Annotated in this window: 44 protein-coding genes (1 of these 44 running past the window's edge); 23 read left to right on the top strand and 21 right to left on the bottom strand. The window is 65.5% G+C overall.

What is annotated here, in order from left to right; translation table 11 throughout:
* Positions 1–2,202, top strand: the final stretch of a protein-coding gene (locus AQUI_RS0102585; RefSeq protein WP_027256116.1) for an Ig-like domain-containing protein. 2,571 nt of this gene lie to the left of the window's left edge; only the last 2,202 of its 4,773 coding nucleotides appear in the window; the start codon falls outside the window, past its left edge; the stop codon is at positions 2,200–2,202.
* Positions 2,203–2,380: 178 nt separating this feature from the next.
* On the opposite strand, the gene AQUI_RS0102580 is transcribed toward AQUI_RS0102585, so the two are convergent.
* The 6 genes from AQUI_RS0102580 to AQUI_RS0102545 form a co-directional block, all read right to left on the bottom strand.
* Positions 2,381–2,605 carry a hypothetical protein gene (locus tag AQUI_RS0102580; RefSeq protein WP_027256115.1) on the bottom strand — a complete coding sequence of 75 codons (225 nt, stop codon included), beginning with the start codon at positions 2,603–2,605 and terminating at the stop codon, positions 2,381–2,383.
* A 174-nt stretch (positions 2,606–2,779) separates the two neighbouring features.
* Positions 2,780–3,460, bottom strand: coding sequence for a YjbF family lipoprotein (locus tag AQUI_RS0102570; protein ID WP_035919669.1), 681 nt, complete (start codon positions 3,458–3,460; stop codon positions 2,780–2,782).
* A gap of 2 nt (positions 3,461–3,462) precedes the next feature.
* Positions 3,463–5,679: a YjbH domain-containing protein gene (locus AQUI_RS0102565; protein WP_027256113.1), complete on the bottom strand. Its 2,217-nt coding sequence runs from the start codon at positions 5,677–5,679 to the stop codon at positions 3,463–3,465.
* Positions 5,680–5,898: 219 nt separating this feature from the next.
* On the bottom strand, positions 5,899–7,779 hold the full coding sequence (locus AQUI_RS0102560; RefSeq protein ID WP_027256112.1) for a polysaccharide biosynthesis protein: 1,881 nt from the start codon (positions 7,777–7,779) through the stop codon (positions 5,899–5,901).
* Between the two features lie 360 nt (positions 7,780–8,139).
* A complete protein-coding gene (locus tag AQUI_RS0102550; RefSeq protein ID WP_027256110.1) occupies positions 8,140–8,751 on the bottom strand; it encodes a sugar transferase in 612 nt (203 codons plus the stop codon).
* 35 nt (positions 8,752–8,786) lie between these two features.
* Positions 8,787–9,653 (bottom strand): NAD-dependent epimerase/dehydratase family protein, encoded by an 867-nt coding sequence (locus tag AQUI_RS0102545; protein WP_027256109.1) that lies wholly within the window; start codon positions 9,651–9,653, stop codon positions 8,787–8,789.
* A 127-nt stretch (positions 9,654–9,780) separates the two neighbouring features.
* On the opposite strand from AQUI_RS0102545, the gene AQUI_RS0102540 reads away from it, so the two are divergent.
* Genes AQUI_RS0102540 through AQUI_RS0102530 form a run of 3 tightly spaced genes read left to right on the top strand, consistent with a single transcriptional unit; the run spans position 9,781 to position 12,683 of the window.
* Positions 9,781–10,896, top strand: coding sequence for a polysaccharide biosynthesis/export family protein (locus AQUI_RS0102540; RefSeq protein WP_027256108.1), 1,116 nt, complete (start codon positions 9,781–9,783; stop codon positions 10,894–10,896).
* Positions 10,897–10,908: 12 nt separating this feature from the next.
* Positions 10,909–11,703 carry a sulfotransferase family protein gene (locus AQUI_RS29105; RefSeq protein WP_051371782.1) on the top strand — a complete coding sequence of 265 codons (795 nt, stop codon included), beginning with the start codon at positions 10,909–10,911 and terminating at the stop codon, positions 11,701–11,703.
* Positions 11,700–12,683: a hypothetical protein gene (locus AQUI_RS0102530; protein WP_027256107.1), complete on the top strand. Its 984-nt coding sequence runs from the start codon at positions 11,700–11,702 to the stop codon at positions 12,681–12,683. The genes AQUI_RS29105 and AQUI_RS0102530 overlap by 4 nt, the downstream gene beginning before the upstream one ends.
* Positions 12,684–12,779: 96 nt before the next feature.
* Here the strand turns inward: AQUI_RS0102530 and AQUI_RS0102525 are convergent, their stop codons facing one another.
* Positions 12,780–14,600, bottom strand: a complete 1,821-nt coding sequence (locus AQUI_RS0102525; protein ID WP_027256106.1) for a beta strand repeat-containing protein — start codon at positions 14,598–14,600, stop codon at positions 12,780–12,782.
* 606 nt (positions 14,601–15,206) lie between these two features.
* On the opposite strand from AQUI_RS0102525, the gene AQUI_RS26985 reads away from it, so the two are divergent.
* On the top strand, positions 15,207–15,923 hold the full coding sequence (locus AQUI_RS26985; RefSeq protein ID WP_051371781.1) for a sulfotransferase: 717 nt from the start codon (positions 15,207–15,209) through the stop codon (positions 15,921–15,923).
* Between the two features lie 11 nt (positions 15,924–15,934).
* On the opposite strand, the gene AQUI_RS0102515 is transcribed toward AQUI_RS26985, so the two are convergent.
* Entirely contained in the window at positions 15,935–17,965 is a 2,031-nt protein-coding gene (locus tag AQUI_RS0102515; RefSeq protein WP_211235990.1) for a glycosyltransferase family 2 protein, read from the bottom strand.
* Between the two features lie 230 nt (positions 17,966–18,195).
* Here AQUI_RS0102515 and AQUI_RS0102510 point away from each other — a divergent pair, with 230 nt between their 5' ends.
* From AQUI_RS0102510 to AQUI_RS0102500, 3 genes are all read left to right on the top strand, one after another.
* Positions 18,196–19,929: a type I secretion system permease/ATPase gene (locus tag AQUI_RS0102510; protein ID WP_027256104.1), complete on the top strand. Its 1,734-nt coding sequence runs from the start codon at positions 18,196–18,198 to the stop codon at positions 19,927–19,929.
* Positions 19,926–21,230 (top strand): HlyD family type I secretion periplasmic adaptor subunit, encoded by a 1,305-nt coding sequence (locus AQUI_RS0102505; protein WP_027256103.1) that lies wholly within the window; start codon positions 19,926–19,928, stop codon positions 21,228–21,230. The genes AQUI_RS0102510 and AQUI_RS0102505 overlap by 4 nt, the downstream gene beginning before the upstream one ends.
* Positions 21,231–21,389: 159 nt before the next feature.
* Positions 21,390–22,631: a glycosyltransferase family 4 protein gene (locus AQUI_RS0102500; RefSeq protein ID WP_027256102.1), complete on the top strand. Its 1,242-nt coding sequence runs from the start codon at positions 21,390–21,392 to the stop codon at positions 22,629–22,631.
* Between the two features lie 204 nt (positions 22,632–22,835).
* On the opposite strand, the gene AQUI_RS26980 is transcribed toward AQUI_RS0102500, so the two are convergent.
* A complete protein-coding gene (locus tag AQUI_RS26980) occupies positions 22,836–23,510 on the bottom strand; it encodes a helix-turn-helix transcriptional regulator (protein ID WP_051371780.1) in 675 nt (224 codons plus the stop codon).
* A gap of 690 nt (positions 23,511–24,200) precedes the next feature.
* On the opposite strand from AQUI_RS26980, the gene AQUI_RS0102490 reads away from it, so the two are divergent.
* The 6 genes from AQUI_RS0102490 to AQUI_RS0102465 all read left to right on the top strand — a co-directional run bounded on the left by AQUI_RS0102490 (position 24,201) and on the right by AQUI_RS0102465 (position 32,507).
* Entirely contained in the window at positions 24,201–25,277 is a 1,077-nt protein-coding gene (locus AQUI_RS0102490) for a helix-turn-helix transcriptional regulator (protein ID WP_027256101.1), read from the top strand.
* Positions 25,274–25,978: a hypothetical protein gene (locus AQUI_RS26975; RefSeq protein ID WP_027256100.1), complete on the top strand. Its 705-nt coding sequence runs from the start codon at positions 25,274–25,276 to the stop codon at positions 25,976–25,978. Before AQUI_RS0102490 ends, AQUI_RS26975 begins: the two co-directional genes overlap by 4 nt.
* A gap of 187 nt (positions 25,979–26,165) precedes the next feature.
* Positions 26,166–28,598, top strand: a complete 2,433-nt coding sequence (locus tag AQUI_RS0102480; RefSeq protein WP_027256099.1) for a calcium-binding protein — start codon at positions 26,166–26,168, stop codon at positions 28,596–28,598.
* A gap of 154 nt (positions 28,599–28,752) precedes the next feature.
* A complete protein-coding gene (locus tag AQUI_RS26970) occupies positions 28,753–30,546 on the top strand; it encodes a type I secretion system permease/ATPase (protein ID WP_245596850.1) in 1,794 nt (597 codons plus the stop codon).
* Positions 30,543–31,961 (top strand): HlyD family type I secretion periplasmic adaptor subunit, encoded by a 1,419-nt coding sequence (locus tag AQUI_RS0102470; protein WP_035919664.1) that lies wholly within the window; start codon positions 30,543–30,545, stop codon positions 31,959–31,961. The genes AQUI_RS26970 and AQUI_RS0102470 overlap by 4 nt, the downstream gene beginning before the upstream one ends.
* Before the next feature lie 327 nt (positions 31,962–32,288).
* The gene (locus AQUI_RS0102465; protein ID WP_027256097.1) at positions 32,289–32,507 is read left to right on the top strand and encodes a hypothetical protein; all 219 of its coding nucleotides are present in this window, start codon (positions 32,289–32,291) and stop codon (positions 32,505–32,507) included.
* A gap of 385 nt (positions 32,508–32,892) precedes the next feature.
* Here the strand turns inward: AQUI_RS0102465 and AQUI_RS0102455 are convergent, their stop codons facing one another.
* Entirely contained in the window at positions 32,893–33,912 is a 1,020-nt protein-coding gene (locus AQUI_RS0102455) for a replication initiator protein A (RefSeq protein WP_027256096.1), read from the bottom strand.
* 482 nt (positions 33,913–34,394) lie between these two features.
* Here AQUI_RS0102455 and AQUI_RS0102450 point away from each other — a divergent pair, with 482 nt between their 5' ends.
* Both AQUI_RS0102450 and AQUI_RS0102445 read left to right on the top strand, forming a co-directional pair.
* Positions 34,395–35,819 carry an AAA family ATPase gene (locus AQUI_RS0102450; RefSeq protein ID WP_027256095.1) on the top strand — a complete coding sequence of 475 codons (1,425 nt, stop codon included), beginning with the start codon at positions 34,395–34,397 and terminating at the stop codon, positions 35,817–35,819.
* Positions 35,820–35,884: 65 nt separating this feature from the next.
* Complete coding sequence (locus AQUI_RS0102445; RefSeq protein ID WP_027256094.1) at positions 35,885–37,057, top strand: ParB/RepB/Spo0J family partition protein; 1,173 nt, start codon at positions 35,885–35,887, stop codon at positions 37,055–37,057.
* Positions 37,058–37,229: 172 nt separating this feature from the next.
* On the opposite strand, the gene AQUI_RS0102440 is transcribed toward AQUI_RS0102445, so the two are convergent.
* Complete coding sequence (locus tag AQUI_RS0102440; protein WP_027256093.1) at positions 37,230–38,558, bottom strand: UDP-glucose dehydrogenase family protein; 1,329 nt, start codon at positions 38,556–38,558, stop codon at positions 37,230–37,232.
* A 335-nt stretch (positions 38,559–38,893) separates the two neighbouring features.
* Positions 38,894–39,895, bottom strand: coding sequence for an NAD-dependent epimerase/dehydratase family protein (locus tag AQUI_RS0102435; protein WP_027256092.1), 1,002 nt, complete (start codon positions 39,893–39,895; stop codon positions 38,894–38,896).
* 151 nt (positions 39,896–40,046) lie between these two features.
* Here AQUI_RS0102435 and AQUI_RS0102430 point away from each other — a divergent pair, with 151 nt between their 5' ends.
* Positions 40,047–41,087 carry a glycosyltransferase gene (locus tag AQUI_RS0102430; protein WP_027256091.1) on the top strand — a complete coding sequence of 347 codons (1,041 nt, stop codon included), beginning with the start codon at positions 40,047–40,049 and terminating at the stop codon, positions 41,085–41,087.
* A 42-nt stretch (positions 41,088–41,129) separates the two neighbouring features.
* Here the strand turns inward: AQUI_RS0102430 and AQUI_RS0102425 are convergent, their stop codons facing one another.
* On the bottom strand, positions 41,130–41,987 hold the full coding sequence (locus AQUI_RS0102425; protein WP_027256090.1) for an ABC transporter permease: 858 nt from the start codon (positions 41,985–41,987) through the stop codon (positions 41,130–41,132).
* Between the two features lie 91 nt (positions 41,988–42,078).
* Here AQUI_RS0102425 and AQUI_RS0102420 point away from each other — a divergent pair, with 91 nt between their 5' ends.
* On the top strand, positions 42,079–43,503 hold the full coding sequence (locus AQUI_RS0102420) for a hypothetical protein (protein ID WP_027256089.1): 1,425 nt from the start codon (positions 42,079–42,081) through the stop codon (positions 43,501–43,503).
* A 10-nt stretch (positions 43,504–43,513) separates the two neighbouring features.
* Positions 43,514–44,167 carry an ABC transporter ATP-binding protein gene (locus AQUI_RS0102415; RefSeq protein ID WP_027256088.1) on the top strand — a complete coding sequence of 218 codons (654 nt, stop codon included), beginning with the start codon at positions 43,514–43,516 and terminating at the stop codon, positions 44,165–44,167.
* Positions 44,168–44,186: 19 nt separating this feature from the next.
* On the opposite strand, the gene AQUI_RS26965 is transcribed toward AQUI_RS0102415, so the two are convergent.
* The 3 genes from AQUI_RS26965 to AQUI_RS26960 are packed head-to-tail and all read right to left on the bottom strand — an operon-like array spanning position 44,187 to position 48,303.
* Positions 44,187–45,986 carry a glycosyltransferase family protein gene (locus tag AQUI_RS26965; protein ID WP_051371779.1) on the bottom strand — a complete coding sequence of 600 codons (1,800 nt, stop codon included), beginning with the start codon at positions 45,984–45,986 and terminating at the stop codon, positions 44,187–44,189.
* Positions 45,987–46,035: 49 nt separating this feature from the next.
* Positions 46,036–47,139, bottom strand: a complete 1,104-nt coding sequence (locus AQUI_RS0102405) for a hypothetical protein (RefSeq protein ID WP_027256087.1) — start codon at positions 47,137–47,139, stop codon at positions 46,036–46,038.
* A gap of 33 nt (positions 47,140–47,172) precedes the next feature.
* Positions 47,173–48,303, bottom strand: coding sequence for a hypothetical protein (locus AQUI_RS26960; RefSeq protein ID WP_051371778.1), 1,131 nt, complete (start codon positions 48,301–48,303; stop codon positions 47,173–47,175).
* Positions 48,304–48,543: 240 nt separating this feature from the next.
* Here AQUI_RS26960 and AQUI_RS0102395 point away from each other — a divergent pair, with 240 nt between their 5' ends.
* From AQUI_RS0102395 to glf, 3 genes are all read left to right on the top strand, one after another.
* Positions 48,544–49,038: a hypothetical protein gene (locus AQUI_RS0102395; RefSeq protein WP_156916752.1), complete on the top strand. Its 495-nt coding sequence runs from the start codon at positions 48,544–48,546 to the stop codon at positions 49,036–49,038.
* A 194-nt stretch (positions 49,039–49,232) separates the two neighbouring features.
* Positions 49,233–49,535: a hypothetical protein gene (locus tag AQUI_RS0102390; RefSeq protein WP_156916751.1), complete on the top strand. Its 303-nt coding sequence runs from the start codon at positions 49,233–49,235 to the stop codon at positions 49,533–49,535.
* 48 nt (positions 49,536–49,583) lie between these two features.
* A complete protein-coding gene (gene glf / locus AQUI_RS0102385) occupies positions 49,584–50,756 on the top strand; it encodes a UDP-galactopyranose mutase (RefSeq protein WP_035919661.1) in 1,173 nt (390 codons plus the stop codon).
* Between the two features lie 21 nt (positions 50,757–50,777).
* Here the strand turns inward: glf and AQUI_RS26955 are convergent, their stop codons facing one another.
* The 5 genes from AQUI_RS26955 to AQUI_RS0102360 all read right to left on the bottom strand — a co-directional run bounded on the left by AQUI_RS26955 (position 50,778) and on the right by AQUI_RS0102360 (position 57,297).
* The gene (locus AQUI_RS26955) at positions 50,778–51,773 is read right to left on the bottom strand and encodes a glycosyltransferase family 2 protein (RefSeq protein ID WP_051371777.1); all 996 of its coding nucleotides are present in this window, start codon (positions 51,771–51,773) and stop codon (positions 50,778–50,780) included.
* 13 nt (positions 51,774–51,786) lie between these two features.
* A complete protein-coding gene (locus AQUI_RS0102375; protein WP_027256083.1) occupies positions 51,787–52,314 on the bottom strand; it encodes a hypothetical protein in 528 nt (175 codons plus the stop codon).
* Positions 52,311–53,048 (bottom strand): sulfotransferase family protein, encoded by a 738-nt coding sequence (locus AQUI_RS0102370; protein ID WP_027256082.1) that lies wholly within the window; start codon positions 53,046–53,048, stop codon positions 52,311–52,313. The genes AQUI_RS0102375 and AQUI_RS0102370 overlap by 4 nt, the downstream gene beginning before the upstream one ends.
* Positions 53,049–53,070: 22 nt before the next feature.
* Positions 53,071–53,877 carry an ATP-grasp fold amidoligase family protein gene (locus AQUI_RS29100; RefSeq protein WP_027256081.1) on the bottom strand — a complete coding sequence of 269 codons (807 nt, stop codon included), beginning with the start codon at positions 53,875–53,877 and terminating at the stop codon, positions 53,071–53,073.
* Between the two features lie 81 nt (positions 53,878–53,958).
* The gene (locus AQUI_RS0102360) at positions 53,959–57,297 is read right to left on the bottom strand and encodes an exostosin domain-containing protein (protein WP_027256080.1); all 3,339 of its coding nucleotides are present in this window, start codon (positions 57,295–57,297) and stop codon (positions 53,959–53,961) included.
* Positions 57,298–57,470: 173 nt separating this feature from the next.
* Between AQUI_RS0102360 and AQUI_RS26945 the strand changes: the two genes are divergently transcribed.
* The coding region (locus AQUI_RS26945; protein WP_156916750.1) for a hypothetical protein at positions 57,471–57,671 on the top strand (201 nt) is incomplete at its 3' end.

The raw sequence follows: 57,671 nt of genomic DNA, 5'->3' as shown, positions 1-57,671 counted from the left end.
GCGGTCAGCGACGGCAGCGAGAGCCGGACGGCGACGGTGACGGTGACGGTGGGTTCGCTCTACGACCCGATCGACCCTGCGGCGGTTTTGCTGACGGATGGGGATGACGACAATCTGGCGCTGATCAGCGGCGGGGCGGATATTTTCGACGGTCTTGCCGGCAATGACACGCTGCATGGCGGCGACGGCGGCGACCGGCTCTACGGCAATACCGGCAATGACGTGCTGAACGGCAATGACAGCGGCGACAGCCTCTATGGCGGCTCCGGCAATGATGTGCTGGACGGCGGCAAGAACAACGACCTGCTGGATGGCGGCGCCGGCGCCGATACGCTGACCGGCGGCAAGGGCAATGACACCTTCAAATTCTCGGTCGTCGACGGCGCCGTCGACACGGTCGAGGATTACGCCTGGTGGAATTTCCTTGATGTCGGCGATGCGCTGGTAGGCTACACGGCCGGGGTCGATACGCTTACTGATTTCGTGCGCTTCACCGCCGCCGGCCCGGACACGCTGCTGGAGATCAACCCGGACGGCGCCAGCGGCTTCGTGCCCGTCGCGCTGCTCAAGAACGTCTCCAACCTGATCGGCGACGAGGCCGAGATGGAGGCCAACGGACGGCTGATCACTATGGACCCGCCGCCTGTCGCAAACGACGACTATATCAGTGTCGAAAGCTCCGGGTCCTGGACAATTGATGTTTTGAACAACGATGTTGATCCGGATGCCGATTATCTGACAACACTCGAGGTTAGCGGAATTGCCACCCAGCCGAACACTGGATCAGTGGCGGTTGTGAATGGCGAAATCGTCTATACGCCAAATGCCGGATATGTTGGAGCTGACAGTTTCGAATACACGATCAGTGACGGAAAAAGCACCGATACCGCAACCGTATTCCTTTCAGTAGGCCAGCGCGATTTCTCCGGAGAAAGCCGGGCGCTGGCCGTCGACTTGTCGCAAGGGGCTTACGCCTATTCCGCTACTGTCATGGCCTTTGGCGACTCGCTGACCCAGGGTTACAAATTCGGGAACCCCGGTATCGAAGGCGGCTTCCGCGACGATCTGTTTGAAAGCCTGGCCGCAAATAATGTCTGGATAGACTATGTTGGCCGCTTCAACAGTGGCCCTGCGGGTATGCTCGACAGGGATCATTCTGGTCTTCCGGGTCATTCTTTGGCGGAAGCGCTGACAGACGATCCCAGCGACCCGATGAATTTTTCGCTGGCCGTCGACGAAATAGACCCGGAGATCACCTGGTTTATGATGGGCACGAATGATCTGAACGGGCCGACGAAAGTCGATCAGGTTATCAACGGAATACAGTCGTTGATCGATCAGTTCTATGCTCTGGACGGAGCGCAGGACCGTCATCTTGTTATCTCTCTGGTTCCGGTGAAACCGGCTTTTGCAGACCTGGTTGCGGCCGCGAATGAAGGCTACAGCACCGTCAATGGCGAAATGGTGGCCGGCGACACAGGCAACGGCACATTTGTTCCTGGCATCCGGCAAATTGTGACGTCAGCTTCGGCGGCGCATGCAACGCTTCATCTGTTTGAGCCGCCGCTTACAGAGAACGAACTTCTGCCGGATCAGGTGCATTTCACGGATGCCGGCGATGCACTCTACGCGCAAGCAGCAGCCAGTTTCCTGGAAACCGAAATCGGTTTTTCCGCCGGAACGATTGATGGATCGGGGATTTCCCTTGACGCAATCAATGTCATTGGGGGTGATGCGGGAGACCTGATCACCGGTGACGCGCAGGGAAATCTTCTGGATGGCGGCGGCGGCAACGACATTGTCCGCGGTCTGGACGGAAACGATACCCTGTCAGGGGGCGCCGGCGCGGACCGGCTGTCTGGAGGAGCGGGAGCCGACATCTTGACTGGTGGAGAAGGCGACGACAGCTTTGTTTTTAAATCTGACTTTGCTCTGAACGCAAGCTCTGCAGATGTTATTCTTGATTTTGGCGAAACAGGGAACGACCGGCTGGTCTTTGAACAGTCGCTTGGTGCTGCAACCGTGACAGACCAAACCGATGGATCGGGTGTCGTCATCACCATCAACGGCTCTGACATCGAAGTGGATGGCGCGGATGCCGGATTGCTCAAGGGAGCATTGGTCAGCGGCGCGACTTATGAAATCACGTCGGACAGCTCTCTGGCTCTGTTTGTTCAGGATCCGGATGTTCTGCTGGTATAGGCTCTTAGCCGAGGCCCGGAAAACCTTCCAGCTTCTGCAGATAGAACCTGGGCTATAAACACGCTGAATACGGCGGGAGGGCTCGGGTTTTTCCATACTCTGAAGCAAACACAAAAAGCGGGCCCCGAAAGAGGCCCGTTTCCGTGAATTCATGCCTGCGCCAGCGGCGCAGTCAAAATCAGTTGGTGGTGGTGGTGGTGGTGGTGGTGCCGACTTCGTCGTCGTCATTGGCAACCACGCCCAGCACGGCCAGACCAGCCACGGCACCCGCTGCGGCGCCAGCGCTCAGACCGGTGCCGGCGATGCCGCCTTCGGTGCCGGTGGGGGCGGGAGCGGTCTGGGCCGAAACGGCGGTTGCGGAAGCCAGGGCGGCCAGGGTCAGGGCGGTAAGAACGGTTTTCATTTTCAAACTCCTCTGGAGAACTGTGGAAACATGTGTTGAGGCGACCTTATGGGAGGCGGTTTTTCTTTTCAACGTATGGAATAGCCGCAAATCTGTTGAAATCCGGTTTGTTCCGCGGATTTTTTCTGCCCGTTGCCGCAAAGCCGCGGGAAACCGGCGGAATCCGCGCGCCGGTCACAGCCGCAGCTGGCGGATCCGCACATATCCGGTCTCCGGTCCGGCCCACTGCCGCGATTGCCAGACCTGATTGCGGCCCGGACGGGAATCAATCCAGTAATCATTGACCACCACGCCGCCGGCGCCCTCGCAGCGCTCCTGCAGGTGGCGGGCGGGATGGGTCACTTCGACAATCTCCACCGGCTCGGAGCCCAGATCCTGCAGGCTGCAGGCCATGCTGAGGCGCGCCTGGCCGTTGCCCTTGGCGCGCACCGTATAGCGCCGCGCGCCGCCGCGCGCCGGGCCTGCCGCGCCGTCGGCAGCCGGCACCTGCGCCGACAACAGCCCGCCGCCAAGGCCGCGGGTGGCAATCACCATGCCGCTGCGCAAGGCCAGCGAGACATTGTCCTGGGTGCGCCAGACCTCGATCGTGCCGGGGCTGCTGTCGCGGCGCGTCAGCGCACGGGTCAGATAGGCCTTGGCATCGCGGTTTTCGATGGTGACCTCGATATAGGCCTGGCTCTGCTTGTCCAGGAGCGCCCGGGTCAGCTGCACCGGCGGCGGCATGTTGCGGCGCCGGGTGAACTGCTCGCCCACCGCTTTCAGCACTTCCAGCTCCGCCGGGGTTTTCTCGGGGCCTTTGGCGCAAGCCCCCAGCACCAGCGCCAGCCCGGCCAGGGCGGCAGTTTTTCTGATCATGCTCATTCCCAGAACCTCGCGCGCTGTTCTTCCAGGCTCTTGCGGTGGGCCTCGCGCACCGACCCGTACAGCCGGTCCGGCACCGCCACCCGCTGGCCGCCGTCGCGCTGGGTCGGGCGGATGGTCAGGCCAAAGCCCGACCGCGACGGCTTGCCCAAAAGCCAGTCGACGGGGATGCGGAAACGGAAGCCCTTGTCAAAGGAGCCTTCGCCGAAATCCTCGGACGAGACATTGGTCAGCGTAAAGAAGGCGCCGATCAGGAAGCCGTTGTTGAACTCGCGGTTGAGGCTGAAGGTGCCGCCGTAATCGCCCGCCAGATAGCGGCCCGCATCGACCTGCATCAGATAGCCCTTGCCCAGCTCGGCATAGGCCGAGGCATGGCCGGTGAAGATGCGGTAGTCGCGGAAGCCGAAGCGCTGATCGAAATCGCGCTGCACCACGTAATTGCCTTCCACCCCCAGGCCGATGCGGCTGTTGACCGGCTTCCACAGCAGCTCGCCCGAGACACCGCCGTACATGCTCTCGAACAGGCCCGCGGTGGCGCGGGCATAAAGGTTGCGGCCCGGCTTCCACAGGCGGCTGGCATAGAGGTTTTCCAGGGTGGTGCCGAACTGGGCATATTCGCGCTGGTCGGTGCGCACATGCGGCAGCACCGAATTGGAAGCGCGGCCGTTCTTCACATTGCCCGCCAGCCGCTGGCGGATGGTGCCGGCAATGCGCCAGCCCGGCGCCGGTGCATAAGAGGCGGCGAAATCAAGCCCGGCATCCAGCCGGAACGGCTGCGCGGGGTCGAAATAGGCAGGTTTTGTAAAGGGGCTGACCGAGGTGGCAAAGGCGGGATACAGCTCGCCCGAGAAAATCGCGTCGTCCGGCAGCGGCCCGGCATCGCGGACACCGGCGGCAGCACTCAGCGCGTCGGATGCATCCGCATCGAATTCCAGCGCCTCCAGATCCGAGCGCCGCACCTCCAGCACCGCCAGGCCAAGGCCGCGGCGCACCGGCACCAGGCGGAAGGTCTCGACCGAGGGCGGCAGCGCCTGGGCCAGCGCCCGGGCAGCCCGGCCTGCGGCCTGCGCCGCCGACCGGTAGCGCGGGTTGCGGTAGCGCAGCTCGGCTGTGGTGCCGGTGAGGGTGATCGCCTCCAGCACCAGCCCGTCCGCCTTCAGCGTCTCGGCGGCCAGATCCCGGAACTGCCGCTTCTTGGTTTCGCTGGCCACCCAGCCCTGGTCCCAGTGGCTGGCTTCAGTGGCCCATTGCGTGCGCGGGATAATGGGGTGCGGCGCGGGCACCGCCATCGGGGTCGGCGGGTTGTTCGGGTTCAGCTGGATCTGCGCATTAAAGCCGATTTCCGAGCCGTAAAGGTAATAGGCGCCCAGCCGCAGCCGGTCGGAATACTGGTATTCCACCCCGTAGTTGACCGAGGATTTGCGCTCAAACACGTTTGAGACTTGGGTCTCGGTCACATAGGCGTCGGTGGAATATTCCGCCTTCAGGCTCCAGCGTTCATCCGGCTGCCATTCAAAGCCGCCAAAGGGCGCGAAATCGCCGCGGAACCACTGGTCGGTGGCCAGCTCACCGCCGGTGCTGCCGCCCACGAAGGTCGGGCGCACGCCGCCGATATTGCCAATGGCGCCGCTGCTGCCCAGCCGTCCCCAGCCCAGGCCCGCCGAAAGCTTCAACCGCCCCGGCGTCTTGCCCCAGCCCAGGGCCGCGCCCTCAAACCGTTTGGTGGCAACGAAATATTCTGCCGCATAGACCCCGGTGCCGGCAAAATCCTGCAGCCCCATGGTGACTTCCGGCAGCCAGCCGCGCTCGCGCCAAAGCCGGGCGCGCACGTCAAAGCCGCGGTCATAATAGGTGTCAAAGCCAAACAGCCCCAGATCCTGGATGCCGTTGTAGCGGAACGAGGCGCTGAGCCAGGGCAGCGCCTGCACGGTGATGTTGTAGCGCGAGGTGCCGCCGAACCAGGAATAGGTGACCGCATACTGGCCGTCGGGCAGCATCTCGGAACTGGGGGTGTCGATGATCCCAGGCGAGCCGTAAAAGTTGAGACTCGGCGGCGGCAGCGGCTTCAGCCGCGGTGCGGCATCCTCGGTTCCGGGGGCAGCGCCATGGCCTGCCCGGGTGATCTCCGGCCCCAGGGCCAAACCCGGCCCGGCCGCCAGGCACAGCAGCGCAGCCGGCGCGGCTCTGCACACAAGTGTCTTGATCGGGGTCACGGGAAAACCTGCCTTTTGGAACTGCCTCTGGCCGGGTCTCACTGCCCGGGCTTGCCACCTGTTGCCCTGTTTAGAGCATGATTGGCAAGGCTCGATCAATTGCCGCAGCCCCGGCGGCGGCAGTTTCACCGCCACTGCAGCCCCAGAGCCGCACCTGTGCTGCATCAGCAATGCGGCCCCGCGCAGGATATACGGGTCTGATTAACGGATGCTGCAGGATCAGGAGCTTTTGCGCTCCGGGGCCGGCGGCTGGCAATAGCCCTCGACCCAGCGCTTGATCACCTGCCGCGCCGCCGCCTCGTCGCCGGAGGCCACCGCCTGGCGCAAGCTTCTGAGCAGCGCGGCCACTTCGATCTCCGACAGCACGGTTTCGCGGGCGCAGAAGATCTTCTGATGGCGGGTGTGGACCAGTTCCCCGGTCAGGGTCAGCTCCTCCTCCATCTTCTCGCCGGGGCGCATCCCGATGATCTCGATGGCGATATCGCCCTCCGGATGGTCTGTGTCGCGCACCGAATGGCCGGCACTTTCGATCACCTGGCGGGCCAGCTGCAGGATCGGCACCGGCTCGCCCATATCCAGCACAAAGACCTCGCCGCCTTCGGCCATGTCGCTGGCCTGCAGCACCAGCTGCACCGCCTCGCTGATGGTCATGAAGAAGCGGCGCACATTCGGGTCGGTGACCGTCACCGGGCCGCCGCGGCTGATCTGCTCCTGAAACAAGGGCACAACCGAGCCGCTTGATCCCAGCACATTGCCGAACCGCACCATGGTGAACACGGTTTTGCCGCCGAACCGGGTGGACAGATCCTGCACGATCAGCTCTGCCATCCGTTTGGAGGCGCCCATCACATTGGCCGGGTTCACCGCCTTGTCCGAAGAAATCAGGATGAAGCGTTCAACCCCTGCGCGCGCAGCGGCGCGGGCCAGGGTCTGGGTGCCAAAGACATTGTTGGCCAGGCCCGGCAGCGGGTTCGCCTCGACCAGCGGCACATGTTTATAGGCCGCCGCATGCAGCAGCACCTGCACCGCATGGGCATTCAGCACCATCCGTACCTGGCGCGGATCGGTCACCGATCCCAGCACCGGCACCAGATCGATGCCGGCAGCCTCGGCCAGCGGCCCCAGCTCCTGATGCACATTATAAAGCGCCAGTTCGCTGAGTTCGAACAGCACCAGTTTCGCAGGCCGGCAGGTCAGCACCTGGCGGCACAGCTCCGAGCCGATCGAGCCGCCCGCCCCCGAGACCAGCACCACCTTGCCCTGATAAGACCCTGCCGCCTCTTTCAGCGGCACATTGCGGGCCGCCCGGCCCAGAAAGGCCTGCGGCGCCACCGGCGTCAGCTTGTCGACCAGGGCTTCCTCGCCGATCAGCTGGGCAAAAGAGGGCAGCGCCTGCACTTCCAGCCCCAGCTTCTGCAGCCGCTGGGTGATCTGCGCCTGGCGAGGCTGGCCTTGCGACGGCATCGCCAAAAGCACCCGGCGGATCCCCCGCGCCTGGACAATCTCGGCAATCCGCGACGGTGCAAACACCGGCAGCCCGACCAGGGTCAGCCCCTGCAGCGAGGAATTGTCATCGGCAAAGGCCACCGGATCGATGCCGTCATGGGCTTTCAGCGCCTGCGCCAGCTGGGTGCCGGTATTGCCGGCCCCGTAGATCAGCACCCGGCAGCGCGGCTGGGCGCGGCGGTAGACCATCAGCACCATCTGCAGCATCGCCGCGCGCGCCACCACCATGAACAGGAAATAGCAGATCGCAAACACCACATGGGTGCCGGGGCCAAGCGCCGGGCCGAAAGCGGCAGCCAGCAGCGCCAGCACCAGCGCGGTGCCGCCCGCCAGAAGCGCGCTTTGCGCCGCGGCATGGCGTTCATAGGCGTTGAGCTGCACATGCGGCAGCCCCAGCCACAGCGCCAGCGCCGCCGCCGCGGCCATCACATACGGCAGCACCGGCAAGAGCGACGCAAGCGTGGTGAGCGCCGGATCCGGCAGCGGCTGCACCTCCAGGGTGAACAGCAGCGCCAGCGGCAAGAGCGCCAGGTCAGCGGCCAGAAAAACGTAGGACTTCTGCCTGCGCGAAAGCACACTGATCAGATTATACATGCCCGCCTGCCCTCAACTGCCATATGCAAATGCCTGCACTTTTTATCCTGTTATCGCCGTGGTCCTGCCCCGGGGGCCGCTTGTGCAGCCGGGCAGCAGGAAAAAATGACTTAACCGAAATTGCGCTGCAGAAAGACCCGCGGCGCGCGCTTTAAAACTCAAATCCTATCATAACCGGTTTTGCCTTTGATAACCGGTTTTGCTCTGCCGAAAAACCGCGGAACGGCGAAAAACCGCCGGTTTCGCCCTGCGATAGCCGCTGCTGTGCCACAATTGCCAGCCGGCCCCGGTCTGCCGCGCCATCACGGCGCCCGGAGAGGCCAAACAGACAGGCAACACAGGAATCAACCGCCTCGCGCACTACCCCCGGCGGAAAATATTGCCAATGGTCTGAAACACCAGATCGAAATCATAACACATGCTCTGATGGCGCTGATAAATCAGGTCCAGCCGCGCCTTCATCGGCACGCAGGTCCGGGTATAGACCGCATCGGTGTCTTCGGCGCTGGTGCAGCGCGCCAGCAGCGCGGCCTCGTGGCGGTGATAAGTGATCGAGGCCAGGCCGGTGACGCCGGGGCGCGATTTCAGCACCCTAGCGTAAAGCGCGGGGTTTGCCTCGACATACTGGCGCAAGGGCGGCCGCGGCCCGACAAAGGAAATATCCCCCTTCAGAATGTTCCACAGCTGCGGGAACTCATCCAGCCGTTTCGAGCGCAGCCAGGCGCCGGTCCTGGTGATGCGGGCCGATTTGTCGCCGCCCGAGACCCCGGTGTCCGTCTCCACCACCGTCATCGTCCGCAGCTTCCATAAGGCAAAGGGCTGCCCCGGGCCCTTCATCCGCTCAGCCACATAAAACAAGGGCCGCCCCTCCTGCCACAACAGCCAGCCCATCAAGAGCAGCAGGACAGGACCCAGCAGCAGGATCAGCAGGCTGGCAAAGAAAAGGTCGAAAATCCGTTTGCGCCAGGTCATCGGCAGCTCTGCTCCTTTTTGATATTCGGCTCTGATCAGGTGAAATACGGCTCTAAGGCAGCCCATTCCGCCGCCATCTGCGCCGGATCCGCCGGGACCAGGGCAAAGGGCAGCAGCGCCTGCAGCCGGGCGGTATCAAGGGCCACCTGCGGGATTGCACCGGCCGGCGCAGGGCGGGTGCCAAAGGGCCTGCCCGCCGCTTGCAGCAATGCCGCCATCTCCACCGCGCCGGGCTGCGCCACATTCAGCACGCGCGGCAAGACGGGCTGCGCCAGCAGCGCCGCCAGCACCCGCGCCAGCGCCTGCACCCCGATATAGCTGCGCCGCGGGCTGCTGCCATCGGCGAACCGGTCCAGGACAAACCCCTCCCGCCAGCCGCCAAGGATCGCGTCCAGCCCCGCAGTATTGCCGATCCGCAAGGCGCAGACCGGCACCCCCAGTTCCGTCCCAAGCGCGGCACAGCGCCGCTCCATCTCTGCCTTGGCCGCGCCATAGGCATTGGCGGGCTGCAGCGGCGCCGCCTCATCCAAGAGACCGCCCTGCGCGCCGTAAACCGCCGCCGACGAGGCCAGCAGCACCCGGCAGCCCGCCGCAGCGCCTGCCCGCACCGCCGCTTCGCCCAGGCGGATGTGGTCTTCCATGTCTGCGGTCCCCCCCGCCGGCCCGTGCCCCGGGACCGGCCCCGCCAGGCACAGCAGCGCCTCCGCCCCCTCTGCCAGATGCGCCAGCGCCTGCGGGTCCGCCAGCGGATCCAGGATGTGCCAATCGCCGCCCGCCCGCACATGCCCGTCCTGCGGGCGCCGCGCCTGCAGGCGCAAATGCAGCCCTTCAGGCGGGGCCAGCTGCATCAGCTGCCCGATCCGCCCTGTTGCGCCCAGAACCACTGCGGCGGGAATCCCCATGCTTGGCTGCCTGTTCCTGTTGACCCTCTCAACCAGCCCAGTATCCTTTGGCCGGACAAAAATCAAAGCGGTTCCCCCGGGCATAGATCCGGGCGGCGCCCCGAGCGCTTCGAATGGCAGGCACCCAATGCTGAAACTTCTCCCCTGGCTGGCCGCTGCCGGCCTGATCCTTCTGCCCGCAGCCTGCAGCCGCCTGCCCGGCGGTGCCCCGGCCAGCGAGGAGATCCTGAAAGAATCGGGCGAGGTCGATGCCAATTTCGCGCTGTATCAGGTGAACCGCTCGCTGCTGCCCACGGTGGCGGCCTGGCCTTCGACCGGCAAGCAGGAACGGCTCAATTGGCTGCGGGGCCACCAGGGCGCCAAAACCCAGATCATCCAGCCCGGCGACCTGCTGTCCTTGAGCATCTGGGACAGCAACGACAATTCGCTGCTGACCGCCGCCGAACAGAAGATGGTACAGCTGCAGGGCATGAAAGTGGCCGCCAACGGCTCTATCTTCATGCCCTATGTGGGCGATGTGAACGTGCTGGGGTTGACCCCGGATCTGGCGCGCAAGAAGCTGCAAGAGGCGCTGGAGCCTGTTGTGCCTTCCGCCCAGGTGCAGCTGGCGATGGCCGAAGGGCGCAACAATTCGGTGGATCTGGTCTCCGGCGTGGCCCAGCCCGGCACCTTTCCGATGCCGGACCGCAACTACACGGTGATGGGGCTGATCTCGGCCGGCGGCGGCATCAGCGCCAATCTCAACAACCCGCAGATCCGCCTGGTGCGCGGCCGCAGCATCTACGGCACCTCGGTCGACAACCTGCTGAACAACCCGCGTCTCGATACCCTGTTGCGCGGCGGCGACCGGGTCTTCGTCGAGGAGGATGAGCGCTATTTCCTCTCCTTCGGCGCCACCGGCGAGGAAGACCTGCACATCTTCACCAAGGATGAGATGTCGGCGATGGATGCGATGTCCGTCGCAGGCGGGTTCCAGGACGGCAAAGCCGATCCCAAGGGCCTGCTGATCCTGCGCGAATACCCCGCCGGCGCAATTGCGCCGGGCCAGCGCGGGCCGCGCCAGCAGCGGGTGGTGTTCTCGCTTGATCTCACCTCTGCCGACGGGTTGTTCTCGGCGCGCCAGTTCCAGATCAACCCGGGCGATCTGGTGATGGCCACCGAATCCCCGATCAACGATGCGCTGACCATCTCCAACATCTTCGGCAACTTCTTCGGCGTCTTCAGCCGCGCCAGCAATATCTGACCGGCGCCCGCGATGGTTTTCGACTTCCTTTCCAGGCTGCGGGCCGGCAAGACCCGCCCGGATCCCGGCACCGGACCTGAAACGGGGCCTGAACCCGCAACAGAGCCGCAAATCGGGCGCTGCGTCCTGATCCTTGGCATGCACCGCAGCGGCACCAGCGCACTGGCGGGCAGCTTCCGCGAGGCGGGTCTCTATATGGGCCGGGTGCTGGACCACAGTTTCGGCCTCAACCCCAAGGGGCTGCAGGAACCCTCGGCGCTGGTCTACATGCATGAGAACCTGCTGGAGGCCAATGGCGGCGCCTGGCACGAGCCGCCGGAACAGATCACCTGGCAGCCGCTGCACAGATCGGTGCGCGACCTGTTCATCGACTCGCGCCGGGGCCAGGGCGCCTGGGGCTTCAAAGAGCCGCGCACCCTGCTGGTGGCGCAGGAATGGATCGACGTGCTGCCCGATTGGACCGGTGCCGGCATCTTCCGCGACCCCCGCGAGGTGGCGCTGTCGATCCAGGGACGCAACGGCTTTGAGCTGGAGAAGGGCTTTGCCATCTGGAACGCCTATAACCGCAGCCTGCTGCAGCTGCACCGGACCCACGGCGTGCCGGTGATGGAGTTTGTCTCTGATCCCGAAGCGATGCGCCAAGGAATATCGCGGCTGATCGCCCATACCGGGCTGACCCCGCCCGCCGATCCTGCCTTCTTTGATGCCAGCATCCCGCGCAACAGCGGCAAGGCCCCGGATCTGCAGGTCCCGGCAGAGGTTGCACAGACCCTTGCCGCCCTGCGCGAGGCGGCCCGGGCGCCGTGACACCGGATGACACCGGGATGGCACCGGGACAGGTTCTTTCAACCCGCCTGTTTCCCAAGGGCCAGGGTGCCGATGCATGCCGGATCACCGGCCTGGCGGCGCGCTGCGACTGGGTTGTTCTGTCGGACTGGCAGCAACCGCAGATCCGGCTGGTGAAACAGCGCGCAGGCAGCCCCCGGCATATCTTCCTGTCGCTGCGCGCGCCCTTCCCTGCCCTGCTGCATTTCGCGCAAGCGGTGCTGCCGCAGCTTGCCGCCCCCTTCGTGCTGGTCAGCGGCTCCGAGGACATCACCCTGCCGCGCCAGACCGACCAGCGCTGGCGGCCCTACAACAGCGCCGAGCGCGCCGCCATTCAGGCCATCCTGGACAGCCCGCTGCTGATCCGCTGGTTTGCCGAAAACCTCGATGACGCCAGCCACCCCCGGATGGCGCCGCTGCCCTTGGGGCTGGTGTTTGGTGATGGCGCTGCGGACCAGCCGCTGGACTGGCCCGCAGTGCCGCCGCTGGCCGCGCGCCCGTTGCGGGTGCTGTGCGCGCACCGGACGCGCGAGGGGCCGCAATGGGAGGTCCGCCGCCAGGTCACGGCGCTGGCCCGCGGGCCCTGGCGCAGCTGGACCACGGTGGTGGAGGGTGAGGTGACGGAGGCGGAGTTCGAACAGCTGCTGCGCGCCCATGCCTTTGTGATCTGCGCGCAGGGCGGCGGGCTGGATCCCTCGCCCAAGGCCTGGGCGGCGCTGATCCAGGGCACGGTGCCGCTGATCCACGCCCCCAGCCTTGCCGGCGCCTACGGGCTTTTGCCGGCCATTCAGGTGCCGGGCTGGCTGCCGGGCAGTATCACAGCCGCCGGGCTGCAGCGCTGGCACGCCTGGGCCTGCCCGCGGATGGACGGCGCGGCGCGCGCCGCGCTGCGCCAGCGGCTGTCGCTGGACTATTGGTGGCGCCGCATTGCGGCGGCGGCGGAAGAGGCCGGCGCAGGCTGACGCCCCCTGCCCCGCGCCGCGGTTTTTCACTACCCGCAAGCAAAAAGGGCCCCCGAAGGGGCCCTTTTCTCTAGCTCTCTCAAAATCCTGTCTGGATTACAGGATCAGCCAGTCTGCCGGGTCTGCGGACTGCAGGTCGGCCAGGGCAATACCAGTGAACTGGATGGTCTGACCGGCAGTGATGAACAGGGTGGTGTTACCACCGGATTCGGTCATGCTGTCCAGAACATCGTCTGCATCGGCAAAGCCCAGAGCGGACAGGTCCACCAGCTGGTCAGCATCGTCCTGATCGAAGCCAATGATCTCATCGGAACCGCTGCCGCTTTCGAAGACGATGGTGCCTTTGGCGCCTGCGTTGAAGGTGAAGTCGTCATCACCTGCACCTGCATACAGGACGTTGTCACCGGTTGCGGTCGCCGCCAGGTCGACATCGTCGTCACCGCCACCATTGTAGACCACGTTCGCACCGGTGCCAACGATGTCGATATCGTTGCTGCCCGCGGTACCGCCGCCAAAGATGGTGTTGTTGCCGTTGCCGTTGATCAGGATGACGTCGTTGTCGTCATCGTTGCCGCCGTAGATGGTGTTGTTGCCGTCGCCATCGATTTGGATGTTGTCGAGGCCATCGGAACCGCCAATGGTGTTGGCGCCGGCACCGGTCACGTCGATGTCATCATTGTCATCGCCGCCCCAGACTGCGTTGTCGCCTGTGCCTGCAACGTCCAGATCGTCGGCACCTGCGCCGCCGCCGACGATGTTGTTGCCATCTGCGGTTGCTGCGATTTCGATGAGATCTGCACCTTCGCCGCCCCAAGCCTGGTTGGCGCCGTCGCCGTCGATGTCGATGTCATCGGCACCTGCGCCGCCAGCCACGATGTTGTCGCCGTCGCCGGTTACAACGATGGTATCGGCAGCATCGTCATCCGCACCGGCCCAAACGCGGTTGTCGCCCTGGTTCAGAGTGATGGTGTCGCCACCGGCACCGCCAACGATGGTGTCGTTGCCGTCACCGCTTTCCAGAACGTTCACAGCTGCGCTGCCGTTCAGGGTGAAGTCACCGGTTTCACCCGACAGATCGACGTTTGCACCGATGGAGCTGTTCAGGGTCACCTGAACGTCAACAGTGTTCAGATCACCGGAGTCATCTTCGGTCATTTCAACCGCCAGGACTTCGTCTTCCACTGCGCTGCCCGCCTCGATGGTGGACTGCTGGGCTGCAGTGTAGTTGAACTGCCACTCGCCTGCAGCGAAAGTGATCGCCACGGTACCGCCAGTTGCGGTGGTGTAGGTGTCACCGGCCGCATAGGTGGTGCCGTTGATGACGATGCCCGCTGCTTCGTTGAAGGTTGCGGTGCCGTCTGCAACGATGTCATCCGCATCGCCGGAACCGTCACCATCGTAGATGACGCCTTCGATGTCAGTTGCAGTGGTGGCAGCGTAATCGGTGCTGGTCAGGGTCTGGTCAAAGGCAAAGTACTGATCGACACCGCTGGTCAGGTCGATCACGAAATCGCCGGCGTTGGAGACTTCAACCTGTTCGATGTTGGTGATGGTCGCGGCAGTCATGGCCAGACCGTTAACTGCATCGCCGATACCAAAGGTCAGGTCGTCGCCATCCGCCAGGTCGGTGACCAGGGTGTCGGTGTCGTCGCCGCCGTCGATGGTGTCGCCCGCGTCATCCGGACCGGCCAGGCGGTCGTCGCCTGCTTCGCCGTTCACGTCATCCGCGCCGGCGCCGCCGTCAATGGTGTCGTCGCCAGCACCGCCAACGATGTCATCTGCGTCTGCGCCGCCGTCGATATCGTCATTGCCTGCGGCACCGTTGATAACGTCAGCGCCGGCCAGACCGGTGATAATGTCATCACCAGTGGTGCCCGAAATGGTATCCGCGACCTGTGTCCCGTTGAAAGTTGCCATACTCTTTAGTCTCCTGCTTGAGAGCTATCTTTTTTTCATCCAGAAAGCGCATTACCCCAAAAGGGCGCTTGCACCTCCGCTATCAGGCACTTTGCTTGTCTGTCAAGCACTGCTCCCGATGTGCCGCGCACCCGTATAGGGACTGTCACCAAAACTGCTCACTTTGCTGTCCCCCGACAGACGGCATTGAGGTTGCGGCGGCATTGCGCGCGGCCAATAAAACCGCTTTTTCTGCTGTCTTCAAGGGATTCCCGCCTGACGCAGCGCCCCCTGCGCCAGAGGCCCGGAGTGCGGCGCAAGGGCAACAGAAACGCCCTCCGGAGTGTTAATAAATGGTAAAAATGTGGATAAGTTTGCAACCGGGGTACGGTTTTCCGGACCTTATCCACAGGCGGGGCGGTTTGGCGATTCTGCTACCTCTTTAGAGGTAGGCAGCGCCCGGACCGGCGGAACACCGCCGCGCGGACTCGCGCTGCTGACACAACCGCAGCCTGCCGCTCCTGCGCCGGCCGGGCCCGCATTCGGGGCTTGGGTTTTGCCGCGTTAGAGCCTAGGAACGGCCCACCCCAGGCACGGCTGCGGGCCGCGCAACCAGAGGAGAAGGCGATGCCGGAGCATCGGTGCGGACAGGTCGCAAAGACCGTTTTCATCATCACCTACGGGCGCTCGGGCTCGACGCTGCTGCAGAACATGCTGAACGCGCTGCCGGGCTGTGTGCTGCGCGGCGAGAATGCCAATCTGCTGGCGCCGCTGGTGCGCGCCTGGCACGGGCTGCAGCAGTCGGAACAGGCGGCCTCGATGCGGGCGCGCGGCGCCCCTTCCGGCCCGCATCAGCCCTGGTACGGCTATGAGGCGATCGAGGCGGACCGCTTTGGCCAGGCGCTTGCCGATAGCTTCCTGCGCACGGTGCTGCGGCCGGAGCCGGACACCCGGGTTCTGGGCTTCAAGGAGATCCGCTGGCACGAGGATCCGGCGCTGTTTGAGCCGATGCTGGCGTTCCTGCAGCGCTACATGCCGGATGCGCATTTCGTCTTCAACACCCGCGATCACGCCGAGGTGCGCAATTCCGGCTGGTGGCGCAATATGGGCCGCGCCGCGGTGCTGGAGCAGCTGGAGAGCGCAGAGGCCTTGTACAGCCGCTGGCAGGCGGCCCACCCGCACAGCTGCCTGGCGATGCACTATAATGACTATGCCAAGGACCCCGAAGCCTGGCGGCCTCTGTTTGCCTTCCTGGACGAGACGTTCGACCCGGAGCTGGTGGAGGCGGTGCTGGGCCGCAAGCTGCTGCATATGAAATGGCAGAAACCGGCCCAAAAGCCCTGATCAGAGCCGGATCAGGCCCCTGACCCGCCCCCAGAGCCATCCCTGGATCCGGCAGTGTCCGCTGCGTCCGCAGGCAGGTCCCACTCCGCCCAGTCTGCGTCCAGGCGCCGCCGCTCCTTGGTGGTCAGCCCCGGCATCGCCAAGAGCCCGTGCCCCTGGGAAATATCCATGAGCTCCAGCCGCTGGGCATAGATGGCATGGCCCACGCAGGCATCCTCCAGCCCGACCGCGGGCATCGCCAGGAATTCCTTCATCGCCAGATACATGTAGCCGCAGGCGGCCAGCCCCTCCCGGCCCAGCACATAACCGTAGCCGCCCGCTGCATAATCCCGCGGCAGCGGGTACTGATAGCCGCGCGTCTCCATCACCGGATCGGCGCATTTGCCCAGATGCCAGCCATGCCACTGGTCCTGATGGCGCCGGGTGCCGACCCGCCGCCCGGCAAGGGCCGCGCCCTTGTCCGCCACCCGGTCCAGGCAGGCGGCAAAGCGGGCCGCGTCCTGCATCAGGATATTGTCGTCGATTTTAACAACCAGCGCCGGGGCGGTCAGCAGATCCAGCAGCATGTAGGCGTAAAACAGTTTCTGATGCAGCCCTTCATAGGTGTCGGGGGCGGGCACCTGCAGCACCTGCCCGTCATAGCCGAACGACAAGCCCGTGTCCTGCTCCGGGCGCGGCTCACGGGCGCCCAGCAGGATGATGTGGTGATAGCCGTCCTGCCCCAGCCCGGCAAAAGACGCCACGCTCTGCTGCGACTCCTGCAGCCGCGGATGGCAGCTGGTGTGCAGGATCACCCGCTTGCCCGCGCAGTCGGCCCGCAGGCGCTGCGCCGGCTCAGGCGCTGCAAGCTCCAGCAGCCGGGCCAGGAACGCGGGCAGATGCGTGTTGCGGGGAAACAGCGAAAACACATCGCGCATCTGCCCGAACCGGGCGCAGAGCGCCGCCGCTTCCGCCGCTTCCGTCAGCGCTTCCAGCTGCTCCAGATGCGCTTCGGCGCTGCGCACCGCAAAGCGCAGATTGTAATACATCGGCCGCTCCCAGCGCTGCCGCCGCGGCACCCGCGCAATCAGTTCGGCCTGGGATTGCGAAAACTCTTCCACCATTGCCCGGCTCTGCGCCAGCAGCTCCTCACGGGCCGCCAGCAGATCCTGCCGTGCCTTGCTGCGCGCTTGTTCCGCGAAAAAACCGGCCACCCGGTCGTCCCGCATCAGATCGCCGCGCAACAGGCCGATCTCCTGCTCTTCCGGTGCCACTGCCAGATCGCGCCAGAAACGCTCCACCGCGCCGGTCTCCAGCCCGTCATACTGACTGCGCCAAGTGGCGCCGGCGCCCGGCGGCAGGGCGGTGTTGCGGCTGTAGGCTGCGCCGCCCAGACGGATCTTGTCCTTATACTGCGCCAGCCCCCGGCAGGGGTAATGCAGAATGCGGATCCGCCCCTGCCCCGCGCTGGCATGGCCCGGCACATGAGCAACGCTGTGATTGCCCTGCGCCACCTCCGCAATTTCCGACGCCCGGTGCAGCACCTTGCCGGGCAGCGGCTTGCCCTCGCCATTGCGGCTTTCGCGCTCGAACACAACCGCCATCCGGGGGCCGCAGCGCCCGCCCAGCAGATCGCCCGGCAGCGCCGGCACCACTGCATTATGGCGCGGCACGATCACTGTTCCGGTCGCCTCCGGCAGCGATGCGCAAAAGGCGCGCAGATCGCCGCGGGCCGGCAGCCAGAACTCATCCGCATCATTGTTGATGACCCAATCCGCCTGATGCTCTGCCGCCGCCTTGCGCGCCATTGCCGTGACCCATTCCCGCTGATTGTAGTCATCAGCAGGCTGGTGCAGGTATTCGATATCGATCTCCTGCGACAGCTCCCGGATCAGCTCCGGCGTGGCATCGGTGGACAGATTGTCCATCACGATGAAGCTGCTGACCCCCATGGCATGATGGAACCGGATGTTGTCCTCCAGGATGTCCGCTTCATTGCGCACCAGCAGCGTCATCGTGAGCTTGGGATATGTCAACGGTTCAGCCTCCGGTCTGCTGCGCATCGGGCCATCCCGGGCCCGCGCCCGGGGCCACCCCCTCCCCGGTTCAATGCCGCGTTTCCCCCCGGAAGGCCAGCCCTGCTGCCGCAGCCGGGGCCGGCCTTGGCGAAAACCGGATTGCATGCCCCCCGGTTTACCGCATAGATGCAGCCGTCCCGCGGCCTCCCGGACCGGGCGCAGATCCTGACATAAGCCCCTGGCACCCCGCTGCCGCAAGACAGGCATCCCCGACCATGAATAAAAGCATTTATAAGAGCGGTTATGACGAGCTCCGGGCGGTGCGGCGGCAGAGCCGGGGGCTGTACTGGTTCACCGGCATCTTCAGCTTTTTTGTGAACCTGCTGATGCTGACCGGGCCTCTGTATATGATGCAGGTCTATGACCGGGTGCTGGGCAGCCGGTCGGAGGCGACGCTGCTGGCGCTGTCGCTGCTGGTGGTGTTCCTCTACGGCATGATGGGGTTTCTGGATTACGCCCGCGGCCGGATCATGGCGCGGGTCGGGGCGCGGCTGCAGGCGGCGCTGGACCACCGGGTGTTCGATGCGATGATCCGGCGCTCGGCGGTGGCGCAGGATCCGGCGGCGCAGACCGGGCTGCAGGATCTGGAATCGGTGCAGCGGCTGATCTCCTCGCCGGTGCTGACCGCCGCCTTCGACTTGCCCTGGACGCCAATCTTTCTGGCCGGCATTGCCCTGTTCCACCCCTGGCTGGGCCTGCTGGCGCTGGCGGGCGGCGCGGTGCTGGTGATGATTGCCGTGCTCAACCAGCTGTTCACCAGGCTGCCGGTGCAAAAGGCCAATATGACCGGCCACAAGGCCAATCTGATGTCCGAGGAGATCCGCAACGAGGCCGAGATGATCCAGTCGATGGGCATGCGCGGCGCTGCTTTCGGGCGCTGGAAGCAAGGCCGCGATGCGGCGCTCACCGACAGTGTGACGGCCAATGACACCGGCGGCGGCTTCACCACGCTGACCAAGACGCTGCGGCTGTTCCTGCAGTCGGCGATGCTGGGCCTGGGCGCCTATCTGGTGCTGCAGGGCGAGGTGACGCCGGGGGCGATGATTGCGGGCTCCATCCTGATGGGCCGCGCCCTGGCGCCGATCGAGCTGGGCCTGGGCCAATGGGCGATGGTGCAGCGGGCGCTGAAGGGCTGGCACAGCCTGGCCGAGCTGCTGGCCAAAGTGCCGGAGGAGGCCGAGCGCACGGCGCTGCCGAAGCCCAAGGCGCTCTTGGATGTGCAGGGCATGGCGGTGGTGCCGCCGGGCAGCAAGACGCCGCTGTTGCGCAACGTGAATTTCCGGGTGCAGCCGGGCCAGGCGATCGGGGTGATCGGGCCGTCCGGTTCCGGCAAATCGACCCTGGCGCGGGCGCTGACCGGGGTCTGGGCGCCGGCCGCGGGCTCGGTGCGGCTGGACGGGGCGGCGCTGGATCAATACGCGCCGGATGTGCTGGGCGGCCATATCGGCTATCTGCCGCAGCGGGTGCAGGTGTTTGACGGCACCATTGCCCAGAACATCGCCCGGCTGCAGCAGCAGCCCGATGCCGAAAAGGTGGTGGATGCCGCCAAAAAGGCCGCCGCCCATGAGATGATCCTGAAACTGCCCGAAGGCTATGACACCAAGGTCACCGCCACCGGCGGGCGGCTGTCGGGCGGCCAGATGCAGCGGGTCGGCCTGGCCCGGGCGCTTTATGCCGATCCGGTGATCGTGATCCTGGACGAGCCGAACTCCAACCTCGACAACGAAGGCTCGGTCGCGCTCAATCAGGCGATCAAGCAGATCAAGGCCGAAGGGCGCTCGGTGCTGATCATGGCGCACAGGCCCGCGGCGATCCAGGAATGCGACATGCTTCTGGTGATCGACAAGGGCACCCAGACCGCCTTTGGCCCCAAGGACAAGGTGCTGCAGGAAATGGTCGCCAACCACCAGAACATCCGCCAGGCCACTGGCACAGGAGGCGTGCGATGAGCGGGCAAAGCAACTGGCCCGCACGGCGGCCGCTGATCATCGGCCTCCTGGCGCTGCTGGTGCTGGTGGGCGGCTTCGGCTCCTGGTCGGTGCTGTCGTCGATTTCCGGCGCGGTGGTGGCGACGGGGCGCATCGAGGTCGACCGCAACCGCCAGATCGTGCAGCATCTGGACGGCGGCATCGTTGCCGAGATCCTGGTTGACGAGGGCGACACGGTGGCCGAAGGCGCCACGCTGATCCGGCTGGATGCCAATGAGCTGACCTCGCAGCTGGTGATCACCGAGGGCCAGCTGTTCGAGCTGATGGCGCGCCGCGGCCGGCTGGAAGCCGAGCGCGACACCGCCGCCGCGATCACCTTTGAGCCGGAGCTGCTGCAGGCGGCTGAAGTGCAGCCGGATGTCAGCGATCTGGTGCAGGGTCAGCGCCGCCTGTTCCAGGCCCGCAAGGACACCACCGCCCGCGAGATCGAGCAGCTGGAGAAGCGCCGCACCCAGATCCAGGAGCAGATCCGCGGCGTCGAGGCGCAGCAGACCTCGATGAATGTGCAGCTTGAGCTGATCGGCGAGGAGCTGGAGAGCCAGCAATCGCTCCTGGACCGCGGGCTGGCGCAGGCGGCGACGGTGCTGAACCTGCGCCGCACCCAGGCCGACCTGCAGGGCCGGCTGGGTGAGCTGGTGGCCTCGGAAGCGCAGTCCGAGGGCCGCATCACCGAGATCGACATCGAGATCCTGAAGCTGGCCACCAGCCAGCGCGAGGAGGCGATCAGCCGGTTGCGCGACCTGCGCTACCAGGAGCTGGAGCTGGCCGAAAACCGCCGCTCGCTGCAGGGCCGCCTGGCGCGGCTGGACATCACCGCGCCGGTTTCCGGCATTGTCTACGGGCTGCAGGTGCAGACGCCGCGCTCGGTGATCCGCCCCGCGGATCCGGTTTTGTACCTGGTGCCGCAGGACCGGCCCCTGGTGATTGCGGCGCAGGTGGCGCCGACCGATATCGACCAGCTGTACACCGGCCAGGAGGTCACTTTGCGGTTCTCGGCGCTGGATCAGCGCTCGACGCCCGAACTCTTTGGCCATGTCACCCAGGTCTCGGCGGATTCCTTTGAGGATCAGGGCAGCGGCATCTCTTATTACCGCGCCGAGATCGAGCTCAACCCCGGCGAGCGCGGCCGCCTGCCTGCGGGCACCGTGCTGATTCCGGGGATGCCGGTGGAAAGCTACATCCGCACCGCCGACCGCTCGCCGCTGGCCTATCTGGTCAAACCGCTCGCGGATTATTTCAACAAGGCCTTCCGCGAAAGCTGACGGCGCTCTGAAACCGGCGCGGTTTCAGACCATGAAAAATCGATTTTTCATGGCCGTTTCCCTGGCCGGGAAACGGCGCCCGGCTCTCAGCAAAACCAAGAGTGCGCAAAGCCGCGCAGGCGCTTGCATCCGGCGGCAGGGCTTGGCAAGCATGCACCCATGAAAATCCTGTTTGTGCATCAGAACATGCCCGGCCAATACCGGGAGCTTGCGCCCTGGCTGGCGGCGCAAGGCGGCCATGAAATTGTGTTCCTCACCCAGCGCAAGGACGTGCAGCTGAAGGGGATCAGAACCGTTACCTACCAACCCTTCCGCAGCCCCGCCAAAGATGCCTTCGGCCTTTCCAAGGACTGGGAGGCGGCGGCGGGCGCAGGTCTTGGCGCGGCGCTGGCGGCGCGGCAGCTGCGCGATGCGGGCTTCACCCCCGACATCATCCTTGGCCACACCGGCTGGGGCGAATTGCTGTTCATCAAGGACGCCTACCCGGATGTGCCCGTCATCGGTTTTTTCGAGTATTTCTACCGCACCTCCGGCGGGCTGGTCGGCTTTGATCCGGAAAACCCGGCCAATGATCAGGCCTATTTCTTTGCCGAGGCGCGCAACACGGTGCCTTATGCCAGCATCGAACTGGTTGATCAGGGCCATGTGCCCACCGCCTGGCAGCGCGACCGCTTCCCCGCCAGCTTTCATGACCGGATGTATCTGTGCCATGACGGCATCCGCACCGACAAACTGGGACCGGACCCGGAGGCCACGGTTGGTCTGGGGCGGCTGGACCGCCCCCTCAGCCGCGAAGACGAGGTGGTGACCTATATTGCCCGCAACATGGAGCGCGCCCGCGGTTTCCACATCATGATGCGCGCGCTGCCCCGGATTCAGGCGCAGCGGCCCAATGCGCGGGTGCTGATGATCGGCGGCAATGACACCTCTTATGGCGCTGAAAGCAAACATCCCGGCGGGCTGCGCGGCGAGATGGAGGATGAGCTGGGCGATAGCGTCGACTGGAGCCGGGTGCATTTCCTCGGCAAGGTTCCCTATGACGACCTCACCCGGATCATCCAGATCAGCCGCTGCCATATCTATCTGACGATGCCCTTTGTGCTCAGCTGGTCGCTGCTGGAAGCGATGGCGATGCAGGCCACGGTGGTGGCGGCGGATGTGGCGCCGGTGCGCGAGGCGATTGCCCATAATGAGACCGGCCTGCTGGTCGATTTCTTCTCCCCCGAAAAGCTCGCCGATCAGGTGGCGGATGTGCTGGCCAAGCCCGCGGATTACGCCCATATCGGCCCGGCCGCCCGCGCCCATGTGGTGGAGAAGTATGATTTCCTGACCCGCTGCCTGCCGGAGCATATCGCCCAGATCAATGCGCTCGTGCCGAAGGCACGGCACATAAAGATTTAGCCAAAGGCACGGCAAATCAAAATCCAGCCGCTGGCACCGCAAATGAGCCGCAGCCGGAGGCATGAAAACAGGCTCTAACACGGCCGCTTCCGGCATGTTCAGCCCAACCGGCGCTGCTGAGCGGTCCTCAAGACGTTTCGAACAGCCTTGGCAAAAGTTTTCGAAAACTTTTGCGCCCGCCCGGGGCGGTGCTGCCTGCTGCCGTCAGTGGCGGCGCAGGTCCGCTGCCTGCGGCGGCAGTTTCTCCGAGGCCCAAAGTGCGGCCTGGGTGCGGTTCTTGGCGCCGATCTTGCGGAAACAGGTGCGCAGATGCACTTTCACCGTGGCCTCGCAGATGCCCAGCTCATTGGCGATGCTCTTGTTGGTGGCGCCCTCGGTGAGCTTGGCCAGGATCAGCTGTTCGCGGTCCGACAGGCCATGCCCGTTATCAGACCCGTTATCAGGCCCGTTCCGGTACCCGTTGCGCCGCGGCTGCACCGTCATCCGGGCGGCCGCCTCTCCCGCTGTTGCCCCGGGCAGCACAATCCGGTAGCCGTCCTGCACCACCTGCAGCGCCGCAATCAGCGCATCGGCCGATTTGCGTTCCGGGATCACCGCCTCGGCATATTGGCTCAGTTCCGCCTGGACCGCGGACGGGCATTGATCGCCGGTGATCAGGATCAGATACGCCCCGCCCTTATGGGCGCGGAAGGCCCGCAGCTCCGCCTCCAGCGCCTCCCCGGCGCCATGGCTGTAGAACAGAACCAGGTCCTTTGCCGGCAGCGGCGGCAAGTCCGCCAGGCTGCCGCAGCAGTGCCCGGTCTCATAGTCATGTGCTTCACAGATGGCCAGAAACATGTCCCTGAGAAGCCTGCTTTCCCCCACAATATGGACAGGCATCAATAAACTCCTTTACTCGTAACACCAGCCGGATCTTCATCCGGCCCCGTCCCTCCAGGCGCGCACTGTTGCAGCCGCCTGCCCCCCGCAGACGGCCTTTATTGCAATGCGCTGCCGCTCCCTGGAACACAGTTCACCCGCCTGCTGCCGTCTTGGCCCCGGCGGCGCTGTGCACCACCGTTTCCGGATCGTGATAAAAACAGAACATGCCCGGGAAAAACCTCTTGGGCCGGGCTGCGCAGACGGGTGTCCAAACACTTCTGATGCGCATTGCTGTGGATAAATCGTAGCGAATCCAGCCCATTTTGTTAAGAAACTTCCCCTCCCGGTGCAGTGCTTTGCGCCGCCGCCGCGCCGCCTGCGGGACCGGTGTCCGCCTTACAGGCTTGTTTTCGCACATTTTCTGCGGAATACGCCCTACGCCATTGGCAGTGTTCCCAATGAGGAAACGATGTGTTTTCAGGATGGAATTCACAATTTAAGGAGTTATTTCTTCACATTGAAACAACCCAAGATTACTTGATTCGATCACCCTGCACCAAGCGGCTACCCCCTTGGTGGTATTCTGCAGCCGCCGTCCGGCCTCCGCCCGCCGTCGTTCCGGCCTTTGGCGTACCCCCTCTGCCCGGTTTGACACAGCGGCCGGCGTGCTACCTTCAAGACATTCATTATGTCATGCCGGGGGGCAACATGGTTATGTTGAGTGCGTCCGTTGCGCAAACGGGCAAGGTATTGTTTTCCAAGTCACTTCAAAGGCAAATCTCTTCTCTGGCACGGCTGGCCCTGGCGCAGCCGGGGCATCGCAGCGCCCCGGTCCTGACCAGCGCCGCAGGCCTGGGCGAGCCCTGCCCGGACACCGCCGCGGCGGCGCTGCGGCGCCAGCTGCAGCCAGGCGCCGCCAAAGACTTCCGGCCCCGGCGCGCAGGCGGGCCCGCAGCCCAAGCCCTGGCCGCCCGGCTGCCGGACCCGGAGCTGGCCGCCAGCCTGGCCGCAGGCCGCGGCTGGACCCTGTTTTCCTGCCGTTTCGAGGACGGCAGCGAGGATCTGATCGCGCTGAAACTGGAAGGCGGCCCGCATGATGCCCATTGCGGCGACATCCTGCAGGCGATCTGGCCGGTGCTGCGCGAGGACAGTTTGCGCGAGCTGGCGGGCGAGACCCAGGCGGCGGTGACCAGCGCGCTTCTGTGGACCATTTCCAAGAAAACCGACAGTGCGGTGCTGGTGCTGGATGGCGAGGGCACGCTGCTGCATTGCAATGAATCGGGGCGCGACATGCTCGATGGCGGCGCTCTGCTCAGCGCCGGCACCGGCCGCCTCAGCTGCGCCAGCCCGGGCGAGACCGCGGGGTTTTATGCGGCAGTGGCCGAATGCGCCCGCAGCCGCCGCGGCGGCGGGCCCGGCCGGCCGCTCGAACTGATCCTGTTCCTGGAGGAGCGCGACAGCGGCATGCGGCTGCCGGTGTCGCTGACCCGCTACCGCTGCGCCGGCGCCGGCATGCCGCTGGTGGTGGCGATCCTGCCGCGCCAGCCCGACCGCACCCGGATCGAAATGCTGGCCCAGAAAATGGGGCTGTCGCCCTCCGAGGCGCGGGTCGCGGCGCTGATCCAGCTGGGGCTCAGCAACCGCGAGGCGGCGCATATCGCAGGCCTTAAGGAGCAGACCTTCAACACCTATGCCAAGCGGGTGCTGGCCAAGCTGCAATCGGCGGGCCGCGCCGAGATGGCGCAGCGGCTGACCTGGCAGGCTTCATTGGGGAGAGCGTCATGAACAAGCTGACGCTGGATGCGCCGGTGCAGGGCCCGCCCGCCCCGGCCGGCAGCCCGCAGCCCGCGGCTGCAGCCCCGCAGGCCCCGTCTGGACAGGACCGGCCCGCGCCGGACCAGGCTGCCGCGCAACAGAAGACCTCTGAGCCTGCTCAGGAGGCTGGCAAGGCCCCGGATCAGCCTGAGGCCGAAGCGGACAAACCAGCCGCACCGGCGCAGCCGCCGCGGCTGAGTGCAGCGGTGCTGGCGCAGATCGCCGCCGCCCTGCGCCAGGGCGTGCCCGACGGCGCGCCGCTGGCCGCACAGGCGGATCTGGTGGCGCTGCACAAGCGCATTGCCGAAATGTTCACCACCCTCAACGAGGGGCTGGGCGCGCAAGCGGCGCAAAAGGCCGCCGCCGACCGCGCCGCCCTGAGCGCCCGCATCGATCAGCTGGAGGATGCGGTGAACCGGATGGAGGGGGCGCTCCGGATCGAGTTTGAACCGGTGCTGAAATCGGCGCTGGCCGAGGCCCTGGCGCAAGCGGCGCCGCAGCCGCGCCGCCGCTGGGCTGGCTGGCTGGCGGCAGCCCTTCTGGCGGCGGCGGCGCTGGCGGCCGGCGCCTGGTGGCACCTGCCGCTGCAAGAGGCCGCGGCAGCGGCGGCGCAGATCGTGGACGGCTGGCTGGGGGGCGCGTTGGGCGGCTGGCTGGAAACGATCGGCTAAACCGCTGATTTTGTCCCCATTTGGGGGCATCGCAGAGCCGGCCTTTGCGCTGCAATACACTCAGAAGGCAGCATCACGCCTTTCCCGCGCCGCCCCTGCTGCAGCCGCATCAGACCCGGCGCAGGGGCACTGACCCAGGCAGCTGCTGCTGCCCTGCCCCGCACAGTTAATGAGGAGGACGTTTACCATGGGTATCAAAGACAGAACCCCCGACTGGGAAGTCTGCAATCCGGAATGCGACATCCGGTTCAGCGACAAGAAAACCGACCCGGACTACAATGACGGCACCACCGAAATCGGCGGCACCGACGGCAATGTGATCAACCTGAACGACCACGATGCCGGCGACAATGCCCGCGCCGGCGCCGGCGATGACGCGGTCTACGGCAATGAGCGCAACAACCGCATCGACGGCGAGAAGGGCCAGGACTATGTCGAAGGCCAGGATGGCGACGACCTGATCGAAGGCGGCACCGGCAATGACACCCTGTTCGGCGGCAATGCCGACGGCAAGGGCCATTACGTGCAGGTGATCACCGGCTATGAAACCCGGGTCAACCCGGACACCTGGGAAGAATACCAGGTGCCGATCTACGGCAAGAAATACATCGACGACGGCGACGACTGGATCGACGGTGAAGAAGGCTGGGATTACATCGACGGCGAAACCGGCAATGACACCCTGCTGGGCGGCGAGGACACCGACAGCGTCTTCGGCGGCAAGGGCGACGACCACATCTTCGGCGACGACGCCGATGGCAACTACAGCGCTTCCGACGGCGATGCCGGCGACTACCTTTACGGTGAGCTCGGCGACGATTGCATCGACGGCGAAGGCGGCGACGACTGGATGTGGGGCGACATGGGCCAGTCCGGCGAAACCGCCCAGGACGGCCATGACACCATGTACGGCCGCGACGGCGACGACCGGATGAACGGCCAGGGCGGCAACGACCGCATGTCAGGCGGCCTCGGCGACGACCTGGTGATCGGCGGCTCCGGCAACGACGAGATGTTCGGCGACGAACGCCAGTCGCAGAACGACGACCTTGATTTCGGCGCCGACAACGGCACCGGCAACAAGGACGAGCAGGTCGATGGCGACGACTGCATGCTGGGCGGCACCGGTGACGACACCATGGACGGCCAGGGCGGCGACGACACCATGTTCGGTGAAGACGACGACGACCTGATGCAGGGCGGCCGCGGCAACGACCTGATGGATGGCGGCGCAGGCCGCGATGACGTCAACGGCGGCGCCGGCCATGACACCATGCGCGGCGGCTCCAACAACGACGTGCTGGAAGGCGGCGCCCAGGGCGACCTGATCTTCGGCGACAGCGGCACCAACCTCGGCGCCGATGTCAAAGGCTACAAGATCGACTGGGACTGCTGCGACGAGGACGAAGTGCCGACCCAGGCCTCGCAGGGCCACCAAGTCGACGGGCTGAAAGAAGTCGCTTCCCCGGAATGCTACACCCCGGTCGATGATGGCCCGGACGGCAATGACCGCATCCGCGGCGGCTCCGGCAAGGACACCATGTTCGGTGAAGGCGGCGATGACGTCATCATCGGCGGCCGCGGTGCCGACTACGGCTATGGCGGCGACGGCAATGACCGTCTCTATGGCGGCAAGGGCGGCGATCTGCTGCACGGCAATGACGGCGACGACTGGGTCCTCGGCAATGATGGCCATGACCGGCTTTATGGCGATGCCGGCAATGACACCATCAAAGGCGGCGGCGATTCCGACAAAGCCTGGGGCGGTGACGGCGACGATGTTGTCAAAGGCAACGAGGGCGACGACTTCCTCTATGGCAATGACGGCAACGACAAGATCTATGGCGGCACCGGCAATGACGTGGCCCATGGCGGCGACGGCAATGACACCGTCAAAGGCAACGACGGCGACGACTTCCTCGACGGCAATGACGGCAAGGACGTGCTGTACGGCGGAGCCGGCAAGGACGTGCTGCAGGGCGGTGAAGGCAATGACACCCTCGGTGGCGGCGATGGCCGCGACTGCCTCTATGGCGAGAACGGCAACGACGTGCTGTACGGCGGCGATGGCGGCGACTTCCTCGACGGCGGCGCAGGCGATGACCGGCTGAATGGCGGCGCAGGCGATTACAACGACTTCCTGAAAGGCGGCGCAGGCGATGACGACCTGATCGGCGGCGACGGCAAGGATGTCTTTATCATCGACCTGACCTGGGATGGCGCTACCTTTGCCTCCATGGATGGCACCGACACCATCCTCGACTTCGACATCGACCAGGACCACGATGTGCTTCTGTTCCGTGTCACCAATGTGGGCGGCGGCCTCGGCACCTCGGCGCAGGATGCCTTCGGCGCCCTGGACGGCGGCGGCGCTACCGTCACCGACGACGGCACCGACACCAGCATCAGCGCTGGCGGCGCCACGGTGAACATCCTCGGCCTGACCGGCAACGAGGCGCCGTTCACCTCGCTGGGACAGGACGCCATCCCGATCGGCGGCGTCGGCATCAACGCGGTGACCACCGGTGATGCGGGCTCCTATGAAGCGATCCGGGTGCTGGCCTCTGACACCGGCTTTGACGACAGCTACGACAACATTTGGGGTCCCACAGCCGTCTGAGCCTTAGGAACGGCGGATCCGGGGGCAACCCCGGGCCCGCCCAGCCCTGGTTCAGGACAGCGATTTGGTCCCCGGCCAAGGATTGCATCCTTGGACCAGGGCGCTGTTCTCCAGATTTTATAGCTTCAATTCGTGCAGCCGGGGGGCTACGACAATGAAGATAAGACGGGTATTTGATGGTCAGCGGGGCGTGCTTGCCGCCATTTTCACGGCAAGCATTTTTGTAAACCTCCTTGTCCTGACAGCGCCGCTCTACATGCTGCAACTGTTTGCCCGGGTCATGGCCTCGGGCAGCATTCCAACTTTGATTGCTCTGACCACCGGCGCAGCCATTGCGCTGGTGTTCTTTTTTCTGTTCGACATGATCCGCCAGCGCCTGGTGGCGCGGCTTGGATCCCGGCTTGAGGCACGGCTCAGCCCGCTGGTGCTGGACGGCATGATCAGCGGCCGGATGCCGGCTGCGCTGCGGCAGGCGGAACCGGTCCGCGACATCCAGGAGCTGCGCGGCTTTGTCACCAGCCCGGTGTTCCTGGCGCTCTTGGATGCGCCCTGGTCGGTGATTTTCCTGGCTCTGATCTTCATGTTCAGCCCCATCCTGGGCCTGGTGGCGCTGATCGGCATCGCGCTGCTGTTCACCCTGGGCCTGCTCAGCGAGATGATGGCCCGCAAACCCTTGGAGGAGGCCGGCAAGCAGGCCGCCGAGACCAATGCCGCGGTGGGCGAGATGATGGCCAATGCCGGCCTCATCCATGCCATGGGCAAGACCGCGCCGCTGATCAAGCGCTGGCAGCTGAAGGCATTCTCGGCGCTGGTGTTCAACACATTGGCCACCGACCGGATGGCGCTGATGACCTCGCTGGCCAAGGCGGTGCGCATGGGGCTGCAGATCGCAGTCTTGGGCACCGGCGTGGTGCTGGTGATCAACAACCAGCTGACACCGGGGCTGATGATTGCCTCCTCGATCCTCTTGGGCCGCGCCGCGGCGCCGGTGGAACAGTCGATTGCCGGCTGGCGCGGCTTTCTGAAGGCGCGCAGCGCGCAAGCGCGGCTGAACATGTTCCTCGCCCATCTGGGCGCCGCGCCCGAACGGCTGACCCTGCCCGAACCCGAAGGCCGGCTGGCGGTGGAAAACGCCACCGTGGTGCTGCCGGGGCGGCCCGATCCGCTGCTCTTGGACATCACGCTGGAGCTGAAGCCGGGCCAGTCGCTGGGGCTGATCGGCCCCTCGGGTGCCGGCAAGACCACATTGGCGCATGCGCTGGCCGGGCTGCAGCCCTTGGTGCGCGGCCATATCCGCATCGACGATGCCGCGCTCACCGATTGGGACCCGGCGCAGATCGGCCAGCATATCGGCTTCCTGCCGCAGCGGGTCGAGCTGTTCCAGGGTTCGGTGGCGGAAAACATCGCCTTGATGGACCCGGACGCCAAGCCCTCGGATGTGGTGGCGGCGGCCAAGCTGGCGCAGGTGCATGAGATGATCCTGTCCCTGCCCGGCGGCTACAACGCCGAGGTCGGCCCGCGCGGCGAGTTCCTCTCCGCAGGCCAGCGCCAGCGCATCGGCCTGGCGCGCGCCTTTTTCGGCGACCGCAAGCTGATCGTGCTGGATGAGCCCAATGCCAATCTCGACCCCGAGGGCGAAGAGGCGCTGGCCGCCGCCATCGAGGACGCCTGCGCCCGCGGCGCCGCAGTGGTGGCGGTGACCCACCGGCTCAGCCTGTTGCGCCGGGTCAGCCACGCGGCGCTGCTGCAAGAGGGCCGCATCGCCCGCTTCGGCGAGGCCCGCCATGTGATCGAGGCGGCCGCCCAGCCGCTCGCCCGCGCCCAGGCCGCCCAGGCCCAGGACGACCCCAAGATCGCGCCCTTCCGCCACCGCAACGCGGAGGACAGCCCGGAAAAGGGGGCAGACGGCCCCCGGAATGGCCCCCGGAATGAAGGAGCAAGCGCATGAGCCTGGTGGAGCATGAAGACCGCAGCCCGGCGCCGCAACCCGGCAGTGCCGCCGCCAAAAGCGGTTTCCGCGACCTGATGCCGGCCGGCAGCAGCCAGGATGTGCCGCTGCCGCAGCGCCCGCCGACACGGGTGCGGCGGCTGGTGCTGTGGATGGTGGTCTGCGGCTTCGGGCTGTTCGGCGGGCTGGTGGTCTGGGCCGCCAAGGCAGAGCTGACCAGCGCGGTGGTGGCCTCCGGCGCCTTCAACGTGGCCGGCGACCGGCTGGCGGTGCAGCATCTGGAGGGCGGAATCCTGCGCGAACTGAATGTGGCCGAGGGCACCCGGGTGGCCAAGGGCCAGGTGGTGGCCCGGCTTGACGGCCGCCGCATCCGGGCGCAGCTGGCGATCCTGAACGGCCAGCTGGCCAGCATCTTGGCGCAGCAGGCGCGGCTGCAGGCGGAACGCGCAGGCAGCGATGTGCTGCAGCCGGGGCCGGAGCTGGCCCGGCTCACCGCCCAGACGCCCGAACTGGCGCAGCTGGTGGCGCTGCAGCAGGATCTGCTCATCTCCAACCGGGCGCTCTATCAGGGCCAGATGGACATCCTGGAGGGCCGCGTCAGCCAGCTGGAGGATCAGCTGGGGGGCCGCGATGCCCGCATCCGCGCCACCGAAGAGCAGCTGGCGCTGGTGCAGGGTGAGCTGGCCGATCTGACCGCGCTGTTTGAAAAAGGCCTGGTGCCGAAAACCCGCATCGGCCAGCGGCAGATGCAGCAAAGCGGCCTTCTGGGCACGCTTGGCGCGCTGGAAAGCGACCGCGGCAATGTGCTGGAACGGATCGGCGAGACCGAAGAGCGGCGGCTGCAGGCCGGGCGCGACCGGGCGGCGCGGCTGGCAGCGCAAAGCCAGGACGTGCAGGAGCAGCTGCTGGACCTGCGCCAGCGCCTCGACGCCGCAAGGGACGTGGCCGAGCGCCAGATCATCCGCGCGCCGCGCGGCGGCCGGGTGGTGGGGCTTTCCATCAACACCCTGGGCCAGGTGGTCGATCCCGGCCAGACCATTCTGGAGCTGATGCCCGAGGATGCCGGCCTTCTGGTGGAAACACGGGTTGCGGTCGCGGATATCGACGAGGTCTCGATGGGCAGCCAGGCGCGGGTGCAATTGACCGCCTACAGCTTCCGCAGCACGCCGCCGGTGAGCGGCGAGGTGGTGATGGTGGCGGCGGGCAGCAGCACCGACCGGGCCACCGGCGAATCCTACTACCCGGTGCATATCCGCATCAAGGACGCGGATCTGGCGGCGCTGCCCAATGTGAAGGCCCTGCCCGGCATGCCGGCCCAGGCGATGATCGAAACCGGCCGCCAGACGCTGGCCGACTACCTGATCAGCCCGGTGCTCTCCAGCATGTCGCAGGCCTTGAAGGAAGGCAGCGGCTAGGGGCGCGCCGCAAGGACGGAAGGCAGCGGCCCCGGGGGGAGGACCGCAGCCTGTCCCGGCCCGCTTCAGCCGCCAGGCTGAGGCGGGCCTGCTGATTTGACCGCCTGCCCCGTTTCTTCCTGCCCCAATTCCCGGCGCCGCGCTCTGCTGCCCTCCCCCAGGGGGCAGATGCCCTGACCCATGGCAGGCCGGGGATACCCCTCCGCACCCCGCGCCTATCCTTTGGTGCAGCCGGCAACCGGCTCCCCCCATGCTAGAAAAGGGTCAACGCAAACACAGACCGCCCCCGGACACACTGCCCCGGACACACTGCAAGGAGACACGCCCATGACCCTGATCAGCACCCTCACCGGCGTCACCGCAAGCCTGGCAGCCGTGGCCGCAGGTTTCCTCCTGGGCCTGCCGCTGCTGGTCCTGGCCATTCTCTACCCGGTGGCCGGCGTGATGGGCTGCATCGCCAGCCAATGGGCGCTGGAACAGCGCGAGCGCCTGGCAGCCGCCGTCCCGCAGCTGCCCTGTTACAGCCCCCAGGCCTACTTCGGATAATCCGCGCGGCTGATGCGCCGTCCCGGCCGGACCTGCCCTCCCCCCGGTTGGGCCCGGCCTGCCGCTCCCCCGGTTTCAGCCTCTCCTCCCCCCTCCGCTGAGGCCTGAAGCCGGGGTTTGCCCTGCCGCACAGTCTGCAAGCCCCCCCTGCAAACACGCCTCCCGGAAATAGGTCCGGTCCGGACCAAATGTTTCGCGCGCGAAACATTTGGTCAATCATGCTGACCTATCTGATGGTGGCATATTCCGCCTTTCCAGGGAAAGGCGAAGGCCTGCGGCGCGGGTATTGAAGACCAGAAAGAAGCGGCAGGGGCAGCAAAGCCGGCCTGCTTCTTTCTGGTTCCAAATACCCGGATTCCCCGGCAGCTCCGGGGCGCGGCAGCGGCTACTGCGCGGCGCGTTTGCGGACCCAGCCCAGAAACGCCGCATCCGGCACTCTGAGCCGCGGCGCGCCGGAGCGCAGCCACATGGCGCGCCACTCCGCCTCCAGCGCATAGGCGTCGGCGCCGGGGATCAGCGCGCGGGCCTGCTCCAGCGTCTGCGGCTTCAGGCTGGGCGCATTCAGCACCGCCTCGGTCACCGCCCCCTTCTGGGAGAAGCGGATCAGATCGCCCTCCAGCTCCTCCAACGCGTAATCCGGCAGCGGCTGCGCCTCAATCATGTCGCGGATCATCTTGCGGAACACCCGGCGGGGGCTGGCAGAGCCGGATTTCTTCAAGAGGGTTTCCACCGAGACCTGCCAGCTGTTCTGCCGTCCGCAATGCTTGCGCGCCAGCTCATAGATCCGCCGCTCCAGCGGTTTGCGCAGCCGGAAATAATCGCGGCTGAGCGTCAGCACCGATTTCGACAGCACCGCCCGGTACAGCCAGTCGCTGAGCGTCACCGCCACATTGACCATCTTGCCGCCGCGCGCCTTGCGCACGATTTCCCATTTCTCGATCAGCCCGAACCCCGTGGTGACCTCCTGGCCGCCGGTGACGATATTGGTGGTGATGCGGGTGCCCGCCAGCCGCTCAAACGCCTCGCGCAGGCGGCGGTAGGCATCGCCGGAGGTTTCCCGGTTGGTCGCCAGCAAGAGGTCATGCGCTTTCAGATGCAAGGTCCGGCTCACCTGGCGGCCGGCATTCAGCGCCGCCATCAGCTGGCTGATGCAGAAGATCAGGATGTCCTTATCGTGGATCGTCGCCAGCCCTTTGACGGAGGGCGTCACGGTGATCTCGGCGCCATTGTGCTGGTAGTTCAGAATGCGCCGGTCCGGCCGGGTGCCAAGCGAGAACAGCGGATGCTCCATCGACGCCAGATCGTTTTTGGGGATCGCCCCGAAGATGTCGCAGAGGAAAAAATCCCCCTGCCCGTCCAGGGGCCCGTCCGGAGAGTGCCCCCCCGCTGTCAGCTCTGCCGCCATATGCCTGCCCGTAATCTGCTCTGCCAGCCGCCGGATTTCTGCGAATCCTGTGCGGCCTGTTTTATCGTGGTTTTGATTACGCTCACCCTAGGGTTATCCACAAGCCGCGGCAACGGGGGTTCGGAATCGCTTTATCGGGGGTTCGGAGTCGTTTGATCGGGGTTTCAGAGTCACCGCCCCGGAAAAATACTGCCCAATCGCCAATGAAAAAAGGGCTTTGCGCGAGGCCTCACCTCCCTATAACTAATAAATAACTCATAATTAACAGGGCAGATTTTTTTGACCGCCCTGAACAGCCGCCGCTGATCCTGCCGCAACTGTCGAATTTGCTTAGAAAAATCAGTGGGGGTGCGCATTCTTCTTCCATGTGCGGTGTTTTCTGGTATCCTGTCAAAAAGACAGCACATCAGGCTGCAGGGCAGCAAACAGCAGCATTCCACACGGGCAGGGCCGCAAGGCTCACACACAGCAGGCAGATCCTCATGGCGCGAGATATCCACAGGAAAGACCTTCCCCGGGCAAGCAGCAGCCTGCCCCCCTATTTCAGCATCGATCCGGATGCCGCCCTGGCGGATCTCGATGCCCCTACCAGCACCGCAGGCTTTGCCGAGATCGCTGCCGCCTGCGCCCAGGGACGCGCCGATCTGGCCAGCCGCGGCATGAACGAGGAGGGGCGCAAAGAGCTGCGACTGTTCTCCACCTGGGAAATCACCCGCTATCTGATCCCGGTCGCCCAGGCCCATTTCCGCCGGGTGCTGAAGGCCAACCCCGATCTGCCCCAGGGCCGCTCGGAAACCGAAGGCGGCGCCAAGTGGTTCACCCTGGACGAGGTGCTGCGCTTGCGGGCGCATTTCGGAAGCCAGGGCTCCAAGGCCAAGGAATACATCCCCTACCGCCCCGACGGGCTGCCCGCAAAAATGGTCGCTGTCGCCAATTTCAAGGGCGGCGTCGGCAAGACCTCCACCGCGGCGCATCTGGCGATGTCGGCAGCGCTGGACGGCTACAAGGTGCTGGTGATTGATCTCGACAGCCAGGGGTCGATGACCTCGATCTTCGGCGGCCGGGTTGAGGATGAATGGCAGACCGCCTTCCCGCTGCTGGCGCGCCACTACGGCGAGCATCTGCGCATGGAGAACCAGCGCCGCCTGGACCGCGGCGATGCCCCCCAGCCGCTGGACGAAGCGCTGGATGCGGCGATGGAGATGACGGCTAGGGACGTGATCCAGGACACCCACTGGCCGAACATCGACCTGATCGGCGCCCAGCTCAATCTGTATTGGGCGGAATTCCAGATTCCGGTCTGGCGGATGGCAGCGCGCTCCTGGAAACTGTGGGATGCGCTGACCGAACGGCTGGAGGCGGACGGGGTGCTGGACCAGTACGATGTGATCTTCATCGACACGCCGCCCGCCCTTGGCTACCTGACCATCAACGGGCTGTCGGCGGCCGATATCCTCTTGGTGCCGATGGGCGCGTCTTTCCTGGAGTTCGACTCGACAGGCCGCTTCTTTGACATGCTGCATTCGACTTTTGCCTCGATCGAGGAGGGCGAGAACCTGGCTGCCCGCGCCCTGGGCCGGCCCGGTCTCAGTTTCGAATGGGATGCGGTGCGCACCGTGATCACCCGCTACGACAGCGCCCAGCAGGGCGAGCTGGCGGCGCTGATGCAGGCCTATATGGGCCGGGTGCTCAGCCCCCATAAACAGGATTACACCGCGCTGATCGGCCAGGCCGGCGAGCAGGTGAGCGGCATCTACGAGGCCGACTACCGCGACTTCAACCGCGAGACCTATGCCCGCGGCCGCGAAACCTTTGATGAAACCTATGCCGCCTTCAAGAAGCTTTTGATCGGGGTCTGGCGGCGCGAGGCGTTGCAGGATGCGCAGGATCAGCGCGCGGCGGGCTAAGGCCCTAACAAGGAATTTCCGGCAGGATAGCAGCCCGGAGACAGGAAGACAGGTCAGGACAGGACATGGCAAAACGCAAACGGCTTTCCCCGGCGCAGACCGGTTACCTGACGGCGGCGCCTGCGGGCAAACCCGCCCTTGGCACTGCGTCCAGTGTGGGGGCGGCCCCGATTGCGCAGGTGGCTTCCGATGCTTCGGCCCAGGCCGCGCTGCAGGAGCTGTCCGGGGTGCTGGAAAACGCCCGTGCCAAGGGGCTGATGATCGAAGAGCTGCCGCTGGAGCGGATCGACGAAAACCACCTGGTGCGCGACCGCATCGAACAGGACGAGGAAGAGCTGCAGGCGCTGATGGCATCGCTGCGGGCCCGCGGCCAGCAGACCCCGGCGGAAGTGGTGCCGCTGGAAGATACATTCGGCGGGCGCACCCACGGCCTGATCTCCGGCTGGCGCCGCCTGACGGCCCTGCGCAGGCTCTATGAAGAAACATCAGACCCGCAATTCGCCACACTCAAGGCGCTGGTGATCAAGCCAGACAGCGCCGAAGCGTCTTATGTAGCGATGGTCGAAGAAAACGAGATCCGGGTGAACCTCTCCCATTATGAGCGCGCCCGCATCGCTGTGCGCGCCTGCAAGGAGGGCGTCTTCACCCGCCGCAAATACGCGCTGCAGGCGCTGTTTGGCAATGCCACCCGCACCAAGCGCTCCAAGATCGGCAGCTTTGTCACCCTGGTTGAGGCGCTGGACGCGGTGCTGTTCTACCCCACCGCGATCAGCGAAAAGCTGGGCCTCGCCCTGGTGCGCGAGATCGAGGCGGATGCGGGCTTCGCAGCGCGCGCCACCCAGGCGCTGCAGGCTGCGAACCGCTCCAGCCCCGAGGCGGAGCTAGCGGTGCTGACCCGGCTGGCAGACGGCAATACGGCCATTCTGCCCAAGTTAGACACTGATACTCCCCCTGCCCCGGTTCAGGACACCCCGGCGGTGGCCGCCACCCCCTCCTCGGGACCTTCCTCTGCGCCCCCGCCGCCCAAGCTGCCGCCGGTGCCGCCGCTGGTCAGCCGCCCGCGGGTGCGCGATGTCTATGACTGGGACGCTGCGCAGCCCGGCGAGCGGATCTCGCTGCCGGCCCCGGGTGGTGTGAAACTGGGCTACACCCCCAGCGAACAACGCATCGAGATCAGCGGCCCCGGCGTCAATGCCGCTCTGGTCGAGGAACTGCAGGCCTGGCTGAAAAAGCTCTGATCAGAGCCTGCCAGTATCTTCTTCTTTGCTAAAATGCTCGCGCCGCAGGCACAGGGCTTTTCTTCGGAAAAGCCCTTTTTAGTCTCTGATATCTGCCGGTGCCGGTGAGTCTGTTTAGGTCAGCACGGGTGACCAAATGTTTCGCGCGCGAAACATTTGGCCCGATTCGGACCTATTTTGCGGCACCGTTCATCTGCCCCCGGCCCACGGCTGTATAGCTCTCGAAACCTGCCTGTTTGGCGGATTTGGGCGAGTAAATATTGCGCAGGTCGGCCATCCGCGGCACCTCCATCTTGCGCGCCAGCTTCTTCAGATCCAGGGCACGGAATTCGTTCCATTCCGTCAGCAGCACCACCAGATCGGCGTTCTGCGCCGCCTTATAGGGGTCCTCCTCCCATTTGACGCCGGGCAAAAGCGCCTCGCCCTCGGCCTTTCCTTGCGGGTCCACCACCCGCACCCGTGCGCCGCCGCCGACCAGGGCCGGCACAATGGTCAGGCTGGGCGCATCGCGCATGTCATCGGTATTGGGTTTGAAAGTGACGCCGAGCACCGCCACGGTCTTGCCGTTGAAAGACCCGCCGCAGGCATCGCGCAGCTTCTCCACCATCCGTGCCTTCACCTCGTCATTGACCCGCATCACCGTCTCGGTGATGCGCATCGGAAAGCCATGGTCCTGGCCGATCCGCGCCAGCGCCGCGGTGTCCTTGGGAAAGCACGAGCCGCCGTAACCCGGCCCTGCATGCAGGAACTTATTGCCGATGCGGCCGTCAAAGCCGATGCCGCGGGAGACTTCCTTGACGTCCGCCCCGACCCGCTCGCAGAGGCCGGCCACTTCGTTGATGAAGGTGATCTTGGCGGCCAGAAACGCATTGGCGGCGTATTTGATCATCTCGGCGCTTTCCAGATCGGTGGACAGGACCGGGTAGTCACGCAAATAGAGCGGGCGGTAGATCTCTGCCATCACCTCGGCGGCGCGGTCGTTCTGCACGCCAACCACCACCCGGTCGGGTTTCATGAAATCCTCGATCGCCGCGCCTTCGCGCAGGAATTCCGGGTTGGAGGCAACATCGAATTCCGCCTGCGGGTTGGCCTTGGCGATCACCTGTTTCACCTGCCGGTTGGTGCCCACGGGCACGGTGGATTTGGTCACCACCACCGCATAGCCGGTGAGAGCTGCGGCGATTTCTTCGGCGGCGGCCATCACATAGGTGAGATCGGCATGGCCGTCGCCGCGCCGGGTCGGGGTGCCGACGGCGATGAACACCGCCTCGGCGCCCGCCACCGCCGCTGCCAGATCAGAGGTGAAGCTGAGCCGCCCGGCGGCCACGTTCTTCTCCATCAGCTGGTCCAGCCCCGGCTCATAGATCGGCACTTCGCCGCCCTGCAGGCGGGTGATCTTGCCCGCGTCCTTGTCGACGCAGATCACGTCATGGCCGAAATCCGAAAAACAAACGCCGGACACCAACCCGACATAGCCGGTGCCAATCATTGCAATACGCATGGAAAGCCCTTTCCCCAATCCCCTGCCGGCCGCTTGGGTGCAGCCGTTGTTATGAGTTTAGAGGAATATACCGCGCCGGACAGGGCGCAAGCCGGTTTTTTGCCGGAGCTGCCGCGAAGAGGGAAAGATAGGTCCGGTTCGGACCAAATGTTTCGCGCGCGAAACATTTGGTCAATCATGCTGACCTTTTTGCGGATGTTGAATTCCGCCTTTCCCCGGAAAGGCGGAGGCCTGCGGCGCGGGGTGAGAAAGCTTCCTGGAAACCGTCCGGGGGATGGTTTCGCTTTCGAACGGGCGGAGTCCTCTGGAAAGATGAAGACTGCCCGTTCCAGTGATCAGGCGCGGTAATAGTCCCGGTACCAGGCGGCGAAGCGGGCGACGCCCTCGGCAACGCTGACTTGGGGCTGATAGCCGGTCAGCGTGCTCAGAAGGGTGGTATCGGCCCAGGTGGCGGGCACATCGCCGGCCTGCATCTCCATCATGTTTTTCTGCGCCTCGCGCCCCAGCGCATCCTCCAGAGCGGCGATGTAGTCCATCAGCGGGGTCGGCTTGCTGGCGCCGATATTGACCACCCGGAACGGCGCCACCGGGCTGAGGCTGTCCTGCTCCGACACCGGGTCTGCGCCTGGCACCGCATCGATCAGCCCGGTGATGCCGGTGACCAGATCGTCGATATAGGTGAAGTCGCGGCTCATGCGGCCGTGGTTGTAGACGTCGATCGGCAGGCCTGCCAGCATCGCCTTGGTGAATTTGAACAGCGCCATGTCGGGCCGGCCCCAGGGGCCGTAGACGGTGAAAAACCGGAACATGGTGGTGGGCAGCCCGTAAAGGTGGGCATAGGAATGCGCCATCGATTCATTGGCCTTTTTGGTGGCGGCATAAAAGGACATCTGGTGATCGGCCTGCTGACGCTCGGCAAACGGCATTTCGGTGTTGGCGCCGTAAGCGGAGGAAGTGGAAGCCATCAAAAGATGCTTGGGCGGATGGGCGCGGGCGGCTTCCAGGAGTTCGAAAACGCCGATCAGATTGGCCTCCAAGTAGTCGCGGGGTGCGTCAATGGAATGGCGCACGCCGGCCTGGGCCGCCAGATGGATCACCGCATCCGGTTTGTGGTCCTCAAACAGGCCCATCAGCCGGCCGGGGTCTTCCAGCCTGCCGATGACGGGCGTGAAGCCCGGGGTCTGCGCCAGCATCGCATGGCGGCGCTGCTTCAGGGCGACGTCGTAATAGGGTGACAGGCAATCCAGCCCGATGACCCGCCAGCCTGCCGCCAGCAGCCGCGCTGCCAGGTGATATCCGATGAAGCCGGCCGAACCGGTGATGAGAGCTGTTTGCATGGGTCTTAGGTGGCGGCTTCCTGCCGTTCTGTCAAACGCTTTGCGGCCCTAAAGGATTTGACAGCGGCGGGGATTTATGAGCTTTCGGGGCCGCACATGCCGCCTCAGCTACAGCGGCCTCAGAGTCCATCAGACAGGCAAGGAGCCCCCGGTGAATACAGCACAGGCAATCGGCACAGTTGCAGCGGAACCGGCGCGAGCCGGGAGCGGGCAGGGCGCTGAGCGGGGGGCGGGCCGGCTGGTGGCGGTGGTGGTGACCCACAACCGGCTGGACAAGCTGCAGGCGACGGTGGCGCGACTGCTGGACAGCCCCGCGCATGAGCTGGCAGCGCTGGTGGTGGCCGACAATGCCTCCACCGACGGCACTGCTGAGTGGCTGGCAGCGCAGGAGGATCCCAGGCTGGATATCTGCACCAGCACTGAAAACCGCGGCGGTGCCGGCGGCTTTGAGATGGGCATGCGCCGGGCGATGGAGCAGCACGCGGCGGATTGGCTGGTGGTGATGGATGATGATGCCTGCCCCGCACCCGGCGCCTTTGCCGCCTTTCATGCCCGGCCCCGGCCGCTGGACACGGCGCTGGCGGCGGCGGTCTATTTCCCCGACGGGCAGATCTGCGAGATGAACCGGCCCTCGGTGAACCCGTTCTGGAACCCCTCGGTTTTTCTGCGCACGCTGCTGAAAGCGCGCAACGGCTATCACATTCCCTACAGCGATTATGAGGCCGCGGGGCCGCGGCCCATTGATCTTACCTCCTTTGTCGGGCTGTTCCTGCCGCGGCGGATGGTGGAAGCGGCCGGCTATCCGGATCCGGGGCTGTTTCTGTACGGCGACGATGTGATTTACACGCTGGGGCTGCGGCGGCGCGGTGAGACGATCCTGTTCGACCCGGCGCTGCGGTTCGAGCATGACTGCTCGACGTTTCAGAATGACCGGCACCGGGTGTTCCGCCCGTTGTGGAAAGTCTATTACGCGTACCGCAACGGGCTGATGATGTACCGCAGGGCGGCGGGCCCGCTGTTCTGGCCGCTGCTTTTGGTGGTGCTGCTGAAATGGCGGCTGACCGCGCGCCGCTATGGCACGGGGCAGCGGGCCGCCTATCTGCGGCTGCTGCGCCACGCAGCCTGGGACGGGGTGCGGGGCAGGACCGGGCGCTCCCATGCCCGGGTGCTGGAACTGGCGGGCGAAGACTGATCTTCGCCCTGGTCTGCTGCCGCCGGTCTCCTGCACCCGGCCTCAGCGGTTCAGGATATCGCGGTGAAAACGGCCCATCAGGATCAGCCCGAGTGCAAACAGGATCAGGCTGGCGGCCAGCACATAGGTCACGCTGACGTAAGCGGCGGTATAGCTGGGGTAAAACCCGCTGCGCATCAGCCCGGTGATATGCATCAGCGGGTTGAACCACAGGATGTCCTGCGCCAGCGGCGGCAGATCCTCATAAAGAAACAGCACGCCTGAGGCCAGGAACAGCGGCCGGGTGATCACCGACCAGGCCACGTCCCACAGCGGGTAGAGCCCCATCAGCACGCAGTTCACCGTGCCGACTCCCAGCCCCAGCAGAAGCGAGAGCCCCATAGCCAGCACTGCGGGCGGCAGATCCAGCACCGCGCGGCTGTCGGTCACCGCATAGACGCCGCCGATCAGCAGGAAGGTGATCAGGATACCGGTCAGGCTGTTCAGCAGGAAGCGGGCCAGCACCGCGTCCAGCCAGGTGACAGCCGGAAATTTCAGCAGCGGCTTGGAATAGGCAATCGCCCGGCCGGTGGTGGCTGAAATGCTTTGGTAGAGATTGAAGGGCAGAAAGCCGGTGGCGTAGAACAGCAGGAAGCTGGTGCCCAGCGACGGGGTGCGGATCACCAGCGAAAAGCCGATCGCCAGGAACAGAATGGCCGCCATCGGTTCGAGAATGGCCCAGAGATAGCCGCCGGGGGTGCGCCCGTAGCGGGTCGACATCTCCCGCAGCACCAGAGCGGCCACCGTGCGCAAGGTGGCAAAGCGCCGGGCGCGCCCGGCGAGGGGCGGCTGGGCCGGGTACTGGGCAGGAGACTGGGCCGGGGGCAGGGCAGAGGCCGCTGCGGGCGTGGTTCTGGTCATGAATACCCATTGTGAATATGCGCTGTGCAGGCGATAATATGAAAGAAAGACGAGGCAATTACAAACGGCTGCAGGCCGGGGTAAGCAGATTATGACACAGGATCACCCGGCGGCGCGGCAGAAGGTTGCCGCCCAGTTCCGTACTGGCCGGAAAGCTGCAGACAGGGACACCCCGGCCGCACCGGCGCCCGGCGGCACGGAGCAGGCCCGGCCCGCTGCGGAGGCCGGCCCTGCAAAACAGCTGTCCGGAGCGCCCAGCCGCGGCAAAGGCGGCAAGCTCAAGCGGCTGCGCCGCAAGGTTCAGGACGCCGAAAGAGCCCAAGCGCTGCTGGCGCAGAAAGCCGACAGCCTGGAGGCGCAGATTGCTGAAACCCCGGCCTACCCGGTGGCGCGGCCTGCCCATGTCAAGACCCGCCACCGCGGCGTGATCGCCAGCTTTGCGGCATTGGTGCTGCTGCCGCTGGCGGCGGCGGTGTTTTATCTGTTTGCGGTGGCCGAGGATCAATATGCCTCCACCGCCGGTTTCACCGTGCGCAGCCAGGAAAGCTCCGGTGCCAATGAGCTGTTGGGCGGGCTGGCCAGTTTTGCCGGCAATACCACCGCCTCGGACAGCGACATTCTTTATGAATTCATCCAGAGCCAGGAAATGGCCGAAGCGGTCAATGCCCGGGTGGATCTGCGCGCCCATTACAGCCAGTACTGGCCGGCCGACTGGGCCTTTTCAATCTGGCCCGATGCAACGCTGGAGGAGCTGGTCTGGTTCTGGCACCGGGTGGTGCGCATTTCCTATGACAGCGGCTCCGGCCTGACCGAAGTGCGGGTCACCGCCTTTGACCGGGACACCGCCCGGGCGGTCAGCCGCGCCATCGTCGATGAAAGCCAGATCCGCATCAATGCGCTGAACGAGCAGGCGCGCGCCGATGCGATGCGCTATGCCGAGGCCGATCTGATGGAGGCGGTTGAGCGGCTGAAGCTGGCGCGCGAAGAACTGACCCGGTTCCGCACCCGCACCCGCATCGTCGACCCCGAGGCCGATATCCAGGGCCGCATGGGGGTGATGAACAATCTGCAGCAGAAGCTGGCCGCGGCGCTGATCGAATACGATCTTTTGCGCGGCAGCGTCGGGGACAGCGATGTGCGCCTCAAGCAGGCGCAGCAGCAGATCGAGGTGATCCGCGACCGCATCAATATCGAACGCCAGACCTTTGCCTCCAGCAATACCGACACCGGCGGCGTCGGCGAGGATTACCCCTCGCTGATCTCGGAGTTCGAGCGCCTCACGGTGGACCGGGAATTTGCCGAGGAAACCTACCGCGCGGCGCTGACTGCGCTGGAAGTGGCGCGCGACGACGCGGCCCGCCAGAGCCTTTATCTCGCGACTTATATCACCCCGACCCTGGCCGAGGCGGCGGAATACCCGCGCCGCTATGTGCTGTCGGCGCTTGCGGGGCTGTTTTTGCTGCTCGGCTGGTCGATCGGGGTGCTGATCTATTATTCGATCCGCGACCGCAGCTGAGAGGCCGCATATGATCCGCTTCGAAAACCTGACCAAGAGCTTCCGGCTCAAGGGCGAGCGCAAGGTCGTGATCGACAATCTGAACCTGACGCTGCCGCCGGGAAAATCCCTGGCGCTGCTGGGCCGCAACGGGGCGGGCAAGTCGACGCTGCTGCAGATCATTGCCGGCACCATGCGGCCCGATCACGGCCGGGTGGTGTCCGATGGCAGCATCTCCTGGCCGGTGGGGCTGGGCGGCTCGTTCCACCGCGATCTGACCGGCGCCGAGAATGTCCGCTTCATCGCCCGCATCTACGGGGTGGACACCGGCGATCTGGTGAATTTTGTCGGCGAGTTCGCCGAGCTGGGCAAATTCTACCACATGCCGATGCGCAGCTATTCCTCGGGCATGCGCTCGCGGCTGACCTTCGGCGCCTCGATGGGAATCCGCTTCGACACCTATCTGGTCGACGAGGTAACGGCCGTGGGCGACCGGTCGTTCAAGCGCAAGAGCCGGGCGGTCTTTGCCGACCGGATGAAGCATTCCAGCGCCATCATGGTCAATCATTCGATGGCGCAGATCCGCCAGTTCTGCAATGCCGGGCTGGTGCTGGAGGCCGGGCGGATCCGCTATTACGACGATCTGGACGCGGCGATTGCCGCGCATGAGGCGATGCTGGACTGATCCAGCCGCGCCTCAGCGTTCAGGCCTCTGCCGGGACCGGATCTTCTGCCGGGGCCAGGGTTTTCTCCCAATAGGGTTTGCTGGCCATCTCCGCATAGCCGCTGCGGTAGGCGGCTTGCAGATTGCGGTAGTCGCGGCGGAAGGCAGCCAGGGTTTTGGCCATGCGCCAGGCCAGGCTGAAGAAGCGCCGCTTTGAGTGGGTGACGGTATAGCCCTTGCTGCCATCGGTGTTGAGATAGGTGAGCCGGGCGCCGCCAAAGGCCGGGAACACCAGGCCGCGCTCGCCGATATGCAGCACCATCCGGTCGCCGATCGTCTTCCAGAACGGCACCAGATGGCCATTCAGGGTGAACAGGCCCAGATAATGCCGCAGGCGGCGCGGCAGGCGGCTGAAGCGGCGGCGCTCGGCGGTGCTGAGGGTCTCTGCCGGCTGCCAGGCTTCGTCTTTGATCAGCGCCTTGATGTCGGCGCGGCGCGCACTCATGTCGATGTTCTCGTCAAAGAACTGCGGCCCCTGCATCACATCCTGCCAGGCCAGAAGCTGTGCTTCGGCGCTGTCGTATTTGCAGCGCAAGAGCGAGCGCAGCATGAAGCGGAGGGCGATTTTGGCGGTGCCGAGCGGGCTGCGCTCCAGCTCTTCGAACACCAGATGGTGGATCAGGTGGTTGCGCAGATCCAGATACAGCGTCTGGGCGCTTTCCTTTTCGGTGAAATCATCCTGGAAGGAGACCACCCCGTTCAGGGTGAAGATGTTGAAATCATTGGCCAGCGAAAAACTGATGTCATCGCCGCGCACAAAGAACGGGAACGGATGGCGGGCGGCCTGGGCGATGGGGAAGGCGAAGAACCACCAGCCGCCGTAAAGGGTGCTGGGGGCGGAGCGGGCGGAGCTGAATTCCATATCGATGACCTGGCCCGGGTTGCGCAGGTCGAGCCCGTTGTAGAGCGGGCGGCAGGAGCCGTCGAACCAGGCGCCGTTTTCCCACATGCACCATTTGTGGGTGTTGTTGATCATCGCGCCTGCCAGCGCCGCCTTGGGGTCCCGCGCCAGCGCCAGGAAAGTATAGGCGCGGGCGATGTTCTCCATGTGGAAGGAGGCATCGTCATCCATGAACAGGCAATGGCTGCAGCCGCGTTTGCCGGCCTCCAGAAGCCCGCGGGCAAAGCCGCCTGCACCGCCGAGGTTGCGGTTCGGGTAGGGGGTGACTTTTTCGCTGGCAGCGATGCCGGCGCTCTGGCCGTTGTCGACCACCTGCACGTGGATATTGGCGCTGTGCTCGAATTCTTCCAGGAAACCTTCAAGCCGGGCCACGGTTGTCTGCACCTCCTGCTCGCGCTGGAAGGTGGTGATGGAGACCGCAAGCTGCGGCAGGGTGTCCGGCACGGCGGCGGTGGCAAAGCGGCCGCCGGTCAGGGTGACTTCGTCCCCCAGCGCCAGCACCTCGGCATAAAGCACGCCCTCGATGCCGGGGCCGGCAAATTCTGACAGGTCGATCTGATAGGGGGCGCCTTCCGTCAGGTCGGCGATGTCGCAATAAACCACTTCCCAGGACCGGCTGGGCTGGGCCAGGGTGATTTTGATTTCGGCTTTGCCGCTGCCGGTCAGCTCGGCAAACAGCGTGTCGAACGCGCAGCCGCGGTTCCATTTCCCAAGGCTGAACAGGTTGAAATAGGTGTCAAATCTGGCACAGGCCCCGCGGGACAGGGTGTAATGCCCGGTGCTCTGGGAAAACCCGGCCGGACCCTGCACATGGCAGTAAAGCGCCTGTTCGGTGCAGATGCCGGGCTCGGAGGTGATGAAATTCTGCAGAGTGATCATGCGGGGGATTCCTTGGGGCCCGGAAACCGGGGCGCGGGCGTATAAACGGTTACTGGCACAAGTCTTGCTGCAGATCTGTGACAAAGCTTTGCAGCGCCGGCAAGGGCAGCTGGGCGGGGTTCAGGCTTTCCAGCAGGCGGATGGCCGCCTGGCGTTCGGGCACCGGGCGGGATTCGCGCATCTCGCCGATGGCCGGGAAAAAGGCCGCCTGGCCGGTGAGGCTGCTGAGGTAGCTGTGCACCGGGGCAAAGGCCTCGGCAAGCTGGCTGCGCAAGCTGCTGCCGAACAGTTCCACATCGCGGTTGCGCACCGGCAGCTCGCTGGCAGGGAGTTTCAGGAAGACCTCCCGCAGCGCTTTTGCCTCCTCGGGCGGCAGGCGGTGATTGGCCTGGCGGATGATCTCATAGGCGGCGCGCGGCAAACCGTGGTTGGAGGGCCCCTGATGCGGCAGCTTTTTCGGGAAGGCACAGCCGGCCTGAGCGGTGAAATCCTGCACCGAGCCGCCGACGGCCAGGATGTCGTCGTAATTGCGGATATGCAGCCGGGCATTGCTGAAGACGCGGGTCCAGGGCTCCACCATCTTGCGGTAGTTGAAATGGATGGTTTTGGTGCTCGCCAGCGCCGCGCCGCCATCCAGGGGGCGCAGCTGGTGGCCGAACCGCAGCCGCTGGCCGAACCAGGAGGCCATGTATTCATCGGGCTGGCGCAGCGCGCAGTAAAGCTCCTGTTCGGCATCGGGAAACAGATCGCGCAATTTGGCGATCAGATCCTCATGCCCGGCGCCGAAGTTGGAAAAAACCTCGGAGCACAGGATGACGGTGTGCGGCTGCAGCACGCTGACCTGGTTGCGGACTGTGCTCAGCATTGCGGGCAGGCCGGGCAGGGCGCCGTGCCAGGGCGGGGTGCCGCCGCCATGCTTGCTGGCCAGCATCCGGAAGCCAAGCGCATTGTGCGGCTCGCGCAGGTTCATGCAGCCAAGGTCCGGCGCGTCCTGGCGGCCAAGCGCCTGCGCCAGAAGATGCGACATGCCCTCGCTTTCCACCGCAGGGTAAAGAATGCCATGCCGCAGCAGCTCCAGGGTGTTGCGGGCCAGATAGGCCTGCAGCGCAGTGGAGCCGACCTTGTGGTGGCCGAAATAGATAATGACTTTCATACCGGACCCGATAACTGAGGTGCTCTGGTTCGCCTATTCGGCAGCGGAGGCAGGCTGCAGGGCGTCTTCGGCATCGCGGACCCGCTTGCCATGCAGGAAGGCGGGCCAATCGACCTCTCCGGCGTCCAGCATGCCGCTGACCATCCCGGCCATGAGGGTCAGCCCGTGCAATTCGGACGGCGGCAGGTGATCGGCCGGGGCAGTGGACTGCGGTTTGGCGATGGCTTTCTTCACGGCCGCGTGCAGCTCGTTTTGCATCAGCGGTTCGCCGCTGAAAAACATGCGGTCCATATTGCGGGCATCCTCCAGGTAGCTGTCGCGGAGGGGCTTCGCCAGAGCGCGGTGCAGCTGCAGCCTGGTGCGCGCAGGGGCCGGCGGCAGATGCCCTGCCAGGCGGGAAAACTCCCAGCCGACCTTGAGCCTGAGGTCTTTGGACTGGTGCAGCAGCGCCTTCTGCAGCACCTTCAGACGCATCAGATCCTCCAGGCATAGCGATTCATTGGCCTGGCTTTCGCCGCTGATGGTGAAGGCAAGGCCGCCAAAGGCGTGATGAATGAAATCGCTGACCACATCGCCCTGATAGAGCTGGCTGCGGATCATTGGGCGCAGGGTGAAACGGTCTGCGAAATGCTCCCGCCAGGCGGCGAACCGCGGCAGGTAGATGTAGTCCCCGCCTTCGATGCGGCGGGCCGCAAAGCTGTTCAGATCCGAGCGCAAGGCGCGCGCGGTGCCGATTTTGATGCGCTCGGCAAAGCTGGACAGGACCCGGGCCGCATGGGGCCGCACATAGGCGATGATGCGGATCTCATCGGCGGCGCCGGCAAAGAAGGTCTCGGCAATCTCATGAAACAGTGCCGGAGGAACGCCTTCCAGGGATTCGGCAGACACAAGGGTGAAATCGGCCTCTGACGCCTGAATTCGTGCCGCCAGCCTTTTGAAAGGCTTGGCGGCGGCCCGCCGCGCCTCCGGGGTCTCCGCCCTGGCGTAGGCGCGGCAGTGTGTCTCCAGGATATTGCTGGCCAGCCGGGCCGGATAAAAGACGCTGTGCCCGTCCAGCGTGACCAGGCCTTTGGCAAAGGCCAGCTGAACCGAAGTGGAACCGGTTTTGTGATCGCCGATGTGAAAAATCAGAGTCTTGCGGCGGGGACGTTCTGAGGCAGGCATATGAGTGCCGGATCCTGTGTTTGAAGCGGGTTTCAAGGCTGTGGTGTAGGGGATTTTCGGGCTATAGACAATCGCCGTCCCGGTTGTGCCTGCGGCAGCAAGCGTATTTGCGCGCCAAGCTGCCGGACGGGCTGTGCGACGGGTTGCGCTGAGCGGGAAAACTGTGCAGAGAACCGCAGGTTGCATCAGGCGGTTTGGCGGCCCCGGCAATTTGACAGAGGCATTTCAGGTGATTTGACCATGGCATTGCAATTTTTAAGGGCCGGCCTGCGCGCCCTGGCAGAGAGGCGGCGGCGGCAAACCGGACCGAAGGATACCAGGGCTGAAAACACCAGGGCTGAAAACACTGGGCCTGAGGCTGACGGGCCGGCGCCGCGCTATCAGGCGCAGCTTTTGAACCGGATCAACCAACTTGTCAGCGGTTTCTGCGACTGGCGGGATCTGACGCCGGTTCTGGGGGATGAGCACGGGGTGCTGAAGCGGGAATACCACCGGGAAAAGCCGAATCACCATGCCGATTACGTCAAGATCCAGGAGCAGGTCTGGGAGGGGATCCGGGATATTCCCGGTCTGCCGCCGCGGCGGGCGGATTGGCGCGTTGCGCTTTATAAAAGCGGTGCGCGCGGCGGAGCCGGCAAGAAAATCAGAGCGGAAAACTACCGGGCGGCCAATCTGAAGCGGTTCGAGCCCGCAGCGGCTTTGCCGCGGGAGAAAGCCCTGGCCGAGAACGCATAGGCGGGTTTGCGGAAAACTGCCGGCCTGCCGGGCGGGTACGCAGGCAGCCGGGTTGCCACAGGGGCGGCCAGTCCGTTAGCAGTGGGCGCAAAGTGCAGAGATGGGGCCATGGCCCGGCAGCCTTGGACAAAACGTTGATTGGTATGATTGCAGCCCGGTTCAGAAAACACCTCCGCGCCCGTTTGAGTTCGGCCTTGCTGGCGCTCCGTGCGGGCAGGGTGCGGGCCTGCCGTCCGCAGGGCGCGGCTGAGGCCCGGCTTTATGCATTTGGATCCTCGTCCTGCGAACTGTTTGATTACATCTTCGGAACCAGCAGCCGCTACCGCTCTCATTGGGCCAGCGGCTGGTCGGCCCGCGGTTTTCTGAAGGCGGAGAACCGCAATTATGTGCTGGCCTGCCTGAAAGGCGCCAGCAGCGATGACATCATCTTTTTGCAATACGGCAATGTGGATGTGCAGTTCAATGCGGCGCACCGGATGCGGCAGAACGTGAAATGACAGGGGCGACGGCTTGAGGCTCCCAGGGAATATGAGAGGACAGGACTAATGGCGGCAGGTAAATTTCTGATGGTGGGCGCAGGGCTTTCGGGGGCCGTGATCGGGCGGCATCTGGCCGAGGCCGGACACCGGGTCACCGTGATCGACAGCCGCCCCCATGCCGGCGGCAACTGCCACACCGAGCGCGATGCGGACACCGGCGTGATGGTGCATGTCTACGGGCCGCATATCTTCCACACCGATGACGCTGAAGTCTGGGACTATGTGAACAGTTTCGAGACCTTCAAACCCTACAAAAACCGGGTGAAATCCACCACCCGCGGGCTGTCGGGGCAGCAGGAAGTGTTCTCGCTGCCGGTCAATCTGCACACCATCAACCAGTTCTTCCGCAAGACCATGCGGCCCGAAGAAGCGCACAGCTTCATCGTCAACGAACAGGCCGATACCTCGATTGAAAACCCTGAGACCTTTGAAGAGCAGGCGATGCGCTTTGTCGGCAAGGACCTTTATGAGGCCTTCTTCAAGGGCTACACCATCAAGCAATGGGGCATGCACCCCTCCGAGCTGCCCGCAAGCATCCTGAAGCGGTTGCCGGTGCGGTTCAACTATGACGACAATTACTTCTTCCACCAGTTCCAGGGCATGCCCGAGAATGGCTATACCGCGATGATCGAGAAGATCCTCGATCATGAGAACATCACCGTTCAGCTGGAGACCGAATTCAGCGCGGAGATGGGCGAAGCCCATGACCACGTGTTCTATTCCGGGCCGCTTGATGGCTATTTCGGCTATGAGCTGGGCCGCCTTGGCTACCGCACCCTGGATTTCGAGCGCTTCACCCATCAGGGCGACTACCAGGGCTGCGCGGTGATGAACTACGGCGAGGAAGAGGTGCCCTATACCCGGATCACCGAGCACAAGCATTTCAGCCCCTGGGAAAGCCACGAGGGCTCGGTTTTGTACCGCGAGTTCTCGCGGCTGGCGGAGCCCGGCGACATTCCCTATTACCCGGTCCGCCAGGTGAAGGAGAAGGAACTGCTGGCCGCTTATGTGAAGCTGGCGGAAGCGACGGCGGGCGTGACCTTTGTCGGCCGTCTGGCCACCTACCGCTACCTGGACATGGATGTGACCATCCGCGAGGCCCTGGACGCCGCCCGCGGCTTTGCCGCCTGCCTCGACAAGGGCGAGGCGGCGCCGGCGTTCTTTACCGCGCCGCTTTAAGCGGCGGCAGCCCGGCCGGTTTCAGCCGGGCAGGGAAAACAGCTCCGCGGCCCGCTGCCAGTCGGCGGGCCGGTCCTGTTGCAGCCGGCGGCACATCTCCCGGCTGAGGTGGCGCTGCAGAAAGGCATCGGCCCGGATTTTGAGCTCCTCTTGCAGATCCTTGGCCAACGTGCCCTGCACCCAGTTCAAAAGCCCCAGGGCAAAGCCGAAGAAGGCCGGGGCATAGCGGCGGCCTGCGGGGCCGGTGCCGGCGGCGATCTCCAGCGCGATCTGTTCCAGCGGTTCAAACACCCGCAGCCGTTCGGCGTCCAGCCGGTTGGTCAGCCGGCTGCCGCCCGGCTGCACGAAATGGGTGACGCCGATGCAGGCGCTGCTGAGGATGCTCCGGGCCCGCAGGAAGCTCTGCCAATGCAGGGCGATGTCGTTGTGCACCAGGGTCTCGGAACAGCGGATGCCTTGTTCCAGCAGGAACTCCGTGCGGTAGATCTTGTTCCAGGGGTAATTGGCGGTCTGTGCCAAGAGCGGCGCGGCGCTGTCCGGAACCGGGCGCAGGCTGCCCTGGGCCAGGCCTGCCTGAACCCAGAAATCCTGATCAAAGGGCATCTGCCCCCGCTGCCGGTCCTGCGCCATCCGGCTGTCGTGGTGCTGGAAGATGCAGAAATCGAAAGGATCCGCCTGCGCCAGCGCCTGGCACAGGCTGCGCAATTCGCGGGCGGGCAGGTCATCGGCATCCAGAAACAGCAGGTGCCGGGTTTTCACATGCAAAAGCGCCCGGTTGCGCGCCGCGCCTGCGCCCCGGACCCGGTCCTGGCGCAGCAGGGTCAGCCGGGCCGGCTCCAGCCCGCTGTCCCGGGCCAGGGTTTCGGCATCAGGGGCGGGCAGGGAGCCGTCGTCCGTCACGATCACCGCCTGGGCGATGCCAAGAGCCGCCAGATGCCGCAGCAGCCGGGTCAGATTGCCATTGTCATCATGGCTGGGGATGGCGACGGTCAGGTCGAGGGGCGGATCAAGGGGCATGGCGGGATCTGCCTTACAGGGCAAACAGATGCAGGTGCATCAGGCTGAGGTCAAAAGCCTGGCAGGGCAGGAACAGCACCAGTTCATGCCAGGGCGCGCTGAGCGGCAGCTCCGGGCGGCTGTCGAGATAGAGCGCATCGGTATGGCTGTGGGCGCGCCCGGCGGCCAGGATGTGCCTGTCGAAAAAGCAGTCGCTGAACCCGCCGCCCTCAAGGCCGGTGCGCAGGCAGGGGCGCAGCATCAGCTGTTCCGGCGCGGCAGCGCGGCAGGCCAGGCCGAGATAGCTGATCTCCTGCAGCGGCGGCAGCTCCAGCGCCAGATGCAGCCCGAACCAGCCGCCGCGGCCTGACGGCGCGGCATGGAGATCGAGAAAGGCGCCGGCCGCAGAGCTGTAGCGCCCCGCCATCTGCAGCGCCGGGTCGGCATCGAGGAACATCCCCGGCGCCAGATTGGTGCGTTCCGCCTGCAGCGGTCCGTCCTGGCGGCTGGCGGTAAAGGCGCTGAGGCCAGGGCTGAGGAGGGCGGGCATGATGGCGGTCACCGGCCATCCTCCACTGTGTTTTGCAGAGGCGGCGGCATCAGCGCGCAGAGCTGCTTGTAGGCGGCCCAGTCGGCCTCGCGGGCCACCTGGGCGCGGATGTCGTCGCGGCGCGGCACCAGCTTGCTGTTGAGGCCTGCAAATTTCTCTGCAAAGGGCGCCAGGGTTTCCGGCTCCAGGTTGCTTAATCCCAGCCGGGTGAACAGCGCGTTGATGGCCTGGGGGCTGGCATAGATGTCCTCGTATTGCACAAAGGTGAACTGCTGCAATTGCGCCTGCGTCAGGGCCGCGATGCGGGCGACGCTGTCGTTCCAGGCCGCAAGGCCTGCGCGCCAGTCCAGGGTCCAGTCGTCATCGGGGTTCCGGAACCGGGCCTCATAGCTTTCCGCGACCGACAGCGGGTTGCGCAGGATATAGATATGGCGGGCCTTGGGAAATTCGCTCAGCACATGGTCCAGATGGCGGAACATCGGCGGGTATTTGTCGCCGACATAGACCGCATTGTCATAGCGGCGGGGGCGCTGCGGGACAAACAGGCCGCCATGGGCATGGGTGTCGCCTTCGCGGATATCAAGAAAGCGGTCTTTTTCGAAATGGGCAGGGCTGATCCTGTCCTGGCGGAACTTTTTAAAATAGCGCTCCTGGCCGATCAGGATATGGTTGTGCTGATTGAGGATATTGACCAGGGCGCTGGTGCCGGCCCGGGCGGTTCCTGACAGAAAGAGATGCTGCGGCATGGTCTGGAAACTCCTGTCCGGATCAGAACGGGTCCGGGTAGCGGTCCATCAGGTCGCACAGCACATTGCTGCCGACCGGAGTGAATTGCAGCCCGGCATTGGGGTAGGAGGTGAACTCGCCAAAGACCACGCGGTCCGCGGTGATGTAGAAATCCAGCCGCATGAAGCACTTGATATCCCGGGCGATGCGGGTGGAGAGCGCGATCAGCTCCTCGAAACGGGCGGGCTGCGGGATCACCGGTGCCAGCCCGTTTTCGCGCTGGAAATGGTCATAGGCCACCCAGTCCTGATTGTAGTAGCGGTGGCTCCACTCCGCCTTGGGGCCCTGGCGGTTGACTACCTGAATCACCCAGGGCCGCCCGCCTGCCACATAGACCTTGAAGTCGCGCGGCACGGTGAAGGCAGGGTCGAAATCCTGGAGGAATTCCTCGGCGATGATCTTGCTGTTGGGCTGCAGGAAGCTGCCTGCGTCATAGCGCTGGCGGGTATAGGCGGTGCGGTCCGCGATGGCGACGCGGTCGCCGGTGAACACCTCGCGCGCGCCGTCAAACAGCAGGACGCCGTCATTGTCGGCGCCATTGTTGGGCTTGATCACCACCCGCTCCGGCAAGGCGGCGAAATCCAGCGCCTCCAGCCCTTCGGCCTCGGCAAAGCGCTCGGGCAGCGGCAGCTCCAGGCGGCGGGCGTAGTTGAACATCGAGGTCTTGTTGACCAGGCCGGCGATATATCTGCGCCGTTGCTGCCGCTTGGGGTCTTCCTGCGGGTCCGCGTTCTTGTACCAGCGGTCCAGCCGCTCGTTCATGCGGCGCTTGAAATCAGTGTTTGGCATAGGCGTCCCATATTGGCCCCGGCTGTGCGGGGGTGAGCGGAAAACAGGCAGGCGGCGGGCAGGCGGGGCTCATGGCGGCATTCATGGCAGGCAGCTTTCCAGCGCGTCCGCGACCGCAGTGGCGATCCGGCGGCGCTCTCCGGCGATGGCATCCGGGCTGCTGAAGCGGGCCTGCAGCAGGCGGGCGGTTTCCAGCCAGGCTTCGGCGCAAGCGTGGTCCGGGGTGAAGCTGGTGATCCGCTCTGCGGCTTGGGCCGCGTCCAGCCCGTAAGTGTTGATCATCGCCGCCTCCGGCACCAGCTCATGCACCCGGTGGCCGGGGCCCGCGTAATAGGCCGGCATGCCGCCGGCCAGGAACGCGTCAAACAGTTTTTCCGAGATATAGGCGTGCTGATGGGTGTTCTCGTAGGCCGCCATCACCCGGGTGCGCATGTCCAGCGCCGCCAGCTTGTCCAGGTGCCAGTCGGCCAGCGCCTGGCGCTTGGCGCCGGGGCGCCAGCCGCGGCCTTCGCGCAAAGTGCCGGGCAGATCCGTCAGCCGCGCCGCATCGGTGCGGTAGACGCTGAGGCCTTCGACCTGCTGCTCCGGCCAGACCCTGGAATAGGCGGGGGTATCGCGTACTTCGGCATAGAATGCGGCCGGCACCGGCGCCGCGCGCCAGTGCTGCAGCAGGGCGGCGGGGCTGAGCCGCATGTGGCGCGCCAGCCCCAGCCCGTAGCGGGCCAGAAAGCCGGTGCGGGTCAGCAGGAAATAGGGGATGGAGACAAAGTCGAAAATGGCGGAGTTGCTGTGGTTGAACACATGATAATCCAGCCGGTGCCCGCCGGCCTCCATCTGCTGGCGCCGGGACATCAGGTCATTGTTCCAGATGCTGTCCCATAGCGGTTCCTCGGACAGGACGGCCAGCTGCAGATCCGGGTTCTGCTGCCGGGCGGCGGCCAGGGCGGGAGCCATCTCACGCAGGTCGGCGCTGAAGCCGGTCAGCATGATGTCTGCCTCCTGCAGCGTTTCCACCTGGGTGATGCGGCCCCGGACCAGGTTCCGGAACGGCGCATAGGCCAGCGGGGTGCGGTTGGAATGCTTGCCCGGCAGGCAGACCCGCAGCGGGCCGCGCCGGATCAGCGCCGGCGCCGCGGCAGGCTGCACCGCGGGATCCCGGCCGCTGCGCCGCTGCAGCAGCGCCAGGGTCCGGTCCAGCTGCTGCACCTGCGGATGCTCCGCTGCCAGCGCGGTGCGGGCCTGCGCCTCGGCGGTCTGGGCCAGGGGATCAGCGCAATGGGTGTCCAGCGCGGCACTGCCGTCCAGCAGCAGGCGGCTGGAGAGGCTGCTGAGATAGAGCGCCGCAGCGGCGGGGCGGGGGGCTTCCTCCCGCGGGGCGGTCAGCTCTGCGGTCAGGCCGGGCAACAGGCCGGGCAGGCGGGCGGGGCTGTTCAGCCCGCCTGCCGTCTCCAGCATGAATTTCTGCAGGTCATAGATAAAGCTGTCCGGGCCATAGAGCGCCCAGAGCTGGCGGGCACCATGGCGCAGCCGCGCCAGTGCTTCCGGGTCGGCGGCCAGGGCTGCCAGCCGCTCCGGCAGGGCACGGATCGCCTCGGGGGTCTCCTTGCAGAACACAGCCCCTGCCTGCCACAGCGCCGGGTTGCCGGGCGGCGCCCAGCTATCGGCCAGGATCACCGGCACCGCGCCCAGGCCGAGGCTTTCCCACAGGCGGATCGAATTGGGGCCGGTGCCGGAAGGGCAGAGCGAAAACACCGAGGCTCTGAGCGAGGCGCGGAACTCCTCGGAGGCGCTGGTGTCGACAAAGCCCGCCCCCTCGCGGCGGCTGCTGGATTGATGGATCTGATGGCCGTAGACCACCTTGTTGTAATGCCAGCTGTCGCGCCCGGTGATCTGTCCGCGCGCATCGTCCTGCAGCAGGTCCAGGATCCAGTTGCGGCTGCCGGTCAGATAATGCTGGTTGGCGCGGGCGCCGATGAAGGAGAACAGATGCGGCCGCTCACCGGTGTCCCGGTCACCTGTTTCGGCGCTCGTTTCCGGGCCGGTTTCCTGCGGTCCGGCGGCCTGCACCGGAAACAGCGGGAAGGGATGCAGGCGCAGCCCGCCCGGATCCAGCGCCGCCCTGTCCGTATGGGTGGCATGGGACCAGAAGATCTCGGTGACCCCGGCCAGGCGGAACAGCTCCAGCTCTTCCTGCATCTTGATGTGCTGGCAGACGGTGACTTTGACCGTGTCCCTGGGCACCCGGGCGCAGAAGGCGCGGAACTGCGCCAGATGGGCCGGCAGATCGGCGGTCTTGCGGTGCAGCTTGTCGATCAGCGTGGCCCAGGGGTAGGCCAGATAAGTCACCCCGTCCGGCACCGCGCCGGCCCGGGCCAGCTGGTGAAAGGCGTGCTGCTCGGTGATGGCCGGGTACTGCCAGCCGCTGTCATGGGCCAGGATGTTGTTCCGGAAGGTGATGTCGCCCGCGGCCTGGACGGCTGCGCGGCGCGCCCGGGCAAGCTCCCGGGGGGGCTGCGGGCCGGCGTCCGGACAGGCCGGTGCGCTGCCCAGCACGGCGCTGCAATGGCGCGCCAGCGCGGGCAGGGCATCCTCGCCGGTGATCACCAGGCTGCCTTGATCCGGGCAGCGGCTCAGGCGGCGCCAGGCCGGCGGGGTTCCGGCTTCGGCCTGGCCCGCCAGATCTTTCAGGGCGGCACGGCGGCGGCTGGCGGGCAGCTGCGCTTCCAGTGCCGCGGCATCCGGCAGCAGCGGCTGGGGGCTGGTCCCGGCCTGGGTCAGCTGAACCAGGTCCGTATGCTGGCTGAACCGGCGCCACAGGACCCAGGCCGCGGTGCCCGGATCCGGGTCCTGCAGCGCCGGATCCAGGGCCGCTTTGCGCCACAGCCAGGGCCGGAAAAACGTCCCCGCCGGAGGCAGCGCCTCCCAATGGGTGCCATCGCTCAGCCCGGCTTGCAGCACCAGGCCCGGCAGCGGCGCGGCGCCGGCGCAGCTCAGCCAGGAGAGCTGCCCCGGCGGGAACTGCTGCATGGCCTCGGCCGCGCCTTGCAGCGTCTCCGGCGGCAGGGTGCCGCCGGGCATCATCCAGCTGAACAGGCTGTCTTCGGGACAGGCCGCGATCCCCGCCGCCAGGCAGCCGGCCAGGCCGGGTTTCAAGCCGGGGCCGGACACGGCCCCGTGGCTGAAGGTCAGCTCGGCGCAGTCCGCGCGGCGGCGGCCGCTGCGGAATTGCGCCTGCCACCAATCCAGCTGCCGGGTGCTGTCCGCGCCGCCGTTCATGCCGCCGTCCGGGGCGGCCTGCACCGCATGGCAGTGCAGGCGGAACGGGCCGGCCTGCGCTGCCAGATTGTGCAGGGTGCGGTCGAGACCGCCGCAGCCGTCCAGGCAGGGCAAGATCACGGCAAGGGTGGGCAAGGCAGGCATTCGGGAAATCCGTACAGGCTGAAATCTGCCGCGCAACCGCGGCGGCAGTACCGCCTGTAGCAGCCTGACCGGCAGTTCTCAACTGGGGCCGGGCCGGGGAGGCCGGGCTGGCTTGCAATCCGCGGCGTTTTCCGGGAAGTTGGCCGCCGCATGATGACATGAGGATCTGCCCTGTGACCCTTCCGGAGCCCCCTGCCGCGCTGCCTGCGCTGGCCTCTTTGCGCGATCAGATTACCGCCCTGGCGGAGGGGGACCCGCGGGAGGTGCGGGCCGGGCATCTGGATCTGGGCCCCGATCTGTGGCTGTCCTGCGATCCGGCCGGCAGGGCGCGGATGCGGCTGGCAGGCGGCAGCGGCGGACTGGCGTTTGAGCTG

It is taken from the genome of Leisingera aquimarina DSM 24565 (assembly GCF_000473165.1).
GTDB lineage: Bacteria > Pseudomonadota > Alphaproteobacteria > Rhodobacterales > Rhodobacteraceae > Leisingera > Leisingera aquimarina.
The sequence above is the reverse complement of the archived record's forward strand: the minus strand, read 5'-3'. Positions and strand labels throughout refer to the sequence as shown.

Bases quoted from the DNA above. Each gene is read 5' to 3' on its own strand.
- AQUI_RS0102545 (WP_027256109.1), bottom strand. From the start codon at position 9,653: ATGGGGATTCCCGCCGCAGTGGTTCTGGGCGCAACAGGGCGGATCGGG.
- AQUI_RS0102405 (WP_027256087.1), bottom strand. From the start codon at position 47,139: ATGAAAGTCATTATCTATTTCGGCCACCACAAGGTCGGCTCCACTGCG.
- AQUI_RS0102420 (WP_027256089.1), top strand. From the start codon at position 42,079: ATGACACAGGATCACCCGGCGGCGCGGCAGAAGGTTGCCGCCCAGTTC.
- AQUI_RS0102510 (WP_027256104.1), top strand. From the start codon at position 18,196: ATGAATAAAAGCATTTATAAGAGCGGTTATGACGAGCTCCGGGCGGTG.
- glf (WP_035919661.1), top strand. From the start codon at position 49,584: ATGGCGGCAGGTAAATTTCTGATGGTGGGCGCAGGGCTTTCGGGGGCC.
- AQUI_RS26960 (WP_051371778.1), bottom strand. From the start codon at position 48,303: ATGCCTGCCTCAGAACGTCCCCGCCGCAAGACTCTGATTTTTCACATC.
- AQUI_RS26980 (WP_051371780.1), bottom strand. From the start codon at position 23,510: ATGCCTGTCCATATTGTGGGGGAAAGCAGGCTTCTCAGGGACATGTTT.
- AQUI_RS0102500 (WP_027256102.1), top strand. From the start codon at position 21,390: ATGAAAATCCTGTTTGTGCATCAGAACATGCCCGGCCAATACCGGGAG.
- AQUI_RS0102465 (WP_027256097.1), top strand. From the start codon at position 32,289: ATGACCCTGATCAGCACCCTCACCGGCGTCACCGCAAGCCTGGCAGCC.
- AQUI_RS26955 (WP_051371777.1), bottom strand. From the start codon at position 51,773: ATGCCCCTTGATCCGCCCCTCGACCTGACCGTCGCCATCCCCAGCCAT.
- AQUI_RS0102525 (WP_027256106.1), bottom strand. From the start codon at position 14,600: ATGGCAACTTTCAACGGGACACAGGTCGCGGATACCATTTCGGGCACC.
- AQUI_RS0102560 (WP_027256112.1), bottom strand. From the start codon at position 7,779: ATGTATAATCTGATCAGTGTGCTTTCGCGCAGGCAGAAGTCCTACGTT.
- AQUI_RS0102455 (WP_027256096.1), bottom strand. From the start codon at position 33,912: ATGGCGGCAGAGCTGACAGCGGGGGGGCACTCTCCGGACGGGCCCCTG.
- AQUI_RS0102370 (WP_027256082.1), bottom strand. From the start codon at position 53,048: ATGCCGCAGCATCTCTTTCTGTCAGGAACCGCCCGGGCCGGCACCAGC.
- AQUI_RS0102470 (WP_035919664.1), top strand. From the start codon at position 30,543: ATGAGCCTGGTGGAGCATGAAGACCGCAGCCCGGCGCCGCAACCCGGC.
- AQUI_RS0102450 (WP_027256095.1), top strand. From the start codon at position 34,395: ATGGCGCGAGATATCCACAGGAAAGACCTTCCCCGGGCAAGCAGCAGC.
- AQUI_RS0102570 (WP_035919669.1), bottom strand. From the start codon at position 3,460: ATGATCAGAAAAACTGCCGCCCTGGCCGGGCTGGCGCTGGTGCTGGGG.
- AQUI_RS0102395 (WP_156916752.1), top strand. From the start codon at position 48,544: ATGGCATTGCAATTTTTAAGGGCCGGCCTGCGCGCCCTGGCAGAGAGG.
- AQUI_RS26970 (WP_245596850.1), top strand. From the start codon at position 28,753: ATGAAGATAAGACGGGTATTTGATGGTCAGCGGGGCGTGCTTGCCGCC.
- AQUI_RS0102360 (WP_027256080.1), bottom strand. From the start codon at position 57,297: ATGCCTGCCTTGCCCACCCTTGCCGTGATCTTGCCCTGCCTGGACGGC.
- AQUI_RS29105 (WP_051371782.1), top strand. From the start codon at position 10,909: ATGGTTTTCGACTTCCTTTCCAGGCTGCGGGCCGGCAAGACCCGCCCG.
- AQUI_RS0102540 (WP_027256108.1), top strand. From the start codon at position 9,781: ATGCTGAAACTTCTCCCCTGGCTGGCCGCTGCCGGCCTGATCCTTCTG.
- AQUI_RS26975 (WP_027256100.1), top strand. From the start codon at position 25,274: ATGAACAAGCTGACGCTGGATGCGCCGGTGCAGGGCCCGCCCGCCCCG.
- AQUI_RS0102580 (WP_027256115.1), bottom strand. From the start codon at position 2,605: ATGAAAACCGTTCTTACCGCCCTGACCCTGGCCGCCCTGGCTTCCGCA.
- AQUI_RS29100 (WP_027256081.1), bottom strand. From the start codon at position 53,877: ATGCCAAACACTGATTTCAAGCGCCGCATGAACGAGCGGCTGGACCGC.
- AQUI_RS0102415 (WP_027256088.1), top strand. From the start codon at position 43,514: ATGATCCGCTTCGAAAACCTGACCAAGAGCTTCCGGCTCAAGGGCGAG.
- AQUI_RS0102440 (WP_027256093.1), bottom strand. From the start codon at position 38,558: ATGCGTATTGCAATGATTGGCACCGGCTATGTCGGGTTGGTGTCCGGC.
- AQUI_RS0102550 (WP_027256110.1), bottom strand. From the start codon at position 8,751: ATGACCTGGCGCAAACGGATTTTCGACCTTTTCTTTGCCAGCCTGCTG.
- AQUI_RS26985 (WP_051371781.1), top strand. From the start codon at position 15,207: ATGCCGGAGCATCGGTGCGGACAGGTCGCAAAGACCGTTTTCATCATC.
- AQUI_RS26965 (WP_051371779.1), bottom strand. From the start codon at position 45,986: ATGATCACTCTGCAGAATTTCATCACCTCCGAGCCCGGCATCTGCACC.
- AQUI_RS0102515 (WP_211235990.1), bottom strand. From the start codon at position 17,965: ATGCGCAGCAGACCGGAGGCTGAACCGTTGACATATCCCAAGCTCACG.
- AQUI_RS0102445 (WP_027256094.1), top strand. From the start codon at position 35,885: ATGGCAAAACGCAAACGGCTTTCCCCGGCGCAGACCGGTTACCTGACG.
- AQUI_RS0102425 (WP_027256090.1), bottom strand. From the start codon at position 41,987: ATGACCAGAACCACGCCCGCAGCGGCCTCTGCCCTGCCCCCGGCCCAG.
- AQUI_RS0102490 (WP_027256101.1), top strand. From the start codon at position 24,201: ATGGTTATGTTGAGTGCGTCCGTTGCGCAAACGGGCAAGGTATTGTTT.
- AQUI_RS0102435 (WP_027256092.1), bottom strand. From the start codon at position 39,895: ATGCAAACAGCTCTCATCACCGGTTCGGCCGGCTTCATCGGATATCAC.
- AQUI_RS0102480 (WP_027256099.1), top strand. From the start codon at position 26,166: ATGGGTATCAAAGACAGAACCCCCGACTGGGAAGTCTGCAATCCGGAA.
- AQUI_RS0102505 (WP_027256103.1), top strand. From the start codon at position 19,926: ATGAGCGGGCAAAGCAACTGGCCCGCACGGCGGCCGCTGATCATCGGC.